At 68.9% G+C, this 52480-nt stretch carries 47 protein-coding genes (1 of these 47 cut by a window edge); 20 read left to right on the top strand and 27 right to left on the bottom strand.

Going from position 1 to position 52480, the window contains the following annotated elements; all coding sequences use genetic code 11:
- Nucleotides 1-540 precede the first annotated feature (540 nt).
- Together D187_RS10320 and D187_RS10315 are read right to left on the bottom strand one after the other, a co-directional pair.
- Nucleotides 541-1548 carry a zinc-dependent alcohol dehydrogenase family protein gene (locus D187_RS10320; RefSeq protein ID WP_002632727.1) on the bottom strand — a complete coding sequence of 336 codons (1008 nt, stop codon included), beginning with the start codon at nucleotides 1546-1548 and terminating at the stop codon, nucleotides 541-543.
- Nucleotides 1548-2597 (bottom strand): aldo/keto reductase, encoded by a 1050-nt coding sequence (locus D187_RS10315; protein ID WP_043429219.1) that lies wholly within the window; start codon nucleotides 2595-2597, stop codon nucleotides 1548-1550. Before D187_RS10315 ends, D187_RS10320 begins: the two co-directional genes overlap by 1 nt.
- Nucleotides 2598-2673: 76 nt before the next feature.
- Here D187_RS10315 and D187_RS10310 point away from each other — a divergent pair, with 76 nt between their 5' ends.
- Entirely contained in the window at nucleotides 2674-3615 is a 942-nt protein-coding gene (locus D187_RS10310) for a LysR family transcriptional regulator (protein ID WP_002632729.1), read from the top strand.
- A 101-nt stretch (nucleotides 3616-3716) separates the two neighbouring features.
- Here D187_RS10310 and D187_RS10305 read toward each other — a convergent pair whose 3' ends face one another.
- Both D187_RS10305 and D187_RS10300 read right to left on the bottom strand, forming a co-directional pair.
- Nucleotides 3717-4367 (bottom strand): NHL repeat-containing protein, encoded by a 651-nt coding sequence (locus D187_RS10305; protein ID WP_020917927.1) that lies wholly within the window; start codon nucleotides 4365-4367, stop codon nucleotides 3717-3719.
- Nucleotides 4368-4707: 340 nt separating this feature from the next.
- On the bottom strand, nucleotides 4708-4956 hold the full coding sequence (locus D187_RS10300) for a hypothetical protein (RefSeq protein WP_002632411.1): 249 nt from the start codon (nucleotides 4954-4956) through the stop codon (nucleotides 4708-4710).
- Between the two features lie 165 nt (nucleotides 4957-5121).
- Between D187_RS10300 and D187_RS54950 the strand changes: the two genes are divergently transcribed.
- Nucleotides 5122-5463 (top strand): hypothetical protein, encoded by a 342-nt coding sequence (locus tag D187_RS54950; RefSeq protein ID WP_020917926.1) that lies wholly within the window; start codon nucleotides 5122-5124, stop codon nucleotides 5461-5463.
- Between the two features lie 270 nt (nucleotides 5464-5733).
- Here the strand turns inward: D187_RS54950 and D187_RS10295 are convergent, their stop codons facing one another.
- From D187_RS10295 to D187_RS10285, 3 genes are all read right to left on the bottom strand, one after another.
- Nucleotides 5734-8184 (bottom strand): S9 family peptidase, encoded by a 2451-nt coding sequence (locus D187_RS10295; RefSeq protein WP_043428998.1) that lies wholly within the window; start codon nucleotides 8182-8184, stop codon nucleotides 5734-5736.
- Between the two features lie 722 nt (nucleotides 8185-8906).
- Nucleotides 8907-9704 carry a hypothetical protein gene (locus tag D187_RS10290; RefSeq protein ID WP_155893279.1) on the bottom strand — a complete coding sequence of 266 codons (798 nt, stop codon included), beginning with the start codon at nucleotides 9702-9704 and terminating at the stop codon, nucleotides 8907-8909.
- 420 nt (nucleotides 9705-10124) lie between these two features.
- Nucleotides 10125-11126, bottom strand: a complete 1002-nt coding sequence (locus D187_RS10285) for a hypothetical protein (protein ID WP_020917925.1) — start codon at nucleotides 11124-11126, stop codon at nucleotides 10125-10127.
- A gap of 106 nt (nucleotides 11127-11232) precedes the next feature.
- On the opposite strand from D187_RS10285, the gene D187_RS10280 reads away from it, so the two are divergent.
- A complete protein-coding gene (locus tag D187_RS10280; protein ID WP_002632416.1) occupies nucleotides 11233-11562 on the top strand; it encodes a hypothetical protein in 330 nt (109 codons plus the stop codon).
- Between the two features lie 401 nt (nucleotides 11563-11963).
- On the opposite strand, the gene D187_RS10275 is transcribed toward D187_RS10280, so the two are convergent.
- The 3 genes from D187_RS10275 to D187_RS10265 form a co-directional block, all read right to left on the bottom strand.
- Nucleotides 11964-13604, bottom strand: coding sequence for an SMP-30/gluconolactonase/LRE family protein (locus D187_RS10275; protein WP_020917924.1), 1641 nt, complete (start codon nucleotides 13602-13604; stop codon nucleotides 11964-11966).
- Nucleotides 13605-13648: 44 nt separating this feature from the next.
- The gene (locus tag D187_RS10270) at nucleotides 13649-14299 is read right to left on the bottom strand and encodes a TetR/AcrR family transcriptional regulator (protein WP_002625254.1); all 651 of its coding nucleotides are present in this window, start codon (nucleotides 14297-14299) and stop codon (nucleotides 13649-13651) included.
- A gap of 89 nt (nucleotides 14300-14388) precedes the next feature.
- Nucleotides 14389-14907 carry a GNAT family N-acetyltransferase gene (locus D187_RS10265; protein ID WP_002625253.1) on the bottom strand — a complete coding sequence of 173 codons (519 nt, stop codon included), beginning with the start codon at nucleotides 14905-14907 and terminating at the stop codon, nucleotides 14389-14391.
- Between the two features lie 23 nt (nucleotides 14908-14930).
- Between D187_RS10265 and D187_RS10260 the strand changes: the two genes are divergently transcribed.
- Nucleotides 14931-16088: an acetyltransferase domain-containing protein gene (locus D187_RS10260; RefSeq protein WP_020917923.1), complete on the top strand. Its 1158-nt coding sequence runs from the start codon at nucleotides 14931-14933 to the stop codon at nucleotides 16086-16088.
- 4 nt (nucleotides 16089-16092) lie between these two features.
- On the opposite strand, the gene D187_RS10255 is transcribed toward D187_RS10260, so the two are convergent.
- The 3 genes from D187_RS10255 to D187_RS10245 form a co-directional block, all read right to left on the bottom strand.
- Entirely contained in the window at nucleotides 16093-17325 is a 1233-nt protein-coding gene (locus D187_RS10255; protein ID WP_002625251.1) for a hypothetical protein, read from the bottom strand.
- Between the two features lie 208 nt (nucleotides 17326-17533).
- The gene (locus D187_RS10250; RefSeq protein WP_002625250.1) at nucleotides 17534-18712 is read right to left on the bottom strand and encodes a glycosyltransferase; all 1179 of its coding nucleotides are present in this window, start codon (nucleotides 18710-18712) and stop codon (nucleotides 17534-17536) included.
- On the bottom strand, nucleotides 18709-20028 hold the full coding sequence (locus tag D187_RS10245) for a glycosyltransferase (RefSeq protein ID WP_002625249.1): 1320 nt from the start codon (nucleotides 20026-20028) through the stop codon (nucleotides 18709-18711). The genes D187_RS10250 and D187_RS10245 overlap by 4 nt, the downstream gene beginning before the upstream one ends.
- Nucleotides 20029-20132: 104 nt before the next feature.
- Between D187_RS10245 and D187_RS10240 the strand changes: the two genes are divergently transcribed.
- Nucleotides 20133-21209 carry a glycosyltransferase gene (locus D187_RS10240; protein ID WP_002625248.1) on the top strand — a complete coding sequence of 359 codons (1077 nt, stop codon included), beginning with the start codon at nucleotides 20133-20135 and terminating at the stop codon, nucleotides 21207-21209.
- Between the two features lie 467 nt (nucleotides 21210-21676).
- Here D187_RS10240 and D187_RS10235 read toward each other — a convergent pair whose 3' ends face one another.
- Complete coding sequence (locus D187_RS10235) at nucleotides 21677-22993, bottom strand: hypothetical protein (RefSeq protein WP_002625247.1); 1317 nt, start codon at nucleotides 22991-22993, stop codon at nucleotides 21677-21679.
- Between the two features lie 125 nt (nucleotides 22994-23118).
- Between D187_RS10235 and D187_RS10230 the strand changes: the two genes are divergently transcribed.
- The 4 genes from D187_RS10230 (at nucleotide 23119) to D187_RS10215 (ending at nucleotide 26661) form a co-directional block, all read left to right on the top strand.
- Nucleotides 23119-24336, top strand: coding sequence for an FAD-dependent monooxygenase (locus tag D187_RS10230; RefSeq protein ID WP_155893278.1), 1218 nt, complete (start codon nucleotides 23119-23121; stop codon nucleotides 24334-24336).
- Nucleotides 24337-24364: 28 nt separating this feature from the next.
- Entirely contained in the window at nucleotides 24365-24928 is a 564-nt protein-coding gene (locus tag D187_RS10225) for a hypothetical protein (RefSeq protein WP_002625245.1), read from the top strand.
- Between the two features lie 65 nt (nucleotides 24929-24993).
- The gene (locus tag D187_RS10220) at nucleotides 24994-25299 is read left to right on the top strand and encodes a hypothetical protein (RefSeq protein ID WP_002625244.1); all 306 of its coding nucleotides are present in this window, start codon (nucleotides 24994-24996) and stop codon (nucleotides 25297-25299) included.
- 99 nt (nucleotides 25300-25398) lie between these two features.
- A complete protein-coding gene (locus D187_RS10215) occupies nucleotides 25399-26661 on the top strand; it encodes a cytochrome P450 (RefSeq protein WP_002625243.1) in 1263 nt (420 codons plus the stop codon).
- Between the two features lie 19 nt (nucleotides 26662-26680).
- Here D187_RS10215 and D187_RS49745 read toward each other — a convergent pair whose 3' ends face one another.
- Entirely contained in the window at nucleotides 26681-27928 is a 1248-nt protein-coding gene (locus D187_RS49745) for an ATP-binding protein (RefSeq protein ID WP_002625242.1), read from the bottom strand.
- A complete protein-coding gene (gene ercA, locus D187_RS10205) occupies nucleotides 27912-29075 on the bottom strand; it encodes an alcohol dehydrogenase-like regulatory protein ErcA (RefSeq protein ID WP_002625241.1) in 1164 nt (387 codons plus the stop codon). Before ercA ends, D187_RS49745 begins: the two co-directional genes overlap by 17 nt.
- Nucleotides 29076-29291: 216 nt before the next feature.
- Between ercA and D187_RS10200 the strand changes: the two genes are divergently transcribed.
- Both D187_RS10200 and D187_RS10195 read left to right on the top strand, forming a co-directional pair.
- Nucleotides 29292-30311: an aldo/keto reductase gene (locus tag D187_RS10200; protein WP_043428995.1), complete on the top strand. Its 1020-nt coding sequence runs from the start codon at nucleotides 29292-29294 to the stop codon at nucleotides 30309-30311.
- A gap of 195 nt (nucleotides 30312-30506) precedes the next feature.
- Nucleotides 30507-31388 (top strand): NAD(P)-dependent oxidoreductase, encoded by an 882-nt coding sequence (locus tag D187_RS10195; protein ID WP_002625239.1) that lies wholly within the window; start codon nucleotides 30507-30509, stop codon nucleotides 31386-31388.
- Between the two features lie 54 nt (nucleotides 31389-31442).
- On the opposite strand, the gene D187_RS10190 is transcribed toward D187_RS10195, so the two are convergent.
- From D187_RS10190 to D187_RS10180, 3 genes are all read right to left on the bottom strand, one after another.
- A complete protein-coding gene (locus D187_RS10190; protein WP_002625238.1) occupies nucleotides 31443-32201 on the bottom strand; it encodes a DUF72 domain-containing protein in 759 nt (252 codons plus the stop codon).
- Between the two features lie 43 nt (nucleotides 32202-32244).
- Nucleotides 32245-34170: a S9 family peptidase gene (locus D187_RS10185; RefSeq protein ID WP_002625236.1), complete on the bottom strand. Its 1926-nt coding sequence runs from the start codon at nucleotides 34168-34170 to the stop codon at nucleotides 32245-32247.
- A gap of 139 nt (nucleotides 34171-34309) precedes the next feature.
- Entirely contained in the window at nucleotides 34310-35284 is a 975-nt protein-coding gene (locus D187_RS10180; protein ID WP_002625234.1) for an AraC family transcriptional regulator, read from the bottom strand.
- Between the two features lie 152 nt (nucleotides 35285-35436).
- On the opposite strand from D187_RS10180, the gene D187_RS10175 reads away from it, so the two are divergent.
- From D187_RS10175 to D187_RS51595, 3 genes are all read left to right on the top strand, one after another.
- Nucleotides 35437-36225, top strand: a complete 789-nt coding sequence (locus tag D187_RS10175; RefSeq protein WP_002625233.1) for a pentapeptide repeat-containing protein — start codon at nucleotides 35437-35439, stop codon at nucleotides 36223-36225.
- A gap of 278 nt (nucleotides 36226-36503) precedes the next feature.
- Complete coding sequence (locus D187_RS10170; RefSeq protein WP_002625230.1) at nucleotides 36504-36812, top strand: type II toxin-antitoxin system Phd/YefM family antitoxin; 309 nt, start codon at nucleotides 36504-36506, stop codon at nucleotides 36810-36812.
- Complete coding sequence (locus D187_RS51595; RefSeq protein ID WP_076606126.1) at nucleotides 36809-37129, top strand: type II toxin-antitoxin system RelE/ParE family toxin; 321 nt, start codon at nucleotides 36809-36811, stop codon at nucleotides 37127-37129. Before D187_RS10170 ends, D187_RS51595 begins: the two co-directional genes overlap by 4 nt.
- A gap of 11 nt (nucleotides 37130-37140) precedes the next feature.
- Here D187_RS51595 and D187_RS10160 read toward each other — a convergent pair whose 3' ends face one another.
- Genes D187_RS10160 through D187_RS10145 form a run of 4 tightly spaced genes read right to left on the bottom strand, consistent with a single transcriptional unit; the run spans nucleotide 37141 to nucleotide 39852 of the window.
- The gene (locus tag D187_RS10160) at nucleotides 37141-37710 is read right to left on the bottom strand and encodes a histidine phosphatase family protein (RefSeq protein ID WP_002625225.1); all 570 of its coding nucleotides are present in this window, start codon (nucleotides 37708-37710) and stop codon (nucleotides 37141-37143) included.
- A 2-nt stretch (nucleotides 37711-37712) separates the two neighbouring features.
- Nucleotides 37713-38231: an acyl-CoA thioesterase gene (locus D187_RS10155; protein WP_002625223.1), complete on the bottom strand. Its 519-nt coding sequence runs from the start codon at nucleotides 38229-38231 to the stop codon at nucleotides 37713-37715.
- A gap of 14 nt (nucleotides 38232-38245) precedes the next feature.
- Nucleotides 38246-39016, bottom strand: a complete 771-nt coding sequence (locus D187_RS10150) for a deoxynucleoside kinase (RefSeq protein ID WP_002625221.1) — start codon at nucleotides 39014-39016, stop codon at nucleotides 38246-38248.
- Between the two features lie 14 nt (nucleotides 39017-39030).
- On the bottom strand, nucleotides 39031-39852 hold the full coding sequence (locus tag D187_RS10145) for a glycerophosphodiester phosphodiesterase family protein (protein WP_002625219.1): 822 nt from the start codon (nucleotides 39850-39852) through the stop codon (nucleotides 39031-39033).
- A gap of 137 nt (nucleotides 39853-39989) precedes the next feature.
- On the opposite strand from D187_RS10145, the gene D187_RS56990 reads away from it, so the two are divergent.
- Nucleotides 39990-42320 carry a serine/threonine-protein kinase gene (locus D187_RS56990; RefSeq protein WP_245591664.1) on the top strand — a complete coding sequence of 777 codons (2331 nt, stop codon included), beginning with the start codon at nucleotides 39990-39992 and terminating at the stop codon, nucleotides 42318-42320.
- Between the two features lie 156 nt (nucleotides 42321-42476).
- On the top strand, nucleotides 42477-43277 hold the full coding sequence (locus D187_RS10135) for a hypothetical protein (RefSeq protein ID WP_002625214.1): 801 nt from the start codon (nucleotides 42477-42479) through the stop codon (nucleotides 43275-43277).
- A gap of 21 nt (nucleotides 43278-43298) precedes the next feature.
- On the opposite strand, the gene D187_RS10130 is transcribed toward D187_RS10135, so the two are convergent.
- Together D187_RS10130 and D187_RS10125 are read right to left on the bottom strand one after the other, a co-directional pair.
- Nucleotides 43299-44543, bottom strand: a complete 1245-nt coding sequence (locus D187_RS10130) for a hypothetical protein (protein WP_043428992.1) — start codon at nucleotides 44541-44543, stop codon at nucleotides 43299-43301.
- Between the two features lie 99 nt (nucleotides 44544-44642).
- Entirely contained in the window at nucleotides 44643-46205 is a 1563-nt protein-coding gene (locus D187_RS10125) for a hypothetical protein (RefSeq protein WP_002625211.1), read from the bottom strand.
- Between the two features lie 127 nt (nucleotides 46206-46332).
- Between D187_RS10125 and D187_RS10120 the strand changes: the two genes are divergently transcribed.
- Nucleotides 46333-46677: a hypothetical protein gene (locus D187_RS10120; RefSeq protein ID WP_043428991.1), complete on the top strand. Its 345-nt coding sequence runs from the start codon at nucleotides 46333-46335 to the stop codon at nucleotides 46675-46677.
- A 37-nt stretch (nucleotides 46678-46714) separates the two neighbouring features.
- Here D187_RS10120 and D187_RS10115 read toward each other — a convergent pair whose 3' ends face one another.
- The gene (locus D187_RS10115; RefSeq protein WP_002625207.1) at nucleotides 46715-47296 is read right to left on the bottom strand and encodes a hypothetical protein; all 582 of its coding nucleotides are present in this window, start codon (nucleotides 47294-47296) and stop codon (nucleotides 46715-46717) included.
- Between the two features lie 102 nt (nucleotides 47297-47398).
- Nucleotides 47399-48331: a quinolinate synthase NadA gene (gene nadA, locus D187_RS10110; protein WP_002625206.1), complete on the bottom strand. Its 933-nt coding sequence runs from the start codon at nucleotides 48329-48331 to the stop codon at nucleotides 47399-47401.
- 377 nt (nucleotides 48332-48708) lie between these two features.
- Here nadA and D187_RS10105 point away from each other — a divergent pair, with 377 nt between their 5' ends.
- The 3 genes in view from D187_RS10105 to D187_RS10095 are tightly spaced (each overlapping or abutting the next) and all read left to right on the top strand, a layout consistent with a single transcriptional unit that may run on beyond the window.
- On the top strand, nucleotides 48709-51129 hold the full coding sequence (locus D187_RS10105; RefSeq protein WP_002625203.1) for a hypothetical protein: 2421 nt from the start codon (nucleotides 48709-48711) through the stop codon (nucleotides 51127-51129).
- Complete coding sequence (locus D187_RS10100) at nucleotides 51126-51917, top strand: class I SAM-dependent methyltransferase (protein ID WP_002625200.1); 792 nt, start codon at nucleotides 51126-51128, stop codon at nucleotides 51915-51917. Before D187_RS10105 ends, D187_RS10100 begins: the two co-directional genes overlap by 4 nt.
- Nucleotides 51914-52480 carry the 5' end (the start) of an ATP-binding protein gene (locus tag D187_RS10095; RefSeq protein ID WP_002625197.1) on the top strand. The gene runs 2358 nt beyond the window's last position, so only the first 567 of its 2925 coding nucleotides appear in the window; its start codon is at nucleotides 51914-51916; its stop codon lies beyond the right edge, outside the window. The genes D187_RS10100 and D187_RS10095 overlap by 4 nt, the downstream gene beginning before the upstream one ends.

The following is a 52480-nucleotide window of genomic DNA, read 5'->3' as shown; positions in this document are numbered from 1 at the left end:
CTGAGAGCGGGGCACGCAGACAAGAGGGTCCTCCAGGAACCTGGGAGGTGCTGACGACTCCACGTCGAAGTGGCCGGAGGGCAACCGGAAGAAAGCCCAGGCCCGAGGGAGATGGGCGCCCGACTCCCGCGGGAGCGAAGGACGGGTGGCGGTGGTAGCGCGCTGGCGAAGGAAACGAAGCCGGGCGTGAAGGTCGTCAGGAAGTCGGAGTGCCTCGTAGTACCGCTGAAGCAGGGGAACGCACCCGGGCGGACCCTGTGGAGGGAAGGGGGCACCGGAACATGGAACCGAGGGAGGGAAAGATGGCGGGGACACCGAGCCCTACAACCGTCTCAACGAAACTCCAACGGATAGCGACGCTGGCGAGCAGCTCATCCAGCGCAGGGTGCGAGAAGGGGTGTCACCGACTCGCAGCGAAACCATGAGCCGAGGAGCCGGATGCGGGAATTCTGCACGTCCGGATCTGTGGGGGGCCGGGGTGGGCAACTGCCCCGGTCTACCCGACAGGAGGGGGTTCGTCGACATCGCCGCCCGCGCCGCTTAGAGCGCGATCACGATCTTGCCGAAGAGCTCGGGCGAGGCTTGTGCCCGGTACGCGTCCCGGGCGTCCTCGAACCGGAACGTGCGGGCGATGGGCGGCCGGATCCGGTGCTGGTCGATCACCCGCGACAGCTCGTCGTACATCTTCGTGCTGCCCACGGCGATGCCTCGCAGGGTGGCGCCCTTGAACAGCACCTGCGTCGCGACGGACGGAGCGTCTTCCAGGGACATCAACCCCACGAGCGCCACTTCTCCCCCCGGACGGATGGCCGTCAGGGACTGAGGCAGGGAGGACGTTCCATTCACGTCGATCACCTTGTCGACTCCGCCGGTGCGCTCGAAGATGGCCCGTCCCCAGTCCGGGGTGTCCCGGTAGTTGACGCCCTCGCGGGCTCCCAGGGAGATCATCCGGCGCAGCTTGTCGTCCTGACTGGAGGTCGCGAAGACCCGGGCCCCCGCCGCGCGCGCCAGGAGCAGGGCGAAGAGGGACACGCCGCCACTTCCCAGCACCAGCACCTGGCTGTCCGGCCCGAGGGGCCTGCCGCCGTGGAGGGCGTTCCAGGCGGTCACCGCGGCGCAGGGCAGGGTGGACGTCTCGGCGAAGTCCAGGCTCTCGGGAGCCCGCGCGAGCCGGCTGGCGGGCAGGACGACACACTCGGCCAGCATCCCGTCCGTGTCGTGTCCGCCCAGACCGTAGTCGACCTCGGTGGGCGGCGCATCGTGCCAGTTCTTGAAGAAGTACGGTGTCACCCGGTCTCCCACGCGCCACGTCTCCACACCGGCGCCCACCGCGTCGACCTCACCGGCTCCATCCGACACGGGGACGAGGTCCCGCTCCAACAGCCGCATCCCCGGGAAGCCCTGGAGCACGAGCCGGTCCCGGTAGTTGAGGGACACCGCGCGGACGCGGATGCGGACCTCACCCGGACCGGGGACCGGCATCGGCACGTCCTCGAGCACGAGCCCCTCCACCGTCGTGGCGCCCGCCTTCAATGTCCAGCGACGCATCAGACGCCCCCCTGGACGGTCATCCCGCCGAAGATGCTCCGATTCACGGCGGCCTCGAAGATGGGATAGGGAGCGGCGGGTGCGAGCGCGCTCACCTCATCCAGGGCGCGCAGGTGCTCCTGCGACAGGCGCAGACTCAATGAGGCGAGGTTGTCCTGCAATTGCTCGCGCCGGCTCGCGCCGAGGATGAGCGAGGACACCCCCGGTTTCGCCAACGCCCAGGCGAGCGCGACCTGGGCCATGGGGCGTCCGACCTCGCCGGCCACGCCGCGCAGCACGTCGAGCACCCGCCAGTTGTGCTCGGTGAACTTCGAGTTCCCGAAGGGACTGGGCCCGGTGAGCCGCCCCTCGCCCGAGGCGCCCTGGGGCTCGCGCTGGTATTTGCCCGCGAGGAAGCCCGCGGCCAGGGGACTCCACGGGGTGATGCCCAGACCGCATTCACGCGCGGCGGGCACATGCTCCCGCTCGATGGAGCGCTCGGTGAGCGAATACTCCAACTGCAGGGCGATGGGCCCCGGCAGGGCGTGCGCCCGCGCCAGCGTGGCGGCCTTCGCGGCGTACCAGGCGGGCACGTTGGAGAAGCCGAAGTAGCGGAGCTTCCCGGCGCGCACGAGCTCGCCGAGCGACTGGAGCACCTCCTCCACCGGCGTGACGGTGTCCCACGCGTGCAGCCAGTACAGGTCCACGGAGTCGACGCGCAGCCGGCGGAGCGAGCCTTCCAACGCGCGCTGGATGTTCTTGCGCCCGTTGCCTCCGGCGTTGGGATTGCCGGCGCTGGAGTTGAAGGTGAACTTGGTGGAGAGGACGAGCCGGTCGCGCAGGGAGCGCTCGGCGATGTACGCGCCGACCAGTTCCTCGCTGCGTCCTCCCGCGTAGACGTCGGCGGTGTCGATGAAGTTGCCCCCCGCCTCCACGTAGTCGTCGAAGATGGCGCGGGAGATGTCGTCGGACGAGCCCCATCTCGGGGTGCCAAAGGTCATGGTGCCCAGGCAGAGCGGGCCGACGATCAATCCAGAATGGCCGAGAGGCCGGAAGGCGGTGGGGTTCATGCCGCGCAACATGGCGCGTGCCAGGGCCGTCGAGTAGATAGCCGGGTCGGCATGAGGTTGTGAGGTGCATGCAGCAATGAAGCGCAACGAGATGAACGACCTGGCGGCGTTCGTGGCCGTCGCCGAGGAGAAGAGCTTCACGCGCGCGGCGGCGACGCTGGGCATGTCCCCCTCGGCCTTGAGTCATGCGATGCGGGCCCTGGAGGGCCGTCTGGGCTTGCGGTTGCTGACACGAACGACTCGCAGTGTGTCGACCACCGAGGCGGGAGAGCGTCTGCTCCTGACGCTGCGGCCGGCGTTCGAGTCCATCCAGTCGGAGCTGACGGCGCTGGGCGCGATGCGGGACAAGCCCGCGGGCACCGTGCGCCTCACCACGTTCCGCTATGCCGCGACCCACGTGCTCTGGCCCATCCTGCCCCGGTTCCTGGAGGCCCATCCGGACATCCGCTTCGAACTGTCGCTCGATGATGGCCTGACCGACATCGTCGCCAGCCGGTACGACGCGGGCATCCGGTTCGGCGGTGCTCTGGACAAGGACATGATCGCCATCCGGGTGAGCCCGGACGTGCGGATCGCGGTCGTGGGCTCCGCGGCCTACTTCGCCCGGCATCCCCGGCCCACCACCCCCAAGGAGCTCGCCGGACATCGCTGCATCTCCTACCGGATGACGACCCTGGGCGGCTTGTACCCCTGGACCTTCGAGCGGGACGGTCACTCCCTTCAATGGAAGCCCGATGGAGCGCTCGTCTTCAATGACGACGACATGATCCTGACGGCCGCCCTGATGGGCCAGGGGCTCGCGTATGTCCTCGAGGATGTGGCCGCCGAGCACCTCGCCCGGGGTGATTTGATCCGCGTCCTGGAGGAGTGGTGCCCGGTATGGCCCGGCTGCCATCTCTACTACCCGAGCCGTCGCCAGCTCCCGCCCGCCCTGGCCGCGCTGATCGAGGCCCTGCGCCTGGCGTCGGCCCCAGCGCGGCCGTCCCGGACACGGAAGCGGACCCGGTCGGGGGATTGAATCCGTCCCCTGTACTCCTCCAGGAACTGGTGCGCTTCGCGCGAGAAGGGGCGTCCCAGGTGGACACGGGACACCCCGAGTCTTGAGGGCGTGCGGCCCCGTCAGGGCACCGGCACGAACCGGTAGAGGGCGCTCTCCATGTCGGACGTCAGATAGATGGTGCCCGAGCGGCCCACGGCGACGCCCGTGGGGAGGTAGCCGGGCGGCAGGCCCTCGCTCTCGGGCAGACCGATGCGCAGGTTGCGCGCGAGCACGGTGGAGCGTCCCGTGGCCGGATCGATGCGCACCAGTTGCTTGCGGCCCACCTCGGCGACGATCAGCCCACCGTCCGGATGCCGGGCGATGCCCTCGGGGGCCTTGAGGCCCTTGGCCACCGTGCGCCGGGCGCCGTCGGACAGACGCACCCGGGTCACGTTCCCCGAGCGCACCTCGGTGACGTACACCCCCGGCTCCTCCGCCTCCGTGTCGGCCGCGAGCCCCACTGGCCCCTTCAACCCCTCGGCGAGCACCGTGGTCCCCGCGGGCTCGGCGGCGTCCACCTTCACGAGCCGGCCCGTGGCGGCCTCGGCGACGAGCAGCGTGCCATCGGGCAGCTCGAGCGCGCCCTGGACGCCATTCGTGTTGGGAAGGGTCCGCAGGATGTCTCCCGTGGCCCGCTCCAGCACCTGCACGCTGGCCAGATAGGCGCTGCTGAGCACCACGTGCTTCGCGCTCAGGCTCACGTTCATCGGGAAGGTCATCCGGGTGGACATGGCTCGGGTCGTCTACACGGCCTCTCTTCCGCCTATGCGCGGGACCAGATCAGTTCTTGCCGGACCCATTTTGGACTCAATCCGGAGACGTATTCCTGGCCGCTGGATCCGCGCTCCTCTACTGGATGTCCCACCCCTCGTTCACTGGTAGATGCTCGGAGTGAGGAGCGCGGCCTTCCCGGGTTGAGCTGCTCCCTCGCTGGCGGCAGGCCGGGTAACGTTTCATTTACCTCTTGAGCAGGATCTTTCCTGGTCATGAGCGTGCACGTGGTCGAGCAGGGCGAATGTCTGTCGGTCATCGCGGAGAGCCACCACATCCGTGACCTTACGTCGAGGAGATCTACTTCGAGAGGGCGTCGGAGGCACCGGCAAGGTGAGCGGGAGCCGTCTGGCCGGAGAGGGGTCGCATGCCCCCCGTGTCGTGGAACTGGTCCTGACACACGCGCCCGAGCCGCTTTTCCTCGGGGGCGCTGCCGCCCGTCGGCCGCCGCTTGAGGAGGGCGTGCTCGGATGGGTCATGAGCCACGCTCCCGTCGATGCCGGCGTGCCCGATGCGGTGCAGCGAATCCTCGTCACCCTGCTGTGCCATGTGGGTCGGGTGACGTTCCTCGACTCCAGGGTGCACCTTGCTCGGGGCACCCCATGGAGCCCCGTGCCCGGGGGCGCTGCGCGTGTCCTCGCACCAGGCCGACTCCACGCGCTGATGGGGCACCCCTCGTTTCCCCTGCGATGCACGCGCGATCCACAGGTGGCATTGCACCTGTTCGATGAGTCGGCGTTCCCCTGGTGTCAGGGGGGACAGCTCGCGCTGGTGTCACCGCCTGGCGGACCGCCTCCCGCTCTCGAGCATCCTCTCGTCGAAGCCGCGTTCGAGCCGCGCCGGACAGAGAAGGTTCTCGGCGGCGCTGAAAACCAGCCCTTTGCGCTGATGCGCGCCGGTCCCGACGGAGACTTCGCGCACATCGTCGTTCGCGAAGAGCAGGCCGCAACGCTCTGGAGTCGGCTGTCGGAATCCTGCGCCGAGGCAGCCGTCCCGCTGCGCGTCGTCGACGGGCCGACCTTCAGCCGGACTCGCTGGGTTACCGCGGACACCTGATTCGCCTGTGCGGGAGGTCCCGCCGATTTACTGCTGGGGCCGGTGGGGCAGGGGGGCGCTCGAGCGCGGGCTCCCGGGCATGATCGAGGACGTGAGATAGAGCGCCGCCAGTGACTCGCTGATGACGGGGGAGTTGTAATTCGACTCTCCGGCAGGCCGCGGGAGCGTGGGGGCTTCCAGGTCCCTGTGGGTGCTTGGGGCTCAAGGAGGCGCGGAAGCGGCCTGAGCTGGCTCAGCGCGCCGCGGGCACGTCCAGCGCCCCGGAGACGCTCAGGGCACCGTGTCCGCCGCCGTCGCCGGGGCGCGCGGGGGCGCGTTCTTCACGTGACGGTCGAGCCAGTTCACCATCTCCCAGTTCACGTGCCCGATGGACTCCCGGGCGTTATAGCCGTGGCCCTCGTTGGGCAGGAGCACGTAACGGGCCGTGCCGCCGTTGCCCTTGAGCGCGGCGTAGAAGCGCTCGGACTGGATGGGGAAGGTGCCCGGGTTGCTGTCCGCCCCGCCATGGATGAGCAGCAGGGGCTCGCGGATCCGGTCCGCGTAGGTGAACGGGCTCATCCGCGTATAGGTCTCCGGCGCCTTCCAGTAGGTGCGCTCCTCGGACTGGAAGCTGAACGGGGTGAGCGTGCGGTTGTAGGCGCCCGAGCACGCGATGCCCGCGCGGAACAACTCCGTGTGCGCCAGCAGGTTGGCCGTCATGAAGGCGCCGTAGCTGTGGCCGGCCACCGCCAGGCGGTCACGGTCGCTCACGCCCAGCTTCACCAGCGCCTCCACCGCCGCCTCGGCGTCCGCCCGGAGCTGCTCGACATAGGTGTCATTGGGCTCGGCGCCGTTCGCGCCCACGATGGGCATCGCCGGATTGTCCAGCACCGCGTAGCCCTGGGTGAGCAGGAACAGGTGGCTGAAGCCGCTGGGCCGCGTGAACACGTTGCCCATGTCCACCGTCTGCCCGGCGACCTTGGCATCGGTGTACTCGGCCGGGTAGGCCCACAGCAGCGTCGGCAGCGGTCCGTCGCGCCGGGGCTCGTAGCCCGCCGGCAGGTAGAGCGTGCCCGACAGCGGCAGCCCGTCCGCGCGCGAGTAGACGATCGTCTTCTGCGTCACCCCCGCGAACACCGGCGCCGGATCCTTGAAGGCGGTGATCGCCCGGCTCTTGCCGTCCTTCACGCTGCGCAGCCAGTAATTGGGCGCCTCCGTCGCGCTCTGGCGTTGCGTGAGCAGGCGGGTGCCCTCCGCGTCGAGCACCGCCTCCACGCTCTCGTAGTAGGGCGCCTGGGCGGCCCACACCCGCGTCACCCGGCCGCTGGCCACCTCGTGCCGGTCGACGAAGGGGAAGTAGCCCGCCTTCGTCGCGCCATCGCCCGACATGAAGAAGGCGCGTCCATCGGACGTGTAGCGCAACGCCGGCTTGCCCGCGGCGTTGTCCTCCAGCAGCGGCAGGCCGGGATCCCCGTACTGGTCCTGGAAGTTGCGCTCCAGGAGAAGCCGCGCCGTCCCCGGCCGCGAGGGGTTCACCACCGAGCGCCGCTCGGTGCGCGTCTTCCGCTTGCGCTCGAGCACCAGCGCGTGGTCGGCGCGGCCCCAGTACACCTTGGAGAAGCGCTCCTGGAGGTTGGCGAGCTTGACGGGCGCCGCCTTGAAGGGCGCCGCCTGCAGCCACAGGCTGTCATGGAAGGGCACGTCCGCCTTGGGATTGCCCCCGTCCAGCGCCTCGGCCCAGGCGAGCGTCGCGGGCGCATCCGCGCGCCATTCCACCTCGCGCGGCCCCCGGACGACGGAGTCGTATTCGATGGGCACCTCGTCCGCCAGCGGCCGGTCGACGATCGTCCGCGCGCGCTGTCCGTCGAGCGTCGAGACCGCGATCTCCGTGGGGAAGGAGCTGGCGGGCAGTTGATAGGAGAAGGGCCGCTTCAGGGTCTCGGTGAGCAGGTAGCGGCCATCGGGCGACACGGAGAAGCGGGGGAGGAGCCCCGGCGCGCCGATGGGGCGCGGCGCCGAGCCGTCCAGCGCCACACGCGCGAGCTGGCCGGTGAAATAGTACTCGAACAGGGCCTCATCGGAGGGGTTGCGCAGCAGGTCGGCGTGGGTGCGCGCGGGCCGGGTCTGGCCGTCATTCTCCTCGACGATGGGTCCGGTGGGGGTGCTGGAGACGGTGGGAGGCGCGCCCCGGTCCGCCCGCACCTGCCGCACGACGAAGCCGGTGCTGTCGGGCAGCCAGCGGAAGGCCGAACCGAACGCGGCGTTGAGCGCCCCGGTGATGCGCCGGGCCGAGCCATCCTGCTCGACCACCCACAGCTCCAGCTCCTTGGGCCGCTCGAGCATGAACGCGAGCCGCTTGCCATCCGGCGACCACTGGGGCGAGGCGTAGCGCGAGCCCGCGGGCAGGGGCACCGCCACCTCCTTGCCCGTGGCGAGCTCCTGGAGGGTCAGCGCGTTGTACCACCGCGCATATATCTCGCTCTGACCCGTGGTGGCCGGGTCGATGCGGTAGCTCGCCAGCCGGAGGATGGGCCGGGAGAGCCGCTCGATGCCCGGCATGCTCTCGTAGCCGAGCAGGGCCAGACTCTGGTGCTGGGAATTCACCAGCACAAAGGGGGTGGCCGGGGCCGCGAGGATGCTCGCGATGGGCTCGGGGGGCGTGCGGTAGCCATTCTCGACCGCGGGCGGCGAGGCCGTGGCGGTCAGGAGCGCGGCGAAAACAGGCAGGGGGGAGAGGAGCATGGGGAAGGGTTTTTTAGTGCATTGAAGAACACCCTGGCCAGGGTGTGGCCCCCGGGCCGCGCGTGCCATGCCGCACGCGGTCGGATGGAGATGGAGAATTCGCGCGCGGGTGCGCCCACGGCCCGGTTCGCCTGGGTGGTTGGTTCTCTGCCCGGCGTCAGACGAAGGCTTGAAGTCCGCATGGGCGCGAAGGACCCGAAGAAGGGATTCTTCCTCACGGACCCCTGGCCGGGGGCTCCCGGAATTCCCCCATGCTCCGCCTGCTCGCCAATCACCTCCAGCAGTCTGGCGATGGCGGCCTTCGACTCCTGGTCAATCCCCCGGAATATGATGCGACCCGCTCCGAATCGCATCGCAAAAGGACGCTAGCAGTGGCCCGCTCGCGGCAGAACTGCCCGCGAGGCCAGCTTTGACGGTGCATGGCATACAGATGCGGCGCCTCCACCTCGTGCCGCGTCGCGCCCTCGTACGGGGCCTCGCGGTGACGAAGGAGTAGCTCTACTGCGACAGGTATGCCTGCACCCCGCCGCGGCCTCCACACCCGACCCGTGCCCTCAGCGGGAAGGAGCTCCTCTTCTCCTGGCGTCTCCCGTGCGGTGGGCGTGATTGCATATGGCCTCGCGCGGGTCCACCAGGGCGCCAACCCATGAATATCCAAGCATCCCAAGGGCTCGGAACCACCAGCCGGTTCCGAGCCCTTCGTCAGCCTCCGCTAGAACAACTCAGGGCTTGTACTTGCAGGTCGCTCCGTTGGCCAGGACGTTGGTCCAGGGATAACCGGCCATCGAACCGCAGGCGTTGGCCTCGGAATTCGCGGCGATGTGACCGCTCGACTGGGCTTCATAGAATTCGCCATTCGACTTCCCGCCCTCCTGCAGATACGCGCGGAAGCAGGCGTCCCTGGTCGCATACCCGTCGTAGTTGTTGGACGCAGAGCAAATGGTGGTGTTGTTGTACTGATTCACCCACCAGTCGAGCCCGCCGGTATCCGGGCACCGCTTGAAATCAGACACGTACCAGCCGATCCACTTGGTCTTCACGGGATCCGTGGAGGAGCACGTCACGGAAGAGCCAGAGGCGGTCATGGTGCTCACGACCTTGCCGTTGCAGGAGCCGCCCTGGAACACCCACGAGCCATTGCTACAGGTGTATTGGGCCGATCCGGTACGCTCCGAGCTGGCCAGCGTGGCCGGGAAGGTAAAGCCCTCGTTGCCCGCGGGAACAGTTCCATAGCAGTAGTAGGTGCCCATGGTGTTCGCATTGCCGTTCCAGCTCGGCTGCCACTGCGACCAGCCCACCGTCGTGCTGGGGCAGCCCCCGAGCCCCTGAGTCAGCTGCCCGGTGTCACCTTCCGCTCCGGCCTGCACGGCCTCCGTGGGCAGGGACTCGGACACGTTCGCGGCTTCCGCGGACTCCGAATAGCCACCGTCGACACCAGGCGCGCCCCCGCACCCCACGGCGAGAGACCCGAACAGGGCGGAAACCCACATACCACGGCCCATCAGCGCACCAATTCGCATGTTCATTCCTCCAGTAAGTGTTCATGGTGAGCGGTCGTCGCGCTCCCCGGTACGGCATGAGTGGGTACTTGGCTCGTCCCGAGTCACCTTCGTTGGGCCGAGCAGGTTCCGCTCAACGTGAACGAGCCGGCGGGGAATTACTTGATGCATTTCATCCGCTGGGGAGTTCCACGGGGCCGTGTCACTCCCTCTGATGCAAGCCCGGCTCGAAGCACCACCTCCTGGTCGACCGGCGCGGCTTTCTTGAATGCTGAGAGTGGTGCCGGTCAGCAGGCGGCCTGGAGACGCGTCGGCGCCCCCCCTCCATCTGCATGCGGTCCAAGGATGGGCTGGTCTGCTCGTTGGCGGCGCCTCCCTCCACGCCGGGAATGAAGGGGTTGGCACTGGCCGACCCGGAATGAAGTGAGGGAGAGGAGGGCGTCAGGGATTGAAGCGGATGATCTCGATGCCCTTGTCCGTCCCCACCGCGAAGCGGCGCCCCACCGGATCCATCGCGATCGGCGGTTGTTTGGACTTGAGGAAACCGATGATGCTGCTGGATTGCTGGCCCGTGGCGAGCTCCGGCCAGCTCTCCACGACCCGGCCCGTCGCCAGCTCGATGCGATGGGGGTGCCCGAAGAACCCCACCGCGTAGTTGTCCATCGCCATCAGCGTCCCCGGCGCCTGCTGCGCGAGCGCCATGGACACGAAGCGCCGGTCGGTGAGCGAGTACACCCCAAGGCGCACGTCACTCGTCTCCCCTCCGTCTCCGAAGGATGTGTCGTCCCCGTCCAGACCGGAGCAATTCAGGACGACCGTGTCCCGTGCCCCGAAGGCCGCCGAGTGCACCTCCAGGAACGCATCCCCCACCTTGAAGTCCTGGGGCTTGTCCAACGTCCCGGGCTGCTCGATCGCACGGGCCACGTCGTAGACGTGCGCCGCGTCCACCGGATGCCAGATCCACCCCGCGCTGAGCAGGTAGCGGCCATCGCGGCTGAACTGGAGCCGGGAGTGGAAGAAGTCCGGTGAGTCGCCGTCCCGCCGGGTGAGCCGCTCTCCTGTCTCGGCGTCCTCGAGCTCCAGGCGGCAATACTCCTCGGGACAGTGGGCCAGGAGCGTGCGGCCGCTCGGCAGGATCACGAGGGCAACGGGATATTCGTATTTGTTCGCCTGGTAGAAGCTGCGGTTGAGTTCCCGCACCACCTCCCCGTTCCGAAGCAGGAGCCCCTTGGTGCCGAGCTTCTCGTAGAGAACGGCGTACTGGCCATCCCGCGACATCACCGCGGCATCGAAGTGGTAGGCATAGCGGACGTGGGGATCGGCGATCTTCCCGTCCAACCCGTACTGGACGCCACCATCGACCCAGTCGATGAGCGTCTCGCCGCTCCAGCACAGGGACTGGGGAGCACAGGGCGTGGGAATGAATATTCGTTCGGATTTCATGAGCCCCGGGACGCAGGAGGCCCAAGGCACCTGACACGCGCCCACGCCACGGAGCTGTCGCCAGACGCCACTCCTTTGTCGGGCGCTGAAGAAGAGCCTCATCGCGTTGGGTTTCGCCCTCTCCCTCTCCGCCTGCATGGGCCCTCCGGAGGAGGCCGAGGGCACCGAGCCCGGCGCGCAGCCCGTGGAGTGCGTGCAGCAGTCGCTGCCGTCGTCTGGCTGGACCCGGACGTACTACAGCGATTCCACGCGCACGACGGTGGTGGGCTACGAGCAGTACGACTGCGATCCCGACTACCGGTCGTTCGAGGGCGAGTCGTCGCTCTATTACAATACGTACTATTACGACTGCCCCGGCTTCGATAGCCCCGCCTTCCCGCAGACGAAGTGCATGAGCTGCAAGACGGCGACGTCGTGCGTCCTCGTCTCCTGCTAGTAGGGTGAGCCTGCCCCAGTTCAGTTGGACATACCCCATAACCAGAGCAGGCGAAGACATCCAGCGCGAAAGGACGGGGCAGCAGCCCCGCCCCATCCAATCGCGGCGTGCGCTCCTTCGTCGACGCCACCGTCGCAGCCAGGGCCGGGCGCTTCTCCTCCAGCCCCAGCTCCGCCTCCGCTTGAGGGAGCGGAAATGGCCGCACTTCTCGCGGCGCACCGGCGCGAAGCCGTGTGCCAGCACTCCGCATTCCAGGTACCACCCTGCTGCGGATTCCCGGGCCGGAGGGCTCGACGGTCTACGTGCTGCACGTCCCCACGCCGCCGGGAGCGTCCACGGTGGTGCACTTCCACGGCACGGAGACCAGCGACACCCCGAGTCTTGAGGGCGTACGGCCCCCGTCAGGGCACCGGCACGAAGCGGTAGAGGGCGCTCTCCATGTCGGACGTCAGGTAGATGGTCCCCGAGCGGCCCACGGCGACACCCGTGGGGAGGTAGCCCGGCGGCAGGCCCTCGCTCTCGGGCAGACCGATGCGCAGGTTGCGCGCGAGCACGGTGGAGCGTCCCGTGGCCGGATCGATGCGCACCAGTTGCTTGCGGCCCACCTCCGCCACGATCAAGCCCCCGTCGGGATGCCGGGCGATGCCCTCGGGGGCCTTGAGGCCCTTGGCCACCGTGCGCCGGGCGCCATCCGACAGACGCACCCGGGTCACGTTCCCCGAGCGCACCTCGGTGACGTACACCCCCGGCTCCTCCGCCTCCGTGTCGGCCGCGAGCCCCACTGGCCCCTTCAACCCCTCGGCGAGCACCGTGGTCCCCGCGGGCTCGGCGGCGTCCACCTTCACGAGCCGGCCCGTGGCGGCCTCGGCGACGAGCAGCGTGCCATCGGGCAGCTCGAGCGCGCCCTGGACGCCATTCGTGTTGGGAAGGGTCCGCAGGATGTCTCCCGTGGCCCGCTCCAGCACCTGCACGCTGGCCAGATAGGCACTGCTGAGCACCACGTGCTTCGCGCCCAGGCTCACGTTCATCGGGAAGGTCATCCGGGTGGAGAGCGCCCGGGTCGTCTGGGTAATCTTTCCATCCCGTCCGCCCACCCGGCGAAGGGCATACACATCCGCCACATACAGCTGCTCGTCCTCATCCTCCGGCGCGACGGCGATGCCGGAAGGCACGCTCAAGCGCGCCTCGACGAGCTGCCGGACGGAGCCATCGGCGGGATTCACCACGCGGATGTCATTGTCCACCATGTTGGACACGTACACCTGGTCATCGGGGCCCACCACCAGGTTGTCGAGCCCGGTGGGCAGCTTCGCGACGACCTGCTTGTCTCCCGTGGCCACCCGGACGCGGACCAGCTCGCCCTTCGCCGAGTCGACCACGAAGAGGTTCTCACGGCTGGAGTCGAAGTTCGCGGCCACCGGCATCGCGAAGCCCTCCGCCACGGTCTCGATGCTGCCCGTGTCCACGTCCACCCGGGCAATCTGTCCCTTGAGCAGGATCGGGCCGTAGAGCTTGTCATCCGTGCCGAACTCGAAGCCATTGAGGAAGCCGGGCTTGGAGATGACCTGACGAGGAGGCTTCTTCCCGTTCGGATCCACTTCCCACAGCGCATCGGCCCGGCCGAGCTGGGTGACGTAGAACCGGCCATCGCGGCGGAAGGCCAGCGAGTTGAGGCCCGGCAGCTCCTTGGCGATGGCGCGCGTCTTTCCATCCGGAGTGCGCTTCATCAACTTGCCGGAGAAATAGCCGGTCCAGTAGATGGAGCCATCGGGCCCCAGGGCGACATCATCCGCGCCGCCCAGCGGAGGCCCCACCAGGGTGGACACCGCGCCACTGTTCAGGTCGATGGAGTGGACCGACTGGCCGAGCAGGTTGCTGGCCAGCAGGTGTCCCTTGCCATCGAGTGCCATTCCATGGACGCCCTGGAAGGGAGAGCCGGCCACGACCACCTCCTGGCGATAGGCCGGAGGAGGAGCGGCCAGGGACAGGCTGCTCCCCAGCAACAGGGAAGCGAGCAGGGACTTGTAGGCGAAGCGATGCATGTGGGGTCTCCGGGTGGGGCTCGAAAGGCAATGCGCTGGCTGTCTTACGTTCTGGCGAGGCGGTGGCGTGAAGCGGGATCGCGCCGTCGCGTCCCGGCGGCGGGCGGTGCTCTCACGAGGCGAAGCAGCACCTCGATGGGGAGTGGGGGCGCGTGTTCATCCAGGGCCCTGCTGATCGCCAGCCCCTGGATGAGGGCCATCATCGCGCGCGCGATGTCCATGGGCGCACCGGAGGCGACGTCTCCCGTGCGTTGCCCTTCCGCGATGAGCCCCGCGACCTGCTCGTGGCACTGCCGTTTGTAGCGGGCCAGCGCGTCACGCACCGCGCGGGGGGCCTCGTCCTCGGTGAGCGCGCGCACGATGAGCAACAGCGTCTCGGGCGCCTCGTGCACGCTCTGGATCATCCGCGTGCACACCGTCTCGAGCCGCTCCCACGGCGTGCCCGGTGTGCGCTGCACGTCCGCGAAGAATGTCTCCCAGGCTTGGAGCGCGTCCTCGATCGCCGCGGCGAACAGGGTCTCCTTGTGAGGGAAGTAGTGGTAGACGAGCCCGTAGCTGATGCCCATCTCGGTGGCGATCTCCCCAATCTTGGTGGCCGCCAATCCCTTGCGCGCGAACACACGGCGGGCCACGCCCAGCAGCGCCTGCCGACGCTCTCCCTTGAGCTGCTCGAACTGCTCCGCCGTACGAGGCATGGGCCGCTCCTTCGTTCTTTTGATTGATATGTTTATCAACCAAACGACCCCGGAGCAAGGGTCGAGTGCGCCCGAGGGGGAGGCGGGCGTTACACCGCGCTGAATTCGGGCCGGTAGCGGACGATGCCGGGCCGCGTGCCCAGGAAGCCCTCGCGCAGCTCCAGGGCCATGAAGGCCTCGTCCGGGCACTCTTCCTCCCACCGCAGCCCGAAGCGGCTCGCGCGGGCGAAGCCAAAGCGGGGGTAGTAGTCGGGGTGCCCGAGCACCACGACGGCGCCGTGTCCGGCCTCGCGAAGCTGGTCGATTCCGGCACGGATGAGCCGCGCGCCGACGCCGTGTCGCTGGTGGTCCGGAAGCACGGCCATGGGTCCCAGGCCCACGGCGGCGTCCTGGCCGCCGCCCCTGTCGATCTCGACGGGGGAGAAGAGGATGTGCCCCACCACCTGCTCGCCTACCCATGCGACGAGCGACAGCGTGACACCCCCCGCGCCGCGAAGCGCGTCGACGAGCCCGGCCTCCGCGTCGCGCCCGAAGGCGCGGGCATTCACGTTCCGTATGGCCTCGGCCTCATGGGGCAGTTCTGGTCTCACGAGGACTTCGTTTCGCATGGGGCTCCAAGTAGATCAGTTTCATGTCGTCAGGTGACCCGAAATCTTCGTCCCAGCGAATCACGTCCATCGATGCCCTGCGTGGACTGGTGATGTTGCTGATGCTGGTGGATCACGCGCGCGAGTTCTTCTACCTGCACGCGCAGGTGGCCGACCCCATGGATCTGTCCGTCACCGCTCCCGCGCTGGTCCTCACGCGGTTCACCGCCCACCTGTGCGCGCCGGTGTTCGTGCTGCTCACGGGGTTGGCCACCTCGCTCTATGCCGTCAAACACGGGGGGCGGGGAGCGGCCTCCGCCTTCCTGCTCAAGCGGGGCTTGTTCCTCGTCCTGCTCGAGGTGACGCTCGTGAACTTCGCGTGGACCTTCGAGCTGCCACCGCGAGTCATCTACCTCCAGGTCATCTGGGCCATCGGGTTGAGCATGATGGCGTTGGCGGGTCTGCTGTGGTTGCCCCGTCCCGTGCTCGTCACGGTGGCGCTGGCCATCATGCTCGGCCACAACCTGCTCTCGCCCCTCGCCTTCGCGCCGGGCGAGCCGGGCCATTCGCTCTGGGCCATCCTCCATGATCGCGGCTGGTTGGATCTGCCCGGGGGCGTGCGGGCACGCACCTCGTATCCCGTCCTGCCGTGGGTGGGCGTCATCGCGGCCGGGTACGCGCTCGGCGGACTGTTCCGGCCAGGGGTTGCCCCGGACGTGCGCCAACGGTGGCTCATGCGTCTGGCCGGAGCGTCGCTGGCGGGCTTCGGACTCTTGCGCGCCCTCAACGGGTACGGCGAGCCCGTGCCCTGGCGGACGGGCCCCGAGGCGCTCGGCACCGTGCTGTCGTTCTTCAACCTCACCAAGTACCCCCCCTCGGCGGACTTCCTGCTGGTGACGCTCGGCGTGGGCCTGGTGCTGCTCGCGCTGTTCGAGCGCTGGCGGGGGCGGGTGACGGACGCCCTCGGCGTCTTCGGCGGGGCACCGCTCTTCTTCTACCTGCTCCACCTGTACGTGCTGCATGGGTTGTACCGGCTCGGGCTGGCGCTGCTCGGCCCGAACGTCGGTGACCGGCTGGGCGTTGGCTCCCCGCTCCAGTTGTGGTTGTTGGCGGCGGTGCTCGTCGTGCCGCTCTTCCCCTGTTGCCGTGCCTTCGTCCGGCTCAAGCGTCGCAGTGGCAGTGCCTGGATGAGCTATCTCTAGCGGGCTAGAAGACGTAACCCAGGCTCAGATTGGGCCGGAAGCCCCACGCCGCGTCTTCGCGTCCCTCCGCCAGGGCCGAGGAATCGCCTCCCAGGAAGGGGTGGTTGCGCCCGGAGATGAGCTCGAGGAAGGCGTGGACGGGGCCCGCCGCGACATGGCAGCCGGTGACGTTCTGTTGCGAGGCGACGAACCCATGCTCCAGCTTCGGCATGAGGGCGTAATCATTGTAGACGACCACCGAGCTGATGAGCCCGCGTGACGGCAGCCAGGTGTAGCTGATGTTCGCGATGAACATGTGGGCCCGGCTGGCCACTTTGTAGGCCGACTCGAACGCGCCCATGACGACGTACCGGCGATCCTGCTCGGGGGGCCCGGCCGGATTGAACGCATAGGACAGGGCCTGGAACTGGAGCCCCAGGGGGCCATACTGGCCATGGACGTGCGCCGCCGCGGCCCAGCGCCAGCCCATGCCCTTCGTCTGGGCGTTGTAGATGCCACCGGCCATCCCGGACAGGCCGATCTCCGTCTGGAAGGACTCGGCGTGCTGGAAGGTATAGGCCAGGCGCACATTGCCCTGATCCGTCTCGCGATCCGTCCGCTCTCCCACGCCACTGACTTCCGTGTCGTTCGTGCGCACCAGATCGAAGCCATAGCGCGCGCTGTCGATGCTCCGGCCGAAGAAGTTCCCCTCATCGGACTTGTAGAAGGCCAGTTGCACATCCAGGGCGCCCGCCTTGAACTGGGCCTTCGCCCCCAAGTCACTGTCATCCTCCAGCCCGATATAGAACGCCAGGTTGTCGAACCAGTTGTTGGCGGGAACGGGCAGGATGCCAAACGGCGCCTGCGAGAGACCCGCCTGGATCTCCAGTGAGTCCGAAGCCTTGTAGGCGAGGTATCCGTACCGCAGGTAGGCGTAGCTGGAGTGGAAGTGGAAATCCGCCTTCAGGCTCAAGTTCTTGTACTGAGCTCGGGGACGGAGGGCGAGGATGTCGAAGATGATGGGCCCCACCCGGTTGTTCGGGTGCTCCGGCGCCAACCAGCTCTTGTAGGAATAGTTGAAGCGCACCACGCCCCCCATCTCGAAGGAGGGCACATCACTCAGGATTTGGGGCGGTGGCGGCTTGGCGGCTTCTCCGCTCTCCTTGTTGGGGGGAGGCGCCTCGGTCTCACCGACCGACGCGGGGGGGACCCCCGTCTGGGCGCCCGCGCTGCTTCCCAGCAACAAGGCCGACAACACCGCCCGCCGACCCCTCCTCGCCCAGGGCGAAGAGGAATGGGCTCTCGACACGAATGTCATTGAAAGGCTCTCTCACCTGGCGGGGAAGAGAGATGGTTGTGTTTGCAGGTCGAAACATCTTCCCATGGTGCCAGGCGCGCCGCTTCCTAGGCGAACCCCCGGGGCCCGTCAATGAATCCGTGATTTGAGTCTCTTCTCGCTTTCCGTGTCAGGAGGCCATGCGCCGGGTTTCCTGGCGCTGGCCCTGGGTCTCGCGCAGGACGGCCTCCAGGTCGTCGGCGACGTCCTGCCAGGAACGGCCGTGCTGACGGGCGAGTTCAGCCGCGTCCCAGGGGGTGGACAACGTCTCGTCCATCCCGGCGGCGAGCGCGGCGGCATCGTGTGTCGGGATGAGGCGGCCGCTGGAGTTGTCCATCAGCTCCGGGATGCCGCCGACATACGTGGCCACGACGGGACGTCCCGACGCGAGCGCCTCGATGACGACGTTGGGGCAGCCTTCCTTGTAACTCGGCAGCGTGACGAGATCGGCCGCCGCCATCCAGAGGGCGACCCGGTCGGTGGGGCAGGGCGGGATGAAGTGGACGAAGTCCTCGGCCCGGTGCTTCGCGACGAGCTCGGTGAGGGCGGGTTTGTCGGAGCCATCGCCGACGAGATAGCAGTGCAGCTGGGAGCGCTTCGCGCGCAGCCGCGCGGTGGCTTCGATGAGCTCGGCGAGGCCCTTGCGCAGGTCGAAGCGGCCCACGTAGACGACGGCCTGGGTCTCGGGCGCGAGTTGCAGGACGGCACGTGCCTGCCGCCGATCGCGCGGGTGGAAGACGGTGGTGTCGCAGCCATTGATGATGGCGGTGGAGCGGGCGGGGTCCGCCCCGAGGCGGCGAGCGGTGACCAGCAGGTCCGCGCTGACGGTGGTGGTGTGGGTGGCCTCGCGCAACGCCTGGCGCGTGTGGTGCGCGACGAGGCGGCCGCTGATGCGGTTGAGATCCGAGCCGATGGCGGTGGTGACGACGGGCACGCCGAGCTCCTGGCCGATGCGGACGGCGGCGTAGCCATCGGGATAGATGACGTAGCTCAGGATGAGGTCAGGGCGGAAGGCGCGCACGTGCGGAAGCAGCTCGCGGGCGATGCTGGAGCCGTTGAACGCGCGGGAGATGAGCGGGAGCGCGGTGTAGGGAATGTAGTGGGCGCGCACGCCGGCGGGCTGCCAGGAGGGATCGAGCGCGCCGTGGGTCCGCGTCCTGGGCGTGAAGCGCCGGGGATAGCGCGACTCGGGATAGAAGACCTCGAGGTCATGCTTCCTCGCGAGCAGACGGAGCGTCTGGTAGGCGGAGTGGCCGGCCCAGGGTTGCGCGGAGGTGGGGAAGTACTGTGTGACGACGGCGATCCTCATGCGCGCTCCTGCGAGAAGGATTGGAGGAGGGAGGCGTAGCGGCGGGTGAGTGGCTTGCGGTGGTAGGCCGCCACGGCCTCGGACCTCGGTCGATGGGGGACGATGCCCTCGGGAGTGACGCGGTTCACGGCCTTGATGAGGAGCTGACGGAGGGCGGCGGGATCGTTGATGCTGGCCCATTCACCGGCGCCGGTTTCGTCGAGCAGGCGGCGCACTTCGCCCTCCGGGTGGACGGCGGCGATGATGGGTTTGCCCGCGCCGAGGTAGTCGTAGAACTTGGCCGAGACGTTGATGGGATCCTGCGTGATGAGCAGGGCGTAGTGCGAGGCGGCGAGCTGCCGGTGTGCCTCGGACATGGGCAGGAAGCCGACGAGCTCGACGGTGGGCGCGAGGGCCGCGAGGGCCTGACGGTAGGCGGGCGTCTCGACGTGGCCGATGAAGCGGATGCGCAGCCTGTCGCGCACGTCGGCGGGGAGCCCGGCGACGGCCTCGAGGAGCGTGCGTGGATCCGTGGTGCCGTAGACGGAGCCCATATAGGTGAGGGTGACCTTGTCGACCCGCTGGGGCTCGGCGCGGGGCCGCGGCGACGGGGTGTCGTCGTAGCCGTTGGGAACGGTGAGGAACTTGGTCGCGGGTTGATTCGGGTAGCGCTTGCGCAGCTCGTCGGCGGCGTTGTGGGTGACGGCGACGACGGCGGTGGCCGCGTTGACGGCCTCGGCCTCGGTCCGCCGCGCGATGCGACGGGCGCGCTCGTTGCTGTTGAAGGAGACGAGCTCCAGCGTGGTGGTGAGCCATTCATCGCGGAAGTCGAGGACGATGGGCAGCGCCGGGAAGGCCTTGCGCAGGCGGGCGGCGAGCTTGACGCTGGAGAAGGGCGGAACGGTGATGATGACGGCGTCGATCTTCCGCGAGCGGATGATGTGCCGGGCGGCGGGATAGGCGAAGGGCAGCCAGCCAATCTGTGGATCCGGAAGCAGGAGGTTGGCGATGAGGCCCTGGAGCCGATTCATCAGACCGGGTCTGCCCGCGGGAACCAGGGCGGAGGAGGACGCCGGTGCCTTGCCGCGGGTGAGCAGCTTCTTGATGCCCTTGCGCAGGGTGAAGGGCAGGTCGAGCGTCCAGGTGCGGTGGACGGTCACGTCGGAGGGCACCTGCTGGAGCAGGGCCTGATCTCGGCCCACGGCGGGCGCGTTGCGCGCGGTGAGGACGTCGACGCGGATGCCTTCGGAGGGGAGGTATTTGGCGAGCGACAGGGCTCGCAGGACGCCGACTCCCCCGACGGGCGGGAAGGAAAATGTGATGAGGAGGACGTTCACGCCAGAGATCCTTTGGATGTGAGCTCGAGGTGTGGTGACGGGCGCTGTCGGCGAGGTCAGGGGCCGAGTGTGGGTTCGGCGTGCCCGGCAGGGCGGAGAGCGCGATGAAGATTGTGCACGTGGTCTACAACATGGAGATGGGCGGCGCGGAGATGCTGGTGGCGCAGCTGTGCCGGATGCAGCGCGGCAACGGGCACCAGGTCGAGGTGTGCGCGTACGACAAGCTGGGCGCGCTGGGGAAGGTGCTGCGTGAGGAGGGCTTCACGGTCCATGTGATGGGCGAAGCGCCCGTCCCGAAGACGATGCTGCGCTACTTGAAGCTGTTCCGCCGGCTGCGGCCCGATGTGGTGCATTGCCACAATCCCGCGCCGACGCTGCAGGCGGCGATGGGCGCGCGGCTCGCCGGGGTGCGATGTGTGCTGGCGACGCGTCACAGCCTGGTGTCTCCGCCGTATGACCGCGCGGGCGAGGTCAAGTTCAGCGCGTGGTCCTGGTTGTGGTTGGACTGGGTGGCCGGCATCTGCGAGGTGACGTGCGAGAATCTGCGCTCCGCTCCATTGGCGCGGCGCGAGAAGGTTGTCCGTGTTTACAACGGTACGTCCGCGATCGAGCGGATTCCAGTGGAACGCGTGGAGGACGAGTTCCGTCTGTTGTTTGTGGGACGTCTGGCGAAGATCAAGGATTTGGGAACGCTGATCCGCGCGGCGGCCCTGGCGGCGCAGCGGGTTCCGCGGCTGCGGCTCGACGTGGTGGGCGACGGTCCGGTGCGCGGCGAGCTCGAGGCGCTGGCGCGAGAACTCGGGGCGACGGAGCGGATCCGCTTCCACGGACAGCAGTTGGAGACCGCGCGATTCTTCAGTGGGGCGGATGTGTTTGCGATGTCGTCGGTGTCGGAGGGCCTGCCCATGTCGCTGTTGCAGGCGATGAGCCTGGGCCTGCCCGCCGTGCTGACGGATGTGGGCGGGATGCGCGAGGTGATGGACCTCTCCAAGAGTGGGCTGCTGGCCCCGGTGGGCGACTCCGCCGCGATGGCCGAGGCCATCGTGCGGCTGGCGAACGATGCGTCGCTGCGCGCGGAGTTCAGCCGGCGCGCGGTGGCGACGTACCAGGCCGAGTTCACGCTGGAGCGGATGGACGCTGAATATATGCGGCTGTACCGGACAGCCGGGAGCCGCGCCTGATGTTCGCCCAATCATTGTTCGCGGCTTTCAAGACACGTCATGCCCACACATTCCCGTGCGGGCTAAAGACATAGCTTCCCGGTGATGCCGCGCTGACGACATGAATTGTTCCGCTGGCTCGGCCTGGATGAGGTGAACCGGTCCTCGCGACCTGACTGTGCCGTCAAGGACCGGCTCCCCATCCCCGTACCCACACACCTTGAGCCGTCTGTACCGCCCCGACCCGCCCAACCCCGTACTGCCCCGACCCGCCCAACCCCGTACTGCCCCGACCTGCCCCGTACTTCGCGTCGCCCCCTGGCGACCACGGGGAAGGGCATTAGCATTCGTCGTGCCGAGTCCCCGCGCTGCCCGAGACTCCTTTGATTTCAGCGGGATAGGAGAATCGGCGGGGTGCGACTCCAGGACAGTTGCAGGGTCATCCTGTAAAAAGCTCCCCGGGGTCGTTCCAGTTCTTCTGGAGGGGGTTATCGCACCATCACGTAGCCCTGCACCTCGGTCTCGCGCTGTTCCCGGAGCGGGTCCGGGTTCAGGGAGTACTGGATGTAGTCCCACACGCCATGGCCGTCCCCGTAGTCGAGCGACCGGGCTTCGATGGCGTACAGGCCCGCCTCGAGCGTGTCGCGGGGGGCGACCCCTTCGGGGAGCTGGAAGGGGGTGAAGGAGGTGGTGGACGCGGGAGCCAACACGTCCCAGAAGATGAACTTGTCTCCGGTCCGGGAGAAGTTCATGAAGGCCAGCTTCACGAACCGGGCGGTGGGGTCGGCACTCCATCGGAAGGCGAAGCCGTCGCGTGAAGCGGTCCCCACGGCGTCCCGCGTGCCCAGGACGGGTGAAGAGAGGAGCACCGGCGCGAGGAGTGTGACGGCCACGGGGGAGGCCGCTCCCACGCGGAGGGTCGCCTCCGAGAATCCCGCGGGCAGCGTATCTTCATCGCCCGCTCCCACGCCGACCCTCATCTGGGTGGTGTCGAACGGCGCCGTCCGCGCGATGGCGGGCAGGGACAAGGGGGGGGTGCTCGTTGTCCCCGTGCTGAAGAGCTCCTGGGTGCCCTCGGAGTAGGTGAGAAAGGCATTCACCCGGGTTCCGTAGGGCTCCAGGCCCGTCACCGTGACGCCGAGCGTCTGGTCCACGGGGTGGTCGAGGGCGATGTCCTGGCCGGTGACGGCCTGCCCACCCCCCACGGCGACGTCCCGCTTCATTCCCACACGCAGGACCCCGTGGTCACTGGACCGGGTCTCGGAGGCGAAGAGGGAGAGCCGGCCAGGCGTGGCGCCCCAGACCTCGAGGCTGAAGGTGCCAGGGGGCGCGGTTTGCGTGGGAGTCCGGCCGGAGAACGCCTCGCTCACCACCTGGGTGCTCACGGTGCCAGCCCCGCTCGCGCCCGTCACCTTGCCGGTGACCTGGGCCTGCTTCGTCTCGATCGCCGTCGAAAACGGTTCGTTGTAGCCATAGGGCAGTTCCAACTCCGGCTCGTCCACCGCGAGCAGGGTGTGGAGCACCAGGCCTCCGGTGCCCTGCACCTCCACGACGGTGACGTCCTGGGCTCCCACGAGGGAGGGGTCCTCGAAGCGGGCCGTGCCCTGGTCATCCAGGGGCTGGAGGAAGCGGCTTCCGTCTCCGAGCAGGACGTACACACTCGGGTAGCGCGTGCGCCAATCCGCGCGGTCGGCGTGGTGGGTGTGGATGGTCAGACTCCCCTGGAGTTTGGGGGTGGAGCCGGGTGGGGGCTTCTCCGCGCACGCGGTGTGCAACAGGGCGAGCAAGGGCAGGAGTCGGCGCATGGTGGGTTCCTGGAAAGCGGAGGGACGGCATCCGGATGACCCCAGGCGTTGACGGTTCACCCGCCGATTGGATCCTCGGGGCCTCGGTTCGGCGGCGGATGGCCCCGGCGGCTACAGTCCCCCGCATGTCACGGCAACCGAATCCCCAGGTGGTCATCATCGGCGCGGGCCCGGCCGGCATGATGCTCGCCTATCAACTGGTCTCCAATGGCGTCCCGGTTCGCGTGCTCGAACGGCACCCCGACTTCGAGCGCGAGTTCCGCGGCGAGCTCATCCAGCCCGCGGCGCTCGGTCCACTGGAGGCGCTCGGCCTGCTCCCCCTGCTCGTGGAGCGCGGGGTGGCGCTCCCGAACATCGAGCGGCGGCTGTTCGTGGGGGAGCGTCGGCGCGTCATGGTCCCGGGCGGCCAGGAGCGCGGGTCGTTGATCTCCCAGGCCGGGTTCCTCCAGGTCCTCCACGAGCTGTGTGGCCGCCATCCGCACTACCGGCTCGACTTCGGCACCACCGCCCTCCGGACGGTGCGTGAGAACGGGCGGGTGGTGGCACTCGAGACGCGCCATGAAGGCGCCGAGGGCCGTGTCGAGGGCGAGCTCTTCGTGGACTGTAGTGGCCGGAACAGTGGGTTGCGCAAGGACGTGGGCCTCCAGGTCGAGTCCACCCAGGTGCCCGCGGATGTGGTGTGGCTGCGCTTCGACTTCTCGGACCAGCCCCAGGCGCTCCCCGAGGGCGTGGACGTCCACATGTTCGGCAAGGGCGTGGTGACCGTGCTCTTCCCGACGACGCGCTCGCGGCTCCAGGTGGCCTACAGCGCGCCTGGGGATCTCGGTGGGCTGCGCAAGAACATCCCCGAGCTGCGGCGCCAACTGCTGCCGACGATCCCCGCCCGGTTGCGCCCCCACGTCGAGGCGAAGCTCGATGAGCGCACCGAGAGCCAGTTCCTCCGCGTCATCGTCGACAGGCTGGAGCGCTGGTTCGTGCCCGGGCTGCTGTTCCTGGGAGACGCGGCGCACACCATGTCTCCCTCCGGAGGGCAGGGCTTGAACCTGGCGCTGCGCGACAGCTTCGCCGCCGCCAACCACCTGCTCGACGCGATCCGCGGGGGCCAGCCCCTCGATGAGGCGGTCTTCCAGAAGATCGAGGCCGAGCGCCGCCCCGAGGCCGAGCGGATCCAGGCCATGCAGACCCGCGTGCACCGCATGGTCATGGCACCGATGTTCGTCGAGCACCTCATGTTCACCGTGCTCGGCCTCGTGCTCCGGCTGTCGAAGAAGGCGAGCCAGGGAGGCCAGGGCTTCGCCCCGGTCGAGGTCCGTTACGGCGTTCCGGTCTCGCGGCTTCCCTGACCGAGCGGCGCGAGCGATCCTGGGCCGCATGGACCTTCATCCCATCGCGGGCGTCGTCTGGTACGCCATCGGGCGCTTCTACGAGGCGCAGGATGGCCAGCAGCTGGACCTGGGGTACTTCGCGCATCTCGGTGGCCTCGGGCCGCTCTTCAACGGCCCTCCGGGCGAGGCCACCGCCTTCTTCACCTTCCGCGCCGAGCCCTTCCGCGTCCAGACGCTCCAGAATGGGGACCTGTCGGTGTCGCTGGATGCAACCGGTGTCTTCACGCTGTATCTCAACCGCGAGCCGTGCGGAGACTTCGCGGACCCGGACACCTTCTCGCGGGGAGAGCCCATCGCCACGTTCGAGCGGTTCTCCACCGCGGTGGGCACGACGGTGGGACCACTCGCGAGCAACCTCTTCTCGGCGGCCCTGCGCTCCAGCCGCGACTTCGTGTTCGGAGGCGGGACCTGGAACCTGGCGCGGCTCGTGCCCGAGGGCATCACCCAGTTGGGCACGGCCAGCACCACCGCGCTGCCCCCTCCGCGCGGCTACAAGGCGGTCCGGGCCTTCGTGGGCTCGGCAATGGCGCTCGGCGCGCGGCGGGGGTGAAGACTTGTAGACCCGATGCCCGCGCCGTAGCGTGGCGGGGCCGCACTCGCACAGATGGAGGAATCATGAGCAAGCTCTTGAAGTCCCTGCTGGCCGCCACCGCCGTTCTCGCTCTCGCCCCCGCCACCGCTTCGGCCCGCCCACCGGAGTGCTACCTCGTCTGTAATTACGAGGCCTTCTGCGAGGACACTTGTTGGGCCGGCCGCATCACTACTTGTGGGGATTACGGCTTCTGCGGTGCCTCCCTCTCCGAGTCCTCCGATGAGACGGCCTCGGTGGCCCACGACGAGGCCCAGCAGTCCGAGGCGTCGTCGCTGGTCTGCGATGAGGCACGGCAGGCCGCGGAGCCAGCCGTCTCCGTCGAGAGCTGAGCCAACATCCTGGGCAGGGCTCCCGGCTGGAATGGACCGGCCGGGGAGCTGGACCCGGCACCCTCGTCCGCACCGGCGCGATTCACGTATCGTCGCCACATGTCCTCCCGAGCCGAGCCCTCCCAGGGCGATGTCGCCCAACTCTTCAATCCGATGGCGCCCGACCAGATTGAAGATCCCTATCCGCTCTACGCCCGGATGCGGCGGGAGCGCCCGGTCTTCTACAGCGCCCCGTTCGAGCTGTGGGTCGTCACCCGGTACGAGGACATCGCGGAGGTCAAGAACGATCCCTCGCGCTTCTCGTCGGCCGGAGCGCTCGACGCCCGGAGCGAGCCGCACCCCGAGGTCCTCCAGGTGCTCCAGCAGGGGTATGTCCGGTTCGTCTCGCTGGTCCAGAGCGACCCTCCGGACCACACCCGGATGCGGGCCGTGTTCGGCAAGGCCCTGAGTGCCCAGCGCATCGCCGCCATGGAACCGGAGATCCGCGCGACCGCGGACCTGCTCCTCGACGGCTTCGTGCGAGACGGCGAGGCGGATCTGATCCAGCGGTTCGCGTATGCGCTTCCCGGCCTCATCATCTGCGATCTGCTCGGCGTGCCGCGCTCCGACATGGAGCAGCTCAAGCGCTGGTCCGATGACAAGACACTGTTGATGTCGGCGACGGCGCCCCTCGAGCGCCAGGTGGAGGCCGCGCACGGCTTCCTCGCGATGCAGCGCTACTTCATCGAGCAGCTCGAGGAGCGGCGGAAGCACCCTCGCGAGGATCTGCTCACGCTCCTGGTCCCCCAAGTCATGGGTGGCACCGCGCCCCTGAGCCACCAGGAAGCGGTCTGTAACGCCATGGATCTCATGGCCGCGGGCCACGAGACGACGACGGGTCTCATTGGCAATGGCATGTGGCTGCTGCTCCAGGCCCCCGAGCAGCTCCAGTCCCTGCGGGATGACCTGACACTGCTGCCCAACGCCATCGACGAGATGCTGCGGATGGAGGCACCCATCCGGGGCTTCTTCCGGACGGTGACCGCGCAGACGCAGCTCGGCGGAGTCCAGCTCCCGAAGGGGAGCCGGGTGTTCATCGTCTATGCGTCCGGCAATCGGGACGAGACGCGTTTCTCCGAGCCGGATCGCTTCGACATCCGCCGCGCCGACGCGAAGAAGCACCTGGCCTTCGGCAAGGGCATCCACTTCTGCGTCGGAGCCGCGCTGGCGAAGCTGGAAGGGAGGATCGCCTTCGAGCACCTGCTCCGGCGGTTGCCGAATCCCCGGCTGCGGACGGATGCGGCGACCGTCCGCCGGCCATACTTCATGCTGAGAGGGTTCGAGCACCTGCCCATCGCCTGGGATTGCCCCGTCCCGGCGTGAGGTGTTCCGTGGGACCGCTTCATCCGGCTGGCTGGGAGGCGAGTTCCTGCTCCATATCCCCCTGGGCCGGCCAGGAGAGGAGTGGCAGGGTGAAGGTGAAGGTCGTGCCCTCGCCACGGGACGGTGCCAGCTCCAACTTCCCTCCCTGGAGCTCGGCGAGCTGGCGGGAAATATAGAGACCCAGTCCAAGCCCTGGTGAATCCTGCCCCGCTTCCCTCAGGCGTCCGAAAGGCGTGAAGAGCTGGGCGCGTCGTTCCTCGGGGATCCCGGGTCCCTGGTCGCTGACCCACACACGAGCGGTTGCCTCCACCAATTCGAGACGGACCTCGACGGGCGCTCCTTCGAGTGAGTACTTGATGGCGTTCTCCAGGAGATTCGAGAGCACCTGTACGACACGGAGGGTGTCCGCCTCGACATAGGCAGGCGCGGGAGGAAGCCGAAGACTCAAAGGCCGGGTGGGTGCACGGGCGCGGAAGTCCGCCACCACATCGGCCACGATCGTCCTCAGGTCGATGTGCGTGGGCCTCATGACGATCTGATCGTGCTCGAGGCGGGAGACCTCGAGCAGATCCTCGACCAGGACGGCGAGCCGACGGGCCAGGCGGAGCATCCGGTTGAGCAGCTCGCCTCCGCACGCCTCCCCGGTCCGCCGGGCCCCTTGCTGAAGCAGCAGCAGCAGGGAGGTGAGGGGGGTGCGAAGCTCATGGGACGCGATGCCGAGGAACTGCGCCTTCGCTCGAGCCGCGGCCTCCGCCTCCTCCTTCGCCGCGAGGAGCGCTTGCTCGATCCTCACCCGCTCCGTGACGTCGCGAGCGATGAGGACCAGATACTGGCGCTGGCCGAACGTATCCTGACGAATGGAGAGCTCGAGCACCCGTTCCTCGCCCTCCCGCTGGAGCGACAGCAACCCGGGGCCCGGTCTGGGCTCACGCTCGCTCGGGTGGACGCACGCCTCGAGGATGCGCCACTCGTTCGGGGCGAAGAAGGATTCGAGCGGCTGGCAGAGCTGCGCGGTGTTGGAGGCACCGAGCATCCATAGCCCCTTCCGGTTGGCATCCAGAACGCGGAGGCCGGGCAACTCCGTGACGATGATGGCCTCGTGGATCGCATCGAGCAGGCTCCGGAAGCGGGCAAGCTCCGTGATGCGCTCCTGGAGCGCGCCGTAGTAGCTCTTGCGAATCGAGCGCTCGCCGAGCCCGACGATGGAGTCTCTCAGGGACTCCCAGGACATGGGCCCTTCGGGCGTTTCATCAAAAGGCTTGTTCATACAGCACCTCCACGTCGTGGAGCGTCAAGCGACGTGGGTTCGTGGCCATGCAGGGGTCCAGGAGGGCATGTCGGGCGAGCAAGGGAATGTCGGAGCGGGAGATTCCCTTGTCCCGCAGCTTCATCGCGAGGCCCGCGTCTTGCTTGAGCTGCTGGAGCGCGGAGACGAGGGCCTCCTTGCGCTTGCCCGGTGTGAGCCGGGCGGGTTCGAGCCCCAGCCGCTGCGCGATCAGGTCGAAGCGCTCGGGTGCCGCCTCGTAGTTGAAGGCCACCACGTGGTCGACGAGGAGGGTATTCGCCTCGCCGTGAGGATTGTCGATGAGCCCTCCCAAGGCATGGGCCATGGCGTGAACGGCGCCGAGTGAGGTATTCGAGAAGGCGAGCCCGGCCTCGAGGCTGCCGTCCATCAACCGCCGGAGAGCGGCCTCGTCGAGGGGGTTTTCCATGGCCGCGGGCAGGTTGTTCCAGATGAGCGAGATCGCCGCGAGCGCATACACATCCGTGAGGAGCGAATGGGCATTCGAGACGAAGGCCTCGAGCCCGTGCACGAAGGCATCCATGCCGCAGCAGGCGATGAGAAAGGGAGTGAGCGTTCTCGTGGTGTCGTAGTCAACGAGCGAGATGTCGGGGACGATCGCCTTGCTGATGATGGAGACCTTCAGATGGCGCACGGTGTCCGTGATGATCGCGAATTGGGAGACATCCGCCGAGCTTCCCGCGGTCGTCGGGACGCAGATGAGGGGAGGGATTGGCCTGACGATCCGATCCACGCCCTCGAACGTGAGGATGTGCTCCTTGTTGGCCAGGACGATGCCAATCCCCTTGGCGCAATCCATGGGGCTCCCGCCCCCGACCGCCACGATGGCGTCGCAGTGCTCCTGCAGGTAGACCTGGACTCCCTGATGGACCTCTTCGGCCCGGGGGTTGGAACTCACGCCCACGAAGAGGTGGTAGCGCACTCCCTCGCTCTCCATCGACGCGAGGACCTCCCGAAGCCAGCCAGCCAGGACCACGCCGGGGTCGGACACGATGAGCACCCGGGTCGCTCCGAGGTTGCGCGCATAGCGGCCCACCAGACGCCTCGACCCCGCGCCGTAGACGATCTCGGGCGCGACGAACTTTCGGAGTTCTGTCTTCGTTGTCGTCATGGGTTCACTGACTGGGCGTCCGGCTTTCGGGCAAGCAACCCTCTTCAATAAAGGTAGAGTCGATGGTTGTCCCTGGGTAGGACCTGTCAGGGAGGCGAGTGGACTCAAGAGAGCGCGATGCGCGGCCGTGCCCTGGGTCCGGACGGGAGTCTGCTCGCCTCCTGGAAAGAAGTGCACACGTTGTAGCGCGCGTGAAGTCACCTGGAGGTGGAGAGCATGGAAACTCGAAAGCTGGGAAAGCAGGGGCTGACCGTCTCGGCCATGGGCCTGGGCTGCATGGGCATGTCCGATTTCTACGCCGGGCGGGATGACGCGGAGTCGGAGGCCACGTTGCTGCACGCGCTGGAGCGGGGCATCACCTTCTTCGACACCGCCGATGCCTATGGTCCGGGGCGCAACGAGGAGCTGGTGGGCCGGGTGCTGCGCCCGCACCGCGCCAAGGTGGTGCTGGCCACGAAGTTCGGCATCGTCCGGGATCCGAACAACCCGAACGCGCGCGGCGTCAATGGCCGCCCCGAGTACGTGAAGCAGGCGTGCGAGGCCAGCCTTCGGCGCTTGGGCATGGAGGTCATCGACCTGTACTACCTGCACCGCGTGGACCCGAATACGCCCATCGAGGAGACCGTGGGCGCCATGGCGGAGCTGGTGAAGCAGGGCAAGGTGCGCTACCTCGGGCTGTCCGAGGTGAACGCGGACACGCTGCGCCGCGCGTGCGCCGTGCACCCCATCACCGCGCTGCAGACTGAATACTCGCTGTGGAGCCGTGAGCCGGAGGACGGCGTGCTCCAGGCCTGCCGCGAGCTGGGCGTGGGCTTCGTGCCCTACAGCCCGTTGGGCCGAGGCTTCCTCACCGGGCAGATCAAGCGCTTCGAGGACCTGGAGCCGGACGACTACCGCCGCAACTCGCCGCGCTTCCAGGGGGAGAACTTCCAGCGCAACCTGAAGCTGGTGGAGCACATCGAGCAGCTCGCCCAGCGCAAGAAGTGCTCGGCGGCGCAGCTCGCACTCGCCTGGGTCCTCGCCCAGGGCAGGGAGCTCGTTCCCATCCCGGGCACCAAGCGGCGCAAGTACCTGGACGACAATCTGGGCGCGCTGGACGTCACGCTCACCCCGGGGGACCTCGCCGACATCGAGGCCATCGCGCCTCGGGACGTCGCCGCGGGGGACCGCTACCCGGCCGCCATGCAACAACTGCTGCAGTCTTCCGGCGGGCCCCCAGCGCCCCAGGCCCGCTGATGCTGAACTGGACGTACTGCGACCTGGAGGGGGCCGGCTCGAACTCGGGCCTGGGCTCGAGCTCCACGCAGCTCGGCACGAGGACGGTACAGTCACTCCGCGGGAGACGCCGCGGCGGGTGCTGGCGTACGTGACAGCACCCGCCGGGGTCCGGCCTTCCGCGAGAAGGATTCTTGAAACAAGAGGAGATGGAACATGGCCCCCAGCAGTCCCGCGAAAATCGTGGTGATCGGTAGTGGCCTCATGGGAAGCGCACTGGCACGAGCCTTCGCCGCGGCGGGTCACGACGTCGTGGTTTGGAACAGGACCGCGAGCAAGGCTAAAGCCGTGGGCGGTGGCACGACCGCGGTCGAGAACCTGAGCGAGGCCGTATCGGGCCGGGAGCTCGTCGTCGTCTCCTTGTCCAATTACGCCGCCTGGTTCGAGCTGTTCTCCTCGAAGGGCATCGCGTCGGCACTTGCCGGAAAGACCCTCGTCCAGCTCACCAGTGGCTCACCCGCGGACGCTCGCGAGGGGCTGGAGTGGGCGAAGGCGAATGGCGTGGACTACCTGGACGCCGCGATACTCGCCTACCCGGGTTTCGTCGCCACCGAGTACGCGACGGTCTTCTACGCCGGGTCGCGCTCGGTCTTCGACCGGCACCTCGACACCCTCCAGGCGATAGCCAAGAAGTCCGTCTACGTCGACGAGAAGATCGGTTCCGCCGCGACACTCGACTGCGCGATTCTCGAGGCCTACTACGGAAGCTCCATGGCCTTCCTCCACGCCGCGGCCATGTGCAAGGCCGAAGGACTCGATCCGAAAACCTTCTTCTCCCACAAGGAGTCCTTCCTCGGGTTGGTTTCCGTCACCGCCGACGCCGCGCGGGGCATGATCGAAAGCAACGACTTTTCTGGCAACCAGTGCAGTCTCAACACCCACGTCGCGGCAATCGAGCACATCGTCCGGCTGAGCCAGGACGCCCGTATCAGCGCGCGCTTCCCGAAGGAGTTGCTCGCCAACTACAAGCGAGCCATCAGCGAGGGGTGGGGGAGCGAGGAATTGCCAGCGGTGTTCCGTACCCTGACGCGGGATTGACTCGAGTCCACTGACGTCTGGCGGTCCACTATCAGGCTCGGGCCCTCGCCGAGGTCAGCGAGGGGCCTCCGGGCGGCTTCCGGGCGCCTCGTCGCGTTGGCGCCGCAGCAGTGAGAGCGCGTTGGGCACGGCCGCGAAGCTCGCCGTGTTGTCGAAGATGCACCAGGTGCGTCGGCCCGCCCGCTGGTGCGCCGACAGCTCGCGGGCGAGCGCGTCCAGAAACGGCTCGGAGTACTCCGAATGGTAGATCTTGGGCGAGCCGTGCAGCCGGTAGTACGCGACCTCGCCTCGCACGGGCACCTCGGGCACCACCTGGGGGTCGGCGCGCACCACCCCCACGCGCACGTCCGCGAGCAGCCGCTGTGCCGCCTCCGAGGACCAGGTCTCGTGGCGCGGCTCGCACACCACATCCCCCCGCGTGCGCGCGCGCAGTCCCTCGAAGAAGGCCCCGGCCACCGCCGGCTCGAAGCGCAGGCTCGGCGGCAGTTGCACCAGGAGGCAGCCCAGCTTCTCGTCCAGGTGGCCCACCTCATCGAGGAAGCGAGCGAGCGGCTCCTCCACGTCGCATAGCCGGCGCTCGTGGGTGATGACCTTGGGCACCTTCACCGCGAAGCGGAAGGCGGCGGGCACGCTGTCGCGCCAGCGCGCGTAGGTGGCCGGCCGGTGCGGGCGGTAGAAGGACGAGTTGATCTCCACCGCGGGCAGCACCTGGGCGTAGCGCTCCAGGTGGCTGCCCCCGGCGGGGAAGAATCCCGCGACCGCGCTCGCGAGGCTCCAGCCGGCACAGCCGATGAGGGAGGTGGGGCCTTCCATCACTCCAGAAGGTGCCCACGGTGGCGCGCGGAGGGAAGTCTCCCTAGTTGTTCGCTGGCGGAGCCTGCGCCCGGAGGTACTTGTCGAGGAAGGCGAGCGTGGCCGAGTAGGCGCGCAGCTCGTTCTTCTTCTTGGTGAAGCCGTGGCCCTCGTCGGGGAAGACGATGTACTCGACGGGCACGCCGTTCTTCTTCACCGCCTGCACGATTTCGTCGCTCTCCGGCTTGATGACGCGCGGGTCGTTCTTGCCCTGCAACACGAGCAGCGGGCGCTGGATCTTCTCCGCGTGGAACAGGGGCGAGGCCGCGCGCAGCTTCTCCGCGTCCACCTTCGGATCGCCGATCTCCTGGTAGAGCGCCTGACGGAAGCTCGCCCAGTACGGCGGCACGCTCTCCAGCGTGCGCAGCCAGTTGGACACACCGAAGATGTCCACGCCCACGTTGAACACGTCGGGCTGGAAGGCGAGCGCCGCGAGGGTCATGTATCCGCCGTAGCTGCCGCCGATGATGCCGATGTGCTCGGCGTCCACGTACGGCAACGACTGCAGGTACTTCTTCGCCGCCACGCAGTCCCAGAGTGGCTCCTTGCCGTGCTTGCCATCATCGGCGGTGAAGAAGCTCTTGCCGTAGCCGCTGGAGCCGCGGTTGTTGATGCCCAGCACCACGTAGCCGTGGTTGACGAGGTACTGCATGAAGGCGTTGTAGCCCTTGCGCGTCTGGCCACCCGGCCCGCCGTGCACCCACACCAGCGCGGGCGCTTTCGCCTGGGCGCTGGCCTGGTGCGGCTTGAAGAGGAGGTTGGGGATCTGCATCCCATCGAAGCTCGGGAAGCGCACGACCTCGGCGTCCACCAGATCCTCGGGATCGATCTGCTTGGAGAGCGTGTCCGTGAGCCGCGTGGTCTTCCCACTCGTGAAGTCGTGCACGTAGAGGTTGGACGGGCTGCTGTCGCTGGAGGCGTAGAAGGCCATCCGCTGCTCGCTGGGTGAGATCACCACCGAGGTCACGTCGCCCTCGGGCAGGGCGGGCAGCGCCACGGGCTGGTTCGTCTTCGCGTCGTACAGCTTGATGACGGTGCGCGCGTCCTGGTCGATGGCGGTGATGCGGTACTTCCCGCGCTTGGAGAAGACCGTGTACATCACGTCCCAGTCCGTCCTCTCCACGTCCTCGATCGCGCCGGTGGCGAGCACGTAGCGCGCCACGCGGGTGAACTCACCGCCGTCATTGGTGAGGAAGTAGAGCGCGTGGCTCTCCGGGTCGAAGGAGGACACCGTGTAGCTGGCCACGCCCTGGTGCGGGCTCAGGTGCTTCGTCTGCTTCGTCTCGGTGTTGTAGAGGTGGATGTCGCTGTCGGCGGTGGTGTTCGACTTGTTCAGGCCCACCCACTTGCCGTCCGCGGACACGTCGCCGATGTCGAAGCCCTGGGTGTTCTCGTACACGCGGGTGCGCGCGTAGCTCTTCGCGTCGTAGCGGTAGAGGTCGAAATAGCGCGGGTCGCGCTCGTTGGTGGTCACGTAGAAGGCGCTGTCGTCACCGCTCCAGCCGGCGAACTCCGCCTTGAGCTTCTTGCCCGGCGTGAGGTCCTTCTCCTTGCCGTCGAGCCCGCGCACGTAGAGGTGGTTGTTCTCGTTGCCGCCCTGGTCGCGCGTGTAGAGGACCCGGGCGTCCCTGGGAAACCAGGCGACGGCGTAGGTGCTGTCCGTCCGCGAGCGGGTGAGCGCGGTGGGCCGGCCGCCCGCCGTGGGCTGGGCGTACACGTTGAAGACGCCGGTCTCGTTGGAGGAGAGCAGCACGCTCTGCTCGTCCGGGCTGAACGAGGCGTCCTCCACACGCGTGGTCGCCATGAACTGCTCGATGGAGTACTGGCGGCTGGGACGTTGGGGGGCCTGCACGGGCGGCTCCTGCTGCGCCGCGAGCGCGAGCGCGGGCAGGAGCAGCGCGGCGAGGCCGAGGGCAACGGGACGCTTCATGGGGTTCTCCTGGGGGGAACGGAGGATGGTGCTGTATACGTGACGCTCTCGTGCTCATTTCCTAGGACACCCTCACGGGGCGGGTCAAAACGAAACCCGGTACGTCCATGGAGCCGTCAGGAGCGAGGCGGCGCCTCGCCTACTTCAGCAGCCGGTAGCGGCCCGGTGAGACTCCCGTCCAGCGCCGGAACGAGCGGCTGAAGCTGCTCACGTCCGAGAAGCCCAGCCGAAAGGCCACCTCCGCCAACTCGAGGTCCTCGTCGGCCACGAGCGAGCGCGCCTTCTCCGCGCGCACCCGGTCCAGCAACTCCTGGTAGGAGAGGCCGTCCTCCTCCAGCCGGCGCTGGAGCGTGCGTTTGCTCATGTGCAGTCGCGCGGCGATGTCTTCCGCGCTCGCTCCGGACCCGAGTGCCTCGTCGATGCGAGAGGCCACGGTGGCGGCGAAATCCCTCGTCGGGGACCGCGCGCGCATGGCCTCGTCGGCGAGGTGCTCGGCCGTCACGAGCAGGCGAGGGTCCGCCGTGGTCAGCCGGGCTTCCATCCACGTCCCGTCGAGCAGCAGTCCATTCCCGGCGCGACCGAAGGAAATCTCCTCCGTCCCGAAGAAGCGATGCAGGGGCTCCACGAGCCTCGGCCGCGCGTGGAGGAACCACACCGAGCGGGGCACCACGGGGAGCCCCGTCAACAGGCGCGCGTGCGTGAGCACCGAGGCCAGCGCGTACTCGTGGACGTGCCGGGTGAGTCCCCGGGGATGTCCGTCCACGTGACAGGTGAGCGCCACCTCCTGCCCGCGCTCCTCCAACCCGAAGACGAGCCGCTCGTTCTCCAGCGGGGCGTAGCGCACCACCCGCAGGAGTGCCTCGCGCACCGTGGGGCTCGCGCGCATCGCCAGCTCACCCAAGCCGTAGCGGCGCGGTTCCAGTTCCACCGGCAGCCGCAGCGCGAGGAAGGGATCATCCAGCTCTCCCGCGGCCGCCTCCAGCAACTGGCCGAAGTCCCCGGCGGTGATGAGTGCGTCCGCGTGCTCCTCCACTCCGGCCGGGAAACCGAAGCGGCGGACGAGCAGGTCCGCGTCCCCTCCGCGCGAGCGCACCAGCCGGAGAAGCGTCGGCACCAGCCCGGACCGGAAGGGCGTCTCTTTGCGCGCGCGAGCCACGGAGCACGGATTATGGCACGCTCGGCCATGCTTCTCGGCACCCCCGGTCATACCGGCACCTGGAGCCGCCCCGTACATTGGTGCGCGTCACGTCACCGGGAGGACGAACGATGAGGACGCAGATTCGCAACAAGGCGGGGACGGAACTCTTCAGTCATGACGGGGACCTGCGCGAGGCCCTGGAGGCCGCGGGCGAGGCGGGCGTCGAGCTCACCCAGGCCATGCTCGACGGGGCGAACCTCTCCGGCGCGAACCTGGAGGACCTGGACCTCCGGCAGGCGAGCCTGCGCGGTGCCAACCTGCGCAACGCCAATCTGGCGGACATCGACTTGTCCGGTGCCAACCTCCACGAGGCCAACCTGCGCGGCGCGAACCTGGAGCACGCCGAGATGCACGAGGTCGTCCTGGCCGACGCCAACCTCGAGGGCTGCAACCTGGAGGATGCCCGGCTCATCGGCGCCAACCTCGTGGGTATCAACGCCCAGGGAGCGAACCTCGAGGGCGTGGACTTCTCGCGTGCCAACCTGGAGGGTGCCAACCTGGAGGGCTCCAACCTGGAGGACGCCCGGCTGAGCGAGGCCAACCTGTCCCGTGTGAATCTCCAGCGCGCCAACCTGGAGGGCGTCGACCTGGATGGCGCGAACCTGACGCACGCGGACCTCCGCTCCGCCAACGTCGAGAGGGCCGACCTGCGCGACGCCAACCTCGAGGACGCCAACCTCCGGGGTGCCAATCTCGAGCGCGTCCAGTTCGATCGGGCGAACCTGACGAATGCCTGTTTCGACAAGGCCAACCTCGAGCGCTCGAGCTTCGCGGCCGCGACGCTCACCGGCGCCACCTTCCACCGCGCCAACCTCGAGCGGGTGAAGGGCCTGACGATGCCCCCCCCTTCCGAGTAAGTCCACCCAGGCATTCGGCCGCGATGCGCTGTCGCTCACCGCCTCGGCGGAGTGTCCATCGACACCCGTCGTCCCACGCGTCTCTCGCGACGGCTTGGTACTACAGTCGGACTTCGCCTCTGTGTCGCGGTCAATCCCAGGGCACTTGCGTGCCCCGGGAGACGGAGTAACGGTTCCGAGCAGGCGGACAGGGGCTCGTATTCCTGTACGAGATGGGGAGGTCTTCTGCTTCGACCCTGGTGGGAATCCAAAAGCGGGTCTATCCTTGGACCATCAGGATGACCATCCAGGTGACCATGAAACCACTCCACATCTCAGAGGACATCCTGCCCATCGCCGATTTCAAGGCTCGTGCCTCCGAAGTGGTGCGCCGGTTGAAAGAGCATCGCCGTCCGGTGGTCATCACCCAAAGTGGCAAGCCCGCCGCCGTGCTCCTCTCTCCCGAGGAATTCGATAGGCTCTCCCATCGTGCCCGATTCCTCGACGCGGTCGGTGAAGGACTCGCCGATGCGGAGGCGGGCCGCGCAGTCTCCGATGAGGCGCTTGGCATGCTGCTGGACGACGAGTTCGGCAAGCTCAAGCCGTGAGCCGCAAAGCACGTGTCCGGTGGACCCACCGCTCCGTCAGGGATCTGCGCGCCATCGGCCGTTACATCGCGGAGGATGATCCAGGTGCCGCACGGCAATGGGTCGAACGCCTGCGACGGCGAGTCCACGACGCCGCCACCACGCCCAGGGCCGGGCGCCGCGTGCCGGAAATCGAGCGGGAAGACATCCGAGAGGTGCTCCTCCGCTCCTATCGCATCGTGTACCGCGTGGGCCGCGGCGGTATCGAAGTACTGACGGTCTTCGAGGGGCATCGGCTCCTTCCAAAAGGCGCCATCCCGGAAGAGGGCGAGGACTGACCGCGGACGGTTCAGGCCCTCTGTTCCACCGCGGTGAGGCGCCAGCCCTCATGGCTCGAGGGCGGCTCCACCCAGAGCGGCAGCGCGTTGGGGGTGCGGATGTTCGCCTCCAGCCCGGCCGCCTGGCGCACGGCGCGCCAGAGGGCTCCATGCGCCACGACCAGCACCGGGCCGGGATGGGCGGTGGCGCGGTTGATGGCCTTCACGGCGCGCTCGCGCAGCGCGGCGAAGCTCTCGGCGCCCTCGGGGGTCGCGATGCCGGCGATCCAGTCGTCGAACCAGCCGGACATCTTCTGCCCTTCCCTCACGCCGAAGGCGCATTCCTGGAGTTCGGGATCGAAGTTCACCGGCAGCTCCAGCCGCGCCGCCACGATCTCCGCCGTCACTCGCGCGCGGCCGAGGGTACTGGCATGAATGGAGCGGATGCCTTGCCCCGCCAGCGCCCGCGCCGCCCGCTCCGCCTGGGCGAGGCCTACCGCGTTCAACGGGACGTCCACCTGGCCCTGGGAGAGATGGCGCGCGTTCCAGTCCGTCTCTCCGTGGCGGAGAAACCAGAAGGGGATGGGGTTGAGGTCGGTCATGGTCAGCCCGCGATGCCGGGCTTGATGACCTTCTGCCAGGCGAAGCTCGTGGGCTTGCGCGCGAGCCGCTCCTGACGCCGCTGCTCGGCTTCGCGCAGCGCGGCGTGCTCCTCTTCCGTCTCCAGCTTCAGCGCGGGCACCGGCACGCGCTTGCCTTCCGGGGTGATGGCCACGAAGGTGAGCAGGGCGCTGGTGGTCAGGTGCTTGTCGCCCGTGAGCGGGTTTTCCGCCGTCACCGTGACGCCCACCTCCATGGAGGTGCGGAAGGTGGCGATGACGCGCGCGTGCAGCGTCACCGTCCAACCCACCTTGATGGAGGCGTGGAAGTGCAGGTCATCCATGGAGGCGGTGACCACCATCTGCCGGCAGTGGCGCTGGGCGGAGATGGCGCCGCAGATGTCGATCCACTCCATCACCCGGCCTCCGAACGCGGCGTTGGCCGGGTTGGCGTCCGAGGGGAGGATCATCTGCGTCATCACCACTTCGGAGTCGCGGGGGCTCTTGGGGGACAACTCGGGCACGGGCGTGCTACCTCTCAGGCGAGGAAGGTGGAGATCCGGTCGAGGAACTCCTCGCGTCCCCGGCCGGTGCGGATGTCCTGCGTGGTCACGTCGAGCACCAGGCAGTCCATGCCATACTTCGTCTTCAGCACCTCGGGGAAGGTGGCGTAGTAGCCGTTGAGCCCGCGCAGGAAGGCCTTCTGGATGCCCTTCTCCTCCTCGCGGCCCCGCTCGCGGATGCGGTCGAGCAGCACCTCCACCGCGGCCACGTCGAAGCAGATGACCCGGTCGGGCTGCACGATGCCGCGCGTGAGGCGCTGGAAGTACTCGAAGTAGAGATCCAGCTCCGCGTTCGTCAGGTGTCCGAGCCCATGCAGGTACTTGGCGAAGATCTCCGGATCCTCGTAGAGCGTGCGATCCTGCACGCAGCTCTTCTTCACCGAGTGGATGAGCTCGTGGTGCTCGACGCGCCGGATGAGGAACTCGAGCTGGAGGGTGAAGGACCACCGCCCCATGTTGGCGTAGTAGTCCTTGAGGAAGCGGTTGTCGATGACGGGCTCGTCGAACAGCTCGAAGCCGAAGGACTGGCTGATGAGCTTGGCAGCCGTCGTCTTCCCCGCGCCGATGTTGCCCGCCAGGGCCACGAAGCGGCGGGCCCGGGGCAGGCGCACGCGGCGCATGGTGTTGCGCGCGGGCGTCTCGGGAGCGGGCGGCGGGGGGGGCCCGGCGGCCAGGGTGGACCGCGGGGCCGGGACGGCGGCGGCCGGCTCCTGGGAGACGCGCTTGCGGGAAGGTGGGCGGGGCATGGACGCTCCAGGGCTTAACGCGGCTTGGGGGACTCGTCCAAGACTCGGCGGAGCAGATCCGGCCGGTCCGTCATGATGCCGCCCACGCCCTCGGCGACGAGCTGGCGCATCTCCCCGGGGTCGTCCACCGTCCACACGTTGATCCACTTGCCGTGGGCCCTCGCCGCGTTCAGCAGCAGCTCGTCCACCAGGCGCACCTCGCCGAAGTACAGGGGCATGTCGAGCACGCGGTAGCGGGGATCCTCCGGGATGGGTTCGCCCATGCGCACCGCGAGGACGAAGGCGGTCAGCGCGTCACGGGGGTAGAAGTGGCAGGCCTCCGGCAGCACCCGCGTGAGGCGCTCACCCACCGGATCCAGCTCACTGCCCACGCACACGCGCCCGAGCGCCCGCTCCTCGCGCAGCAGGGAAGCGAAGGCGTCCTCGACGCCCGGCACGTCCGGTTTCACCTCGATGTTCAGGCGCAAGTCTGGAAAGGCGCGCAGCACCTCGCGCAGGGAGGGCAGGCGCACGCCCTGGCCCCGGAAGGGGTGGGTGAGCCCCCCGTCCGGGCTGAAGTGGTGGCCGGCGTCCAGGCGCTGGAGCTCGGCCAGGGTATGGGCGGCCACCTCCCCGGCGCCGTCGGTGCACCGCTCCAGGGTGGCGTCGTGGGCCACCACCAGCTCTCCATCCCGCGTCAGGTGGACGTCCGTCTCCAGCATCTGGGTGCGGTGGCGTTCCACGGCCAGACGGAAGGCGGGGAGGGTGTTCTCCGGCGCGAGCCGGGAACCCCCCCGGTGGGAGATGTGCAGGGTGGGGGTCAGGCCCTGGAAGAAGGCATGGGGGGCGGGGGGCATGGTCCCCCATGTTAGAGGCCCCGGGGCCGGCTCGCGCGTTTCATGATGGGCCCTCCAGGGGTGGAGAAGTAGCCGGACGGGCGCCGGGTCTGGTATCCCCGCTCCCGTTCACATACCCCCCCCCTCCAAGGGGAGGGTTGATTTTGGATAAGCTCGGCGCGAGTTCGCGCTCCTCACCCCGGTCCGCCTTGGGGGCTGCCATTCCCGAGAAATCTCCCCAGACTGCCACCCCCTTCGGCAAGTACCTCCTGGTCAAGCGGCTCGCGACGGGCGGCATGGCGGAGCTCTTCCTCGCCCAGGAACCGCCCAGCCCGGAGCTGCTGGTCATCAAGCGCATCCTCCCGTACCTCACGGAGGAGCCGGAGTTCGTCCAGATGTTCCTGGACGAGGCGCGCATCGCCGCCCAGCTCCACCACCCGAACATCGTCCAGGTGTTCGGGCTGGGCCGCATCAACGAGAGCATCTTCATCGCGATGGAGTACGTGGAGGGCGTGGACCTGCGGCGCATCCTCGCCGAGGAGACGCGCTTCTCCGCCGCGGTGCCCTACGCCGTGGCCGCGCGCATCTGCGCCCAGGTGGCCGCGGGACTGGATCACGCCCACAACTCCAAGGGCGTGGATGGCCGTCCGCTCGGCCTCATCCACCGGGACGTCAGCCCCCAGAACGTGATGGTGGCCTACAACGGCCAGGTGAAGCTCGTGGACTTCGGCATCGCCAAGGCCGAGGCCTTCGCCGAGCGCAGCAAGCCGGGCGTCATCAAGGGCAAGTTCCTCTACCTGTCGCCCGAGCAGGTCATGCAGGAGAAGCTGGATCACCGCTCGGACATCTTCGCGCTGGGGGTGATGCTCTATGAGATCACCACCGGGCGCTCCCCCTTCTCCCGGGCCAACACCGAGGGCATCCTCTTCGCCATCCGCTCGGAGCACCCGTCCCCGCCCCACCTGCTGCGTGACAGCTACCCGCAGGAGCTGTCGCGCATCGTCATGAAGTGCCTCGCCAAGGACCGTACCCAGCGCTACCAGCGCGCGGCCCACGTGCAGGCGGACCTCGAGGCCTTGCTCGCCTCGGGGACGATGAAGCAGAGCCAGGACGTGGCGGCCTACGTCGCGCGCCTGCTCGGTGCGGAGGAGGAGCGCACGCAACTGCACGTGCCCATTACCGGCGGCCGTAAGGACGTGGCCTCCCTGCCGCCGGTGGTTCCCGTGCTGCCTCCTCCTCCGGCGGGGCTCATCGCCCGGCCCAGCCTGCGCACCAACGTGCACGGCCTGCCGCCCGCGGTGGACCCCGAGGGCGAGGAGCCCCGCACGGAGATGGCCCGCCCACAGGACATGCTCGCCGCCGCGGCCCTGGGCGCGGAGGAAGCCGAGCCCACCGCCGTGGGCCCCCAGCCTGGCGGGCGCGCCGAGCAGACGAGTCCCCTGGGCCGTGCCCTGCGCCGCCTCGACGAGAAGGCCGCGGAGGAGGATGATGAGTCCACGACCCATGACCGGCTGGGCCGCCTCTCCTCGAGCCGGCGCGCTGCCCTGGTTCCGCGCAAGTCCACGCCCTCCCTGGCCTCGTTGGATCGCCGCCGGGGACCTCCGGTGCGGGAAGAGGAGGACGAGGACTTCGGCGAGGAAGATCCCTCCGTCGCGTCGGCCCTCTCCGTGGCCACGCTGAACGAGCGAGGCCCCTCGCGTGCCGTGTCCGCCGTCGGCCATGGCGAGTCCACGTCCGAGGACACCTCCGAGGTGTCGGGTACGCACAGCCTGCCGCTGCGCCAGGTGGATCCGGACGACGACCTGGACGACGACGTGTCCACCACGGCGGGTGGAGACCTGGGCTCCTATACCCAGCCGCTACCCGCGGCCTCGACGGGGCGTCGGCGTCAGATGATCCTGGCGGTGTTGCTCATGGCGGTACTGGGGGTGGGGGTCGCGGTGGCGGCCTGGTGGATCACCTCCACCATGACCGCCCCGCGCCAGGAGGCCTCGCGCGAAGCGGAGACGCCCTCGCCGGAGACGCCGGCGGATCCCTCCGTGGCTCCGGAGTCCGGCACGGGCACGGGGAGCGCCGCGGCGGACGCCCCGGCTCCGGCGCAGGGACGCTCGCCTGCTCCCTCCCCGGGGGCAGAGCCCAACGGGGCGGGTAGCTCGGAGGGCGACCAGGCGGACATGCGAGCGCCCGACTCCCTGGGTTCCTCTCCGGACGCCGTGGAGGGGGAGAAGAACCTCCAGAATCCCACCTCGGCGGTGGGGGTGCGCGTGCAGTTCAAGGCCCCGGCCCGGACGCAGTTGTGGGTGGGAACCGCCAGCGTGAAACCCAATGGTTTTCTCTCGGTGTTGCCGGGAACTCTCCAGGTGGAGTTCCGTTGCCCGAACCAGTCCGGAACCCCGAAAACCAAGAGTTTCCAGGTTCCGGCGGATCCGACCAGGCCGGTCGTCTTCAAGCTGGACAAGCAGGACTGCGCTCCTCGGGGCCGCCGCTAGGGGTGGGAACAGGGGGCCATATGCGCCCCCCACCCCGTCCTGCGGACAAGTGGGCGAGGGTACGCGGGAGTGGCTATAAGCCGTTGGAATTCCAGGGGTTTTGCCTTCCTCATCGCGTTTACACATGTCAGCCGGGTCCCTAGAATCGGCCGGTCTATGGCGCGTGCGAAGAAGAAGAATCTGGCGAAGAAGCGAAGCTCGCCGGCGGGGCGTATCGCCCGCGAGCACTCCGTCGCCCCCGAGCCCAATCGGTTGGTGAAGGTGTGGCGGCGTGTGCTCGAGCGTCGGCTGCGGACCCGGCTCAAGGCCCCGGTGGCGGTGGAGGTTCACGACAACACGCACACGATGCTCACGTTCCAACGCGACCGGGCGTTGTGGCGCGTGCGGCTGCACCACATGTTCCTGGCGGCGCCGGATGAGATCATCCAGGCGCTCGCCGACTATGTGCGTCACGGGGACGCGGAGGCGAGCGCGGGGTTGGACAAGTTCATCGAGCGCAACAAGGCGTACATCCGCCGGGTCTCTCCCGCGCAGATGCGCAAGCGGCTGCGGTTGGATCCCGTGGGACAGCATCACGATCTGGCGCGCATCTTCGAGCGGCTCAACGAGCGCTACTTCCGCGGCCGCATCGACGCGGCCATCACCTACGGGCCGGCGCCGCGCGTCACCCGGCCGCGCAAGAGCATCAAGATGGGCTCCTACTCGGCCGACTCGCGCGTCATCCGCATCCACCCGGCGTTGGATCAGCCCGTGGTGCCGCGCTACTTCGTGGAGTGGATCGTCTTCCACGAGATGCTCCACCACGTGTACCGCACCCGCCGGGGCGAGGACGGCCGGCGCTGCATCCACCCGCCCGAGTTCCTCGAGCACGAGCGGCGCTTCCACGACTTCGCGCGGGCGCAGGCCTGGGAGCTGGAGAACCTGGACCTGCTGCTGCACGCGCGGGTGTCGGCCTGAGGGCGGGCCCTCCCCTGGCGCTCAGGGGAGGATGATGCCGCCGGGGCTGCGCCGCTCTCCGGGCGGTGAGGGGGGCGCGGATCGAGGGCTCTCGGGGCCCTCTCCCCGCTCCCTTGAAGGAGATGACGTGGACTCCATGCGATGGGCGAGGGTGACGAGCAGTGCCTTCTCGTAGAGCCGCTCGGCGAAACGCGAGGGCGCGTCGGGTGGGCCGTGCGTGAGTCGCCGGGCCTCGGCGCGGGCCAGCCGGGCGGGACGCTCCTGGCCGAGCCGCTCGAAGTGCAGCCCCATCTCCCACAAGCGGCTCGCGAAGAGCTGGCGCATCCGCGGCGCGGAGAAGAAGGCGCGGGCCTGGGCATGCGCGGCCTGGAGGATCTCCGCGTTGCGCTGCGCGGGCGTGAGGGCGAGCGGGCTCGCGCGCAGCTCGGCCACCGTGTGGGACAGGCGCTCGAGCTCGGACAGGGGCGGCAGCCAGCCGCGCATCTCCTCCTCGTCGTGGAGCGCGTGGGCCTCGGCCGCGAGCCGCTCGTCCTCGGGCTCGGGGGGTGGAATCTCCAGGGGCTTGTCCTGGGGCTTCACCTCCAGGTGCCGCAGCACGGCGTCGAGTCCTGGGGGAAACGGGGTGCCCGTGCTCACGTTGAGGCCCGCGGCCTGGGCCAGCCGCTCGCGCGCCTCGGCCTGGGGCAGCTCCACGGCCGTCTGGGAGCCCGGGGCAGTGGCCTGCTTCACCGCCCGTCGGTAGTCGGCGCGGCTCATGTCATTCACCTGCAACCGCGTCACGCCGTGCTCGTCCGAGTAGAGGACCTGGATGGCCTCGAGTCCCCCTCCACGCAGCGGACGGGCGAGCTCGAGCACGCGCTCGCCGGTGCCGTCGATGCTGGTGAGCAGGGCGGGGAAGGACTCGGGCGCGGGTGCGCTGGAGCGGACGGGCTCGGCGGGGGTGGGGCGCGTGGGCGGGGCGAGCGTCACCCCGCGGGAGCGCAACTGGTAGAGGGCCTTCTTGGCGGCCTTGGCGAGGGGCTTGTGGGCCGAGCCCGCCAGAGCCTCGGCGAGCGCGGGCTGGCCAGCCTGGACCGAGCCCTCGAGCAAGGCGAGCGCGAGCGGCTCCGGAAGGGACTCGACGAGGGCGGGTGGAGCGGACGCGGGCTCGGCGGCGAACGGGCGAGCGCGCTCGACGGCGTCGGCGGGGAAGCCGGACAGCGGAGTGCCCGCGCGCAGGGTGTCCAGCAACGCGCGGGGGCTGGCCTGGGGACTCGGGGTGGGCATGGCCTTCACATGTAATGCCCCCCGGCGCATGGGGTGAGTCCGGGAGGGGCCCGTGCGTGCCCGGGGCGACCACTGGCCCACACTTGCCGGGCGGGGCACTCAGCGGCGGCGCACCAGCCAGCTCTCTCCGGCGTGGGCGGCCACGCTCAGCTCGTTCTGGAGGCGGGCCCCGAAGACGCGCGAGGGCGGCGCGCCCCGGATGAGGAAGTGGTCGTACGCGGCGCCTTGCGTGGCGTAGTCGAAGTCCTGGGGTCTCCACTCCGAGGGGAAGGTGGGCGGGGGCGTGCCGCGGTAGCGCAGCGGGGAGTGGGGGGTGAGGGCGAAGCTGAAGTTGGTGCCCCCGCCACGGGCCCCGGCGAGCGTGGCGGCGCCGTGGAGGAAGACGGGGTGGCGCACCACGCGCGAGCTGGCGTCGAAGATGAGGCCCATGACGCGGGCCTTGGGCGCGGTGGACTCCACGAGCACGTCCCACTCGGAGGCCTCGCGGGAGAAGGCGCGAAAGCCCTGGCCGAGCACGAGGGCGAGGGGCAGGGCGCACGCGGCGCTGGCCAGGCGCAGCACGTGCTGGAGCGGGGGCGGGGTGACGGGCAGGCTGGCGAGGGCGAGCAGGGCGGCGAGCTGCGCGTAGCGGGTGTTGAGGTAGTAGGTGTAGCCGCGGATGTCGAAGGGCAGCAGGAAGTAGAGGCCGAGCGCGAGCAGGACGAGCCCGGGCATGCGCAGGCGGGCGATGGGGCCCTCGGGACTGGGGGCGGGGCGCACGAGGCCCACCACCAGGGCGCCCGCGGCCACCGCGCCCACGGCGTACAGGGGCCAGCGATCCGAGCCGTCGCGCAAGAGGTTGGCGAGCACCTCGAGGAACTCGGCGCGGTTGTGCGCGAAGCTCTTCCAGGCGAGGTTCTGGGGCGAGAGCATGGGGCCCCAGGCCTTCCAGGGCGCGCCGGTCTCCACCTCGGAGGGCTGGCCCAGCCGCAACACCACCCAGGACAGGAAGAGCGCCACGCCTGGCACGACGCCCAGCAGCGCGGGCACGCGGGGGCGCAGCCGCGCGGACATGCCGCGGGCGCCCTCGTCCTCGGGGACGGGGGTGGTGAGGAGCAACCAGGGCAGGGCCAGCGCGAGGAAGGCGAAGACCTGCACGTGGAAGAGCAGCACGGTGGCGAGGCAGAGCGCGAGTCCAGCGGCCCAGGCGCGGCGCGAGTGTGCCCGGGTGAGGGCGCGCACGAAGAGGCCGCAGCACACGAGGGCGAGGGGAAGGGCGGCCAGGTAGTTGATGAAGCCCCAGCCGAAGTTGTCGCCATAGGCCAGCGGCAGGGCCAGCAGCGCGGGCCAGGTGGGCCGGCCGAGTCCCCGCAGCAGGAAGGCCATCGACAGGGGCAGTCCCACCACGTACGCGGAGAGGAAGAGCCGGTTGGCCGTGTCCAGGGGCACCAGCCAGTTCAGCAGGCTCACGGCGTGGTAGTAGCCGAGGTAGGGCGTCAGCTCGTGCCGCGCGGCGAAGAGCTGGGGGTAGAGCGTGGTGGGATCCTCCAGCCGGTGCAGGGCGGAGATGAGGTGCAGGTGCTGGGGCAGGTCCACCATGGGCAGGTGGGTGGACACCCAGAGGGGCAGCGCCCCCAGCACGAGGGCGGCGGCGGAGACGAGGCGAGCGGTTCGCGCGGACACGGAGGAGCGGGACTGTACGTGGCGCCTTCCCTCGCGGCGAGCACTCCATCGGTTTGGACAGGGATGGAGCCGCTGGGCTATAGCCTGGAGGGTAGGGACGCGCGGCTACCCTGGGAGGTATGAGGACATGATGCGCATCGCGTTGGTGGTGGTGTGGGGGGGAGTGATGTTCGCGGCGGGTGAGGCGGGGGCGTGCGAGGCACACGCCGCCAAGGCCCGAACCACGGCGCCCGTGAGCGCGGACTCACGGCGGCGGGACGCCTCGCCGGACGCGGCCGCCGGGAAGAAGGACGGCGTGGGCGAGCCGCACGCCGCGAAGTGTCAATGCAGCAGCGCGGCGGACTGCACCTGCAAGAAGGGCTCGTGCGAGTGCGCCCGGTGCAAGCCCCGCCGCGAGGCGGTCCCCGCACAGGCCGAGGCGGCCGCGATGCGCGAGGCGCGTTGGGACGCCGGAGCGGGAGTCGGAGTCTAGCCCCGAGCGGGTGCCGCCCCGGCGAGGCGTGCTCCGCTCAGGAGCCGCTGTCCTCGGTGGACACGAGCACGGGCCAGCCGCGCGCCATGGCCTCGCGGAAGAAGCTGGCCAGCGCGTAGCGGGCGCTGTTCACCGTGCCGAGGAACGGATCGATGAGCGACTCCTCGCCCACGCTGCGCGCGGGGTTGAGCTCCACCGGGCCACCGCAGCGCTCGCAGCGGATGGACACGGAGCGCGCCAGCGCGAGGGGCACCGCGTAGCGCGCGCCGCACTCGCCACAGTTCCACACGAGCGCCCGTTCTCCGGCCTCGCGCTTCGCCAGCGACTCCAGCTCGTCCGCCAGCCGCAGCATCGCGGGAAGATCCTGCGGCGGCTGGGCGAACACCGCCGAGGGGCCCTGGCCGGGTCCGGGACTGCCCAGGGTGGGCTGCCGGTCTCCCTGCAACAGGGAGCGCAGCCGATCCTTGGCTTTCACGTCACGGAACTCGGCGCTCGCCAGCGCCCGCTCCACCGCCTCCTGAAGCGGGGGCAGCTCCGGCTCGAGCCGTTCGTCCGAGGGAAGGGATTGAGGATGAGCCACCATCCGGTGGCCAGGGATTGCGACGAATCGAAAACCCATGATGGCTCCAAGTCGCACCATGTCGCCTCCGGTGCAAGGCACGAATACGGCACCTTGACGGATTTGCCTCCCCCTTGACGGACGGCGCGCCGCGTCAATGGCTCACAGTGACCATTCCAGCATCCGCCGCAGGGGCGTGAGCGCGGCGGTCTGTAGCTCCGCGGGCAGTGTCAGCTCCGGCGTCCCATCGCGCATGCACTGGTAGAGCTTCTCCAGCGTGTTGAGCCGCATGTAGGGACATTCATTGCAGGAACAGTCATTGTCCGGGGGGGCGGGGATGAAGAGCTTGTCCGGGGCGCCGCGCTTCATCTGGTGGAGGATGCCGGCCTCGGTCACGACGATGAACTCGCGCTTGGGGCTCTTGAGGACGTAGTCCAGCAGCCCCTTGGTGGAGCCGATGAAGTCGGCGTGCCGCAGCACGGCCTCCTCGCATTCCGGGTGGGCCACCACCTCGGCCTCCGGGTGCTGGACCTTGAGCTGCACCAGGCGCTTCTCGCTGAAGATCTCGTGGACGATGCAGCTGCCCGGCCAGAGCACCATGTCGCGGCCGGTCTGTTTCATGACGTAGCGGCCCAGGTGCTGATCCGGCGCGAAGAGGATCTGCCGATCACTCGGCACCTGGTTGACGATCTTCACGGCGTTGGAGGACGTACAGATGACGTCGCTCATCGCCTTCACCGCGGCGGAGCTGTTCACGTAGCTCACCACGAAGTGCTCCGGGTGCTTCTCCTTGAAGGCCCGGAAGGCGGCCGGCGGGCAGCGATCCGACAGCGAACAGCCCGCCTTGAGGTCGGGCAGGAGCACCCGACGTGTCGGGTTGAGTATCTTCGCCGTCTCCGCCATGAAGTGCACACCGCAGAAGACGATGACGTCCGCCTGCGTCTTCACCGCGGCCTGGGCGAGCGCCAGGCTGTCCCCGACGAAGTCGGCCACGTCCTGGATTTCGCTCTCCTGGTAGTAGTGCGCGAGGATGACGGCGTTGTGCCGCCGCTTCAGTTCCTGGATTTCCCGCTCGAGGTCCACGTCGGCGCCCATCTGATCTCCTGGCCCTTCATTTAACCGGAGCGCTCACGCCGCACCAGAAGCGAACACCCCCAGTGAAACCGGCGAACGCCCTGGCGTCTTCCTGGTGGGGAGGCACCCGGACGAGCGCTCCCGGGAAGCAGGGGATTAGCTGGCGCGGACACTTGACGCCAACCCTTCCAGGAACCGCTAAGATATTCCCGAACCCGCGCCGAGGCTGGTCCGCCGACGCCCGGGGTGTCCTTCACCCTGCATCCTGACGTTTGGAAGAGGCCTTCGCGTGTCGCGAGCAATTGGGGGACGAGTGGCACGGGGCTGTGAGCCGCGCCTGGAAGAGCAACCGACCCGAACCTGGGCTGGTTGAACGGCGTGCGTGCCGCGGAGGGTCCATGAGTGTCCCAATTCGAGACGTGCTGGTGGTTCACCCCAATGCGGGCAGGCGGGCGGCGCTCGCCTCGGCACTTCCCTGGCACCGGGTGGTCACGGTGGAGTCGAAGTTGGAGGCGGCCGACCAGATGGCGAACGCGGCTCCCTCGCTCATCATCGCCCCTCCGGATGACGCGCGGTTGTTCCTGCGCCAGGTGGCCCACTCGGCCCCCAATGCCCTGCGCGTCTTCGTCTGCTCCAAGTCGGACCCGGTGGGACTGGCGGAGTTGATGCGCAGCGCCGCCGAGGGCCACGTCTTCAGCGTCCTGGACGAGGGTCTCTCGGGGCCGGAGCTGGGCCGGACGCTCTCGCACCTGCTGCAGCACTACGGCTCGGCCAACCTCGCCCTGCCTTCCGCCTCCTACACCGTGCACTTCCTCATGGAGGAGCGGCCCTACGTGGCGCGGTGTCTGCAGATCGGCAACTTCGGCGCGAGCCTGCTGCTGTCCGGCGAGCACGTCCCCTCCTCGTTTCCTCCCAACGCGGCGCTCGAGGTGCTGCGCATCGAGCGCGCGGGGCACCTGGTCTTCCAGACGCCGTGGGCGCACGTGCAGCGGGCGCAGCAGATCCAGGATCCCTTCGGCACCCAGTTACAGCTGGACCTGTCCTGGGCGACGGCCACGTACCCACCGCCCCCCGTGCCGGGCGTCACCATGGAGGAGCCGGCCGAGGTGGCGGCCACGCTGCGCAAGGCCCTGCGGCGCGAGGCCGTCATGTGGTTGCAGCGCGCCAACGACTCCTCGCTCCAGCTCTGCCTGGAGTTGCCCTCCATGAAGGCGGTGGAGGGGGGAGGTGTGCTCGAGGGCCAGTCCTCCGGACTGCTGGATGTCCAGATCGGCGACGAGCTGGATCTGTTCTTCGAGATGGGGGGACAGAGCTACTCGGGGGTGTGCGTCCTGCTGGAGCGCTCGGTGGACGGGGTGATGACGGTGGGCATGCCGCGCTCGCTCGTCATCCGCAACTGGCGCAGCCTGCCGCGCTTCAAGCCCGTGCCCGGCCAGCGCTTCCTGCTGTCCTTCGCGGCCCCCGTCACCGGCCAGCTCACCACCCGCCCCGTGGAGGACCTGAGCGTGGGCGGGCTGTCCTTCTCCTTCGATGCCGCCAACGAGATCATCCCCGCGGGCTCGAGGATCGACGCCTCCCTGCTGCTGCCCGATGGCCACTCCACCGACTGCCAGCTCGAGGTGCGCTCCATCCAGGCCCTGGCCATGGATGGCCGCGAGGGCTCGACCCTGCGGCCCTTTCGCGCCGGGGCGCGCCTGTCCGGGCTGACCCAGGACGTCCGCGACATCATCCTCCAGGCCTTCATGGCCGCGCGCTGCCAGTACATCGCCGAGGGCGCGGACGTCCCCTTCGACAAGCTGTGGCAGCTCATGGAGGAGGCCCGCTACCGCTTCCACCCGGACTATCCCTTCAGCGCCGGGCCCCCGCCCGCCGTGCTCGGGGAGACCCACCACAAGGTGTACTCCACGGGGGACCTGGGCCGCAGCCTCGTCTACTCCAGCGACAAGGGCCTGCAGGGGCAGATCGCCGCGCTGCGCATCCACTCGCGCACCTGGCTCGTGCAGCACCTGGCCGTGCGGCCCGGGGTGCGGCGCAACGAACAGGTCTCCTACGAGCTGAGCAACCTCGCCGTGGAGCTGGGCGAGGTGCAGCAGGACATCGAGTTCGTCCGCTACTCCTGGCGCAAGGACAACCGCTGGCCGAGCCGCCGCATCGGCTGGCTCGCGCGGGCACTGGAGACCCCGGGCCTGAGCTTCCTGCGCCACTTCGCCTACATGCGCCTGCCGCTCACCCAGGATCCGCCCACGCTCGACCGCACGCTGCCCCGGGTGCGCGATGGGGTGCGCACCGACTTCGTGTGGATCGAGCTGCACCTGCGCGATCGCGGACACCTGGTGCGCGTGCTGAGCGAGGATCTGCTCACGGACGAGGTGGACCTGCGCGCGCTGCGCGAGCGCTACAAGGCGCACGGCCTGCACCGCAACCGCCGCGTCTTCGTCGTGGATGGGGAGTTCGGCCCCCTGGCCGTGGCCCTGTGCGAGGAGAGCACCCCGGGACTCAACCTCCTGGAGAAGACCAACGCCTTCTGGCTGCTGGTGCCCCGCCGCGACCACCCCCAGGCGCGCGATGCCGTCCTGGCGCTCGTGCAGCGCTGCGTGGAACATGCCCGCGAGCGCGGCCGGCCTTCCGCCATCGGGCTGGTGGACGAGGAGGACGTCGAGACCCTCACCGAGGCGGGCTTCGAGAACCTGGGGCGTTTTTCCGAGTGGATCTTCCACCGGTCCATGATCCGCCGGGTGTGCGAGCTGTGGCGCTCCGTGTTCGAGCGGTTGAGCGGAGCCCCCGCCCCCGACTGGTCGGGAGAGGAGTCTGGCGAGTGAGCTACATCCTGGAGTCCGATGACGAGACGCGTCGGTTGCTCGTCCAGGAGCGCACGGGCAACGCGCGCGAGGCGCTGCTGCTCTCGGGGCTCCGGCAGGGAGAGCGCGTGCTCGACGCGGGCTGCGGCCCGGGGGGCATCACGGAGGTCATCGCCCAGCTCGTGGGGCCCACGGGCCAGGTCACCGGCATCGACATGAGCGAGGAGCGGCTGGAGCAGGCGCGGCGGCTCAACCAGCGCCACGCGCACGTGCGCTTCCTCCCGGCGGACGTGCGCCGCACGGGCCTGCCGGACCAGGCGTTCGACTACACGTGGAGCCAGTTCGTGCTGCAGCACGTGCCCGAGCGCTGGCAGGCCCTCGATGAACTCATCCGGGTGACGCGCCCGGGGGGCAGGGTGGTCATCTCCGAGTTCGATGGCTTCGGTCTGGGCAACTGGCCCTTTCCCGACGACCTGCGCGAGTGGTGTCTGCGCCTCACCGACGCGCTCATGCGCGTGGCCCACATGGACATCCACGTGGGCCGCAAGGTCTTCCACGAGATGCGCCGCCGGGGGCTCACCCAGGTGCGCGTCCACGTCTTGCCGCAGTTCGTCATCGCTGGCGCGGCCGACGCCTTCCACCAAAAGGATTGGGAAACCCGGTTTTCCTCGATGGAACCGGCGGTGGCCCCCCTGCTCGGCGGTCTGGAGGACTACCGGAGGATGAGCCAGCGCTACCTCCAGTTACTGGCGGACCCCGACGCGTTAAAGTACTCGATCCTATTGGTCACAGAAGGAACGAGGCCTTGAACGAGAGTGAAGTGGTGCGCGGGGACAGAGCTCATCCGGACAACGCTCCGGAGGTGAGCGTACGGACCACGTCCACGCTGTTGCTCTATTTCGAGCGGCGTTATGGCGCCGCCCGGCTCGCCGACGTCTTCCGCCGACATTCGTTCAGCCTGTCGCTGGACTACCTGCGCACGGCCACCAACTTCATCTCGCTGCCGTTCCTCGAGAAGTTGGCCGACGTGCTGGTGGCGGAGTCGGGCGACGCGCAGTTCATGCGCAAGGCGGGCCTGTTCATGGCCGGCCCCGAGACGCTCGGATTCGCCTACTACATGGTCCGCGCCTTCGGCTCGCTGGAGATCTGCTTCCGCAAGACGGTGGAGCTCAGCTCGAGCTTCAACCGGGTGGGACAGTTCGAGATCGAGGAACTGGCGCGCGAGCGGCTGGTGCTCAGCTACCGCAGCAGCACGCGCGAGCGGCACCGGCACATCTGCGAGCTGCGCATGGGCCAGTTCGCCTCCTTCCCCACCATCTGGGGCCTGCCCCCCGCGGAGGTCACCGAGAGCCAGTGCCACGTGTTGGGCGCG

Source organism: Cystobacter fuscus DSM 2262 (genome assembly GCF_000335475.2).
In the GTDB taxonomy this organism is placed as follows: domain Bacteria; phylum Myxococcota; class Myxococcia; order Myxococcales; family Myxococcaceae; genus Cystobacter; species Cystobacter fuscus.
This window is presented reverse-complemented; position numbering and strand designations above follow the sequence as displayed.

Excerpts from the sequence above, each read along its gene's own strand:
- D187_RS10290 (WP_155893279.1), bottom strand. The coding sequence starts at position 9,704 with ATGCGAATTGGTGCGCTGATGGGCCGTGGTATGTGGGTTTCCGCCCTG.
- D187_RS10270 (WP_002625254.1), bottom strand. The coding sequence starts at position 14,299 with ATGCCTCGTACGGCGGAGCAGTTCGAGCAGCTCAAGGGAGAGCGTCGG.
- D187_RS10220 (WP_002625244.1), top strand. The coding sequence starts at position 24,994 with ATGAGCAAGCTCTTGAAGTCCCTGCTGGCCGCCACCGCCGTTCTCGCT.
- D187_RS10145 (WP_002625219.1), bottom strand. The coding sequence starts at position 39,852 with ATGCCCCCCGCCCCCCATGCCTTCTTCCAGGGCCTGACCCCCACCCTG.
- D187_RS10305 (WP_020917927.1), bottom strand. The coding sequence starts at position 4,367 with ATGTCCACCCGGATGACCTTCCCGATGAACGTGAGCCTGAGCGCGAAG.
- D187_RS10300 (WP_002632411.1), bottom strand. The coding sequence starts at position 4,956 with ATGGCACAGCAGGGTGACGAGGATTCGCTGCACCGCATCGGGCACGCC.
- D187_RS10235 (WP_002625247.1), bottom strand. The coding sequence starts at position 22,993 with ATGCGCCGACTCCTGCCCTTGCTCGCCCTGTTGCACACCGCGTGCGCG.
- D187_RS10310 (WP_002632729.1), top strand. The coding sequence starts at position 2,674 with ATGAAGCGCAACGAGATGAACGACCTGGCGGCGTTCGTGGCCGTCGCC.
- ercA (WP_002625241.1), bottom strand. The coding sequence starts at position 29,075 with ATGACGACAACGAAGACAGAACTCCGAAAGTTCGTCGCGCCCGAGATC.
- D187_RS10185 (WP_002625236.1), bottom strand. The coding sequence starts at position 34,170 with ATGAAGCGTCCCGTTGCCCTCGGCCTCGCCGCGCTGCTCCTGCCCGCG.
- D187_RS10130 (WP_043428992.1), bottom strand. The coding sequence starts at position 44,543 with ATGCCCACCCCGAGTCCCCAGGCCAGCCCCCGCGCGTTGCTGGACACC.
- D187_RS10175 (WP_002625233.1), top strand. The coding sequence starts at position 35,437 with ATGAGGACGCAGATTCGCAACAAGGCGGGGACGGAACTCTTCAGTCAT.
- D187_RS10170 (WP_002625230.1), top strand. The coding sequence starts at position 36,504 with ATGACCATCCAGGTGACCATGAAACCACTCCACATCTCAGAGGACATC.
- D187_RS10315 (WP_043429219.1), bottom strand. The coding sequence starts at position 2,597 with ATGAACCCCACCGCCTTCCGGCCTCTCGGCCATTCTGGATTGATCGTC.
- D187_RS10275 (WP_020917924.1), bottom strand. The coding sequence starts at position 13,604 with ATGCATCGCTTCGCCTACAAGTCCCTGCTCGCTTCCCTGTTGCTGGGG.
- D187_RS10120 (WP_043428991.1), top strand. The coding sequence starts at position 46,333 with ATGATGCGCATCGCGTTGGTGGTGGTGTGGGGGGGAGTGATGTTCGCG.
- D187_RS10150 (WP_002625221.1), bottom strand. The coding sequence starts at position 39,016 with ATGCCCCGCCCACCTTCCCGCAAGCGCGTCTCCCAGGAGCCGGCCGCC.
- D187_RS10230 (WP_155893278.1), top strand. The coding sequence starts at position 23,119 with ATGTCACGGCAACCGAATCCCCAGGTGGTCATCATCGGCGCGGGCCCG.
- D187_RS10265 (WP_002625253.1), bottom strand. The coding sequence starts at position 14,907 with ATGCGAAACGAAGTCCTCGTGAGACCAGAACTGCCCCATGAGGCCGAG.
- D187_RS10225 (WP_002625245.1), top strand. The coding sequence starts at position 24,365 with ATGGACCTTCATCCCATCGCGGGCGTCGTCTGGTACGCCATCGGGCGC.
- D187_RS10285 (WP_020917925.1), bottom strand. The coding sequence starts at position 11,126 with ATGAAATCCGAACGAATATTCATTCCCACGCCCTGTGCTCCCCAGTCC.
- D187_RS10195 (WP_002625239.1), top strand. The coding sequence starts at position 30,507 with ATGGCCCCCAGCAGTCCCGCGAAAATCGTGGTGATCGGTAGTGGCCTC.
- D187_RS10250 (WP_002625250.1), bottom strand. The coding sequence starts at position 18,712 with ATGAGGATCGCCGTCGTCACACAGTACTTCCCCACCTCCGCGCAACCC.
- D187_RS10240 (WP_002625248.1), top strand. The coding sequence starts at position 20,133 with ATGAAGATTGTGCACGTGGTCTACAACATGGAGATGGGCGGCGCGGAG.
- D187_RS10320 (WP_002632727.1), bottom strand. The coding sequence starts at position 1,548 with ATGCGTCGCTGGACATTGAAGGCGGGCGCCACGACGGTGGAGGGGCTC.
- nadA (WP_002625206.1), bottom strand. The coding sequence starts at position 48,331 with ATGGGCGCCGACGTGGACCTCGAGCGGGAAATCCAGGAACTGAAGCGG.
- D187_RS10135 (WP_002625214.1), top strand. The coding sequence starts at position 42,477 with ATGGCGCGTGCGAAGAAGAAGAATCTGGCGAAGAAGCGAAGCTCGCCG.
- D187_RS10190 (WP_002625238.1), bottom strand. The coding sequence starts at position 32,201 with ATGGAAGGCCCCACCTCCCTCATCGGCTGTGCCGGCTGGAGCCTCGCG.
- D187_RS10200 (WP_043428995.1), top strand. The coding sequence starts at position 29,292 with ATGGAAACTCGAAAGCTGGGAAAGCAGGGGCTGACCGTCTCGGCCATG.
- D187_RS10260 (WP_020917923.1), top strand. The coding sequence starts at position 14,931 with ATGTCGTCAGGTGACCCGAAATCTTCGTCCCAGCGAATCACGTCCATC.
- D187_RS49745 (WP_002625242.1), bottom strand. The coding sequence starts at position 27,928 with ATGAACAAGCCTTTTGATGAAACGCCCGAAGGGCCCATGTCCTGGGAG.
- D187_RS10115 (WP_002625207.1), bottom strand. The coding sequence starts at position 47,296 with ATGGGTTTTCGATTCGTCGCAATCCCTGGCCACCGGATGGTGGCTCAT.
- D187_RS10215 (WP_002625243.1), top strand. The coding sequence starts at position 25,399 with ATGTCCTCCCGAGCCGAGCCCTCCCAGGGCGATGTCGCCCAACTCTTC.
- D187_RS10105 (WP_002625203.1), top strand. The coding sequence starts at position 48,709 with ATGAGTGTCCCAATTCGAGACGTGCTGGTGGTTCACCCCAATGCGGGC.
- D187_RS10295 (WP_043428998.1), bottom strand. The coding sequence starts at position 8,184 with ATGCTCCTCTCCCCCCTGCCTGTTTTCGCCGCGCTCCTGACCGCCACG.
- D187_RS10160 (WP_002625225.1), bottom strand. The coding sequence starts at position 37,710 with ATGACCGACCTCAACCCCATCCCCTTCTGGTTTCTCCGCCACGGAGAG.